Annotated in this window: 50 protein-coding genes and 1 other annotated feature (1 of these 51 running past the window's edge); of the genes, 32 read left to right on the top strand and 18 right to left on the bottom strand. The window is 45.9% G+C overall.

Annotation, left to right across the window (positions count from 1 at the left end; translation table 11 throughout):
* A protein-coding gene (gene brnQ / locus GXP65_RS06090) for a branched-chain amino acid transport system II carrier protein (RefSeq protein WP_162092309.1) crosses the window boundary here: on the top strand, positions 1-743 show its 3' portion. The gene continues 571 nt to the left of window position 1, outside the view; the window shows 743 of its 1,314 coding nt (coding positions 572-1,314); its start codon lies beyond the left edge, outside the window; its stop codon occupies positions 741-743.
* An 87-nt stretch (positions 744-830) separates the two neighbouring features.
* Here brnQ and fldB read toward each other — a convergent pair whose 3' ends face one another.
* On the bottom strand, positions 831-1,349 hold the full coding sequence (fldB, locus tag GXP65_RS06085) for a flavodoxin FldB (RefSeq protein ID WP_005447890.1): 519 nt from the start codon (positions 1,347-1,349) through the stop codon (positions 831-833).
* Between the two features lie 158 nt (positions 1,350-1,507).
* Between fldB and xerD the strand changes: the two genes are divergently transcribed.
* The 7 genes from xerD to GXP65_RS06050 all read left to right on the top strand — a co-directional run bounded on the left by xerD (position 1,508) and on the right by GXP65_RS06050 (position 10,240).
* On the top strand, positions 1,508-2,425 hold the full coding sequence (gene xerD, locus GXP65_RS06080) for a site-specific tyrosine recombinase XerD (protein ID WP_005434910.1): 918 nt from the start codon (positions 1,508-1,510) through the stop codon (positions 2,423-2,425).
* Between the two features lie 61 nt (positions 2,426-2,486).
* Positions 2,487-3,275 (top strand): bifunctional protein-disulfide isomerase/oxidoreductase DsbC, encoded by a 789-nt coding sequence (dsbC, locus tag GXP65_RS06075; RefSeq protein ID WP_039989122.1) that lies wholly within the window; start codon positions 2,487-2,489, stop codon positions 3,273-3,275.
* A gap of 46 nt (positions 3,276-3,321) precedes the next feature.
* A complete protein-coding gene (gene recJ, locus GXP65_RS06070; RefSeq protein WP_162092308.1) occupies positions 3,322-5,061 on the top strand; it encodes a single-stranded-DNA-specific exonuclease RecJ in 1,740 nt (579 codons plus the stop codon).
* A 173-nt stretch (positions 5,062-5,234) separates the two neighbouring features.
* Positions 5,235-6,333 (top strand): peptide chain release factor 2 gene (prfB, locus tag GXP65_RS06065; RefSeq protein ID WP_100208484.1). Its coding sequence is split into 2 segments (ribosomal slippage): positions 5,235-5,309 and positions 5,311-6,333, totalling 1,098 coding nucleotides; the frame shifts between segments, so codons are not numbered across the junction.
* 35 nt (positions 6,334-6,368) lie between these two features.
* Positions 6,369-7,901, top strand: a complete 1,533-nt coding sequence (gene lysS, locus GXP65_RS06060) for a lysine--tRNA ligase (protein WP_103410231.1) — start codon at positions 6,369-6,371, stop codon at positions 7,899-7,901.
* Between the two features lie 244 nt (positions 7,902-8,145).
* Positions 8,146-9,480, top strand: a complete 1,335-nt coding sequence (gene vpsR / locus GXP65_RS06055) for a cyclic-di-GMP-binding transcriptional regulator VpsR (protein ID WP_012127033.1) — start codon at positions 8,146-8,148, stop codon at positions 9,478-9,480.
* A 508-nt stretch (positions 9,481-9,988) separates the two neighbouring features.
* A complete protein-coding gene (locus GXP65_RS06050; RefSeq protein ID WP_162092307.1) occupies positions 9,989-10,240 on the top strand; it encodes a DUF1127 domain-containing protein in 252 nt (83 codons plus the stop codon).
* Positions 10,241-10,364: 124 nt separating this feature from the next.
* Here GXP65_RS06050 and GXP65_RS06045 read toward each other — a convergent pair whose 3' ends face one another.
* Positions 10,365-11,399, bottom strand: coding sequence for an NADP(H)-dependent aldo-keto reductase (locus tag GXP65_RS06045; RefSeq protein WP_105064799.1), 1,035 nt, complete (start codon positions 11,397-11,399; stop codon positions 10,365-10,367).
* Positions 11,400-11,553: 154 nt separating this feature from the next.
* Between GXP65_RS06045 and GXP65_RS06040 the strand changes: the two genes are divergently transcribed.
* On the top strand, positions 11,554-11,865 hold the full coding sequence (locus GXP65_RS06040) for a DUF6482 family protein (protein ID WP_005447906.1): 312 nt from the start codon (positions 11,554-11,556) through the stop codon (positions 11,863-11,865).
* Between the two features lie 266 nt (positions 11,866-12,131).
* On the opposite strand, the gene mutH is transcribed toward GXP65_RS06040, so the two are convergent.
* On the bottom strand, positions 12,132-12,812 hold the full coding sequence (mutH, locus tag GXP65_RS06035) for a DNA mismatch repair endonuclease MutH (RefSeq protein WP_162092306.1): 681 nt from the start codon (positions 12,810-12,812) through the stop codon (positions 12,132-12,134).
* A gap of 618 nt (positions 12,813-13,430) precedes the next feature.
* Here mutH and rppH point away from each other — a divergent pair.
* The 5 genes from rppH to GXP65_RS06010 are packed head-to-tail and all read left to right on the top strand — an operon-like array spanning position 13,431 to position 18,725.
* Positions 13,431-13,949 (top strand): RNA pyrophosphohydrolase, encoded by a 519-nt coding sequence (gene rppH, locus GXP65_RS06030; RefSeq protein WP_005434895.1) that lies wholly within the window; start codon positions 13,431-13,433, stop codon positions 13,947-13,949.
* A 9-nt stretch (positions 13,950-13,958) separates the two neighbouring features.
* The gene (gene ptsP, locus GXP65_RS06025) at positions 13,959-16,205 is read left to right on the top strand and encodes a phosphoenolpyruvate--protein phosphotransferase (protein ID WP_038888988.1); all 2,247 of its coding nucleotides are present in this window, start codon (positions 13,959-13,961) and stop codon (positions 16,203-16,205) included.
* A gap of 6 nt (positions 16,206-16,211) precedes the next feature.
* Positions 16,212-17,003, top strand: coding sequence for a sulfite exporter TauE/SafE family protein (locus GXP65_RS06020; protein WP_162092305.1), 792 nt, complete (start codon positions 16,212-16,214; stop codon positions 17,001-17,003).
* A gap of 39 nt (positions 17,004-17,042) precedes the next feature.
* Positions 17,043-17,864 carry a prolipoprotein diacylglyceryl transferase gene (gene lgt, locus GXP65_RS06015; protein WP_005428620.1) on the top strand — a complete coding sequence of 274 codons (822 nt, stop codon included), beginning with the start codon at positions 17,043-17,045 and terminating at the stop codon, positions 17,862-17,864.
* Positions 17,865-17,873: 9 nt separating this feature from the next.
* Positions 17,874-18,725: a thymidylate synthase gene (locus GXP65_RS06010; RefSeq protein WP_005434888.1), complete on the top strand. Its 852-nt coding sequence runs from the start codon at positions 17,874-17,876 to the stop codon at positions 18,723-18,725.
* Between the two features lie 514 nt (positions 18,726-19,239).
* On the opposite strand, the gene GXP65_RS06005 is transcribed toward GXP65_RS06010, so the two are convergent.
* Positions 19,240-20,388 carry a Na/Pi symporter gene (locus GXP65_RS06005; protein WP_005533254.1) on the bottom strand — a complete coding sequence of 383 codons (1,149 nt, stop codon included), beginning with the start codon at positions 20,386-20,388 and terminating at the stop codon, positions 19,240-19,242.
* A gap of 383 nt (positions 20,389-20,771) precedes the next feature.
* Between GXP65_RS06005 and nhaR the strand changes: the two genes are divergently transcribed.
* Positions 20,772-21,662: a transcriptional activator NhaR gene (nhaR, locus tag GXP65_RS06000; protein ID WP_010646590.1), complete on the top strand. Its 891-nt coding sequence runs from the start codon at positions 20,772-20,774 to the stop codon at positions 21,660-21,662.
* Between the two features lie 126 nt (positions 21,663-21,788).
* Positions 21,789-22,094 (top strand): metalloregulator ArsR/SmtB family transcription factor, encoded by a 306-nt coding sequence (locus GXP65_RS05995; RefSeq protein ID WP_061007740.1) that lies wholly within the window; start codon positions 21,789-21,791, stop codon positions 22,092-22,094.
* 132 nt (positions 22,095-22,226) lie between these two features.
* Here the strand turns inward: GXP65_RS05995 and rpsT are convergent, their stop codons facing one another.
* Entirely contained in the window at positions 22,227-22,487 is a 261-nt protein-coding gene (rpsT, locus tag GXP65_RS05990; RefSeq protein ID WP_005447926.1) for a 30S ribosomal protein S20, read from the bottom strand.
* Between the two features lie 294 nt (positions 22,488-22,781).
* Here rpsT and murJ point away from each other — a divergent pair, with 294 nt between their 5' ends.
* The 6 genes from murJ (at position 22,782) to ispH (ending at position 30,406) form a co-directional block, all read left to right on the top strand.
* Entirely contained in the window at positions 22,782-24,344 is a 1,563-nt protein-coding gene (gene murJ, locus GXP65_RS05985) for a murein biosynthesis integral membrane protein MurJ (protein WP_162092304.1), read from the top strand.
* Positions 24,345-24,414: 70 nt separating this feature from the next.
* A complete protein-coding gene (gene ribF / locus GXP65_RS05980) occupies positions 24,415-25,350 on the top strand; it encodes a bifunctional riboflavin kinase/FAD synthetase (RefSeq protein ID WP_045456479.1) in 936 nt (311 codons plus the stop codon).
* Positions 25,351-25,414: 64 nt separating this feature from the next.
* Positions 25,415-28,243, top strand: coding sequence for an isoleucine--tRNA ligase (gene ileS, locus GXP65_RS05975; RefSeq protein WP_162092303.1), 2,829 nt, complete (start codon positions 25,415-25,417; stop codon positions 28,241-28,243).
* Between the two features lie 73 nt (positions 28,244-28,316).
* Positions 28,317-28,823, top strand: a complete 507-nt coding sequence (gene lspA / locus GXP65_RS05970; RefSeq protein ID WP_005425321.1) for a signal peptidase II — start codon at positions 28,317-28,319, stop codon at positions 28,821-28,823.
* 161 nt (positions 28,824-28,984) lie between these two features.
* On the top strand, positions 28,985-29,416 hold the full coding sequence (fkpB, locus tag GXP65_RS05965; protein WP_162092302.1) for an FKBP-type peptidyl-prolyl cis-trans isomerase: 432 nt from the start codon (positions 28,985-28,987) through the stop codon (positions 29,414-29,416).
* 24 nt (positions 29,417-29,440) lie between these two features.
* Positions 29,441-30,406: a 4-hydroxy-3-methylbut-2-enyl diphosphate reductase gene (gene ispH / locus GXP65_RS05960; protein ID WP_005425304.1), complete on the top strand. Its 966-nt coding sequence runs from the start codon at positions 29,441-29,443 to the stop codon at positions 30,404-30,406.
* An 81-nt stretch (positions 30,407-30,487) separates the two neighbouring features.
* Here ispH and btsR read toward each other — a convergent pair whose 3' ends face one another.
* From btsR to GXP65_RS05945, 3 genes are all read right to left on the bottom strand, one after another.
* Entirely contained in the window at positions 30,488-31,216 is a 729-nt protein-coding gene (btsR, locus tag GXP65_RS05955; protein ID WP_162092301.1) for a two-component system response regulator BtsR, read from the bottom strand.
* 31 nt (positions 31,217-31,247) lie between these two features.
* Positions 31,248-32,918: a sensor histidine kinase gene (locus tag GXP65_RS05950; protein WP_010646595.1), complete on the bottom strand. Its 1,671-nt coding sequence runs from the start codon at positions 32,916-32,918 to the stop codon at positions 31,248-31,250.
* A 138-nt stretch (positions 32,919-33,056) separates the two neighbouring features.
* The gene (locus GXP65_RS05945) at positions 33,057-34,541 is read right to left on the bottom strand and encodes a carbon starvation protein A (protein WP_005425329.1); all 1,485 of its coding nucleotides are present in this window, start codon (positions 34,539-34,541) and stop codon (positions 33,057-33,059) included.
* Positions 34,542-34,857: 316 nt separating this feature from the next.
* Between GXP65_RS05945 and GXP65_RS05940 the strand changes: the two genes are divergently transcribed.
* Positions 34,858-35,199, top strand: coding sequence for a DUF2799 domain-containing protein (locus GXP65_RS05940; protein WP_005425322.1), 342 nt, complete (start codon positions 34,858-34,860; stop codon positions 35,197-35,199).
* A 110-nt stretch (positions 35,200-35,309) separates the two neighbouring features.
* A complete protein-coding gene (locus GXP65_RS05935) occupies positions 35,310-35,639 on the top strand; it encodes a hypothetical protein (protein ID WP_162092300.1) in 330 nt (109 codons plus the stop codon).
* A 69-nt stretch (positions 35,640-35,708) separates the two neighbouring features.
* Here the strand turns inward: GXP65_RS05935 and murQ are convergent, their stop codons facing one another.
* Together murQ and GXP65_RS05925 are read right to left on the bottom strand one after the other, a co-directional pair.
* The gene (gene murQ / locus GXP65_RS05930; RefSeq protein ID WP_012127050.1) at positions 35,709-36,635 is read right to left on the bottom strand and encodes an N-acetylmuramic acid 6-phosphate etherase; all 927 of its coding nucleotides are present in this window, start codon (positions 36,633-36,635) and stop codon (positions 35,709-35,711) included.
* 61 nt (positions 36,636-36,696) lie between these two features.
* The gene (locus GXP65_RS05925; RefSeq protein ID WP_162092299.1) at positions 36,697-37,809 is read right to left on the bottom strand and encodes an anhydro-N-acetylmuramic acid kinase; all 1,113 of its coding nucleotides are present in this window, start codon (positions 37,807-37,809) and stop codon (positions 36,697-36,699) included.
* A 100-nt stretch (positions 37,810-37,909) separates the two neighbouring features.
* Between GXP65_RS05925 and nagZ the strand changes: the two genes are divergently transcribed.
* From nagZ to tyrA, 3 genes are all read left to right on the top strand, one after another.
* Entirely contained in the window at positions 37,910-38,893 is a 984-nt protein-coding gene (gene nagZ, locus GXP65_RS05920; RefSeq protein ID WP_162092298.1) for a beta-N-acetylhexosaminidase, read from the top strand.
* Positions 38,894-39,132: 239 nt separating this feature from the next.
* On the top strand, positions 39,133-40,206 hold the full coding sequence (locus GXP65_RS05915; RefSeq protein WP_005425327.1) for a 3-deoxy-7-phosphoheptulonate synthase: 1,074 nt from the start codon (positions 39,133-39,135) through the stop codon (positions 40,204-40,206).
* A gap of 25 nt (positions 40,207-40,231) precedes the next feature.
* Positions 40,232-41,359, top strand: coding sequence for a bifunctional chorismate mutase/prephenate dehydrogenase (tyrA, locus tag GXP65_RS05910; protein WP_162092297.1), 1,128 nt, complete (start codon positions 40,232-40,234; stop codon positions 41,357-41,359).
* A 68-nt stretch (positions 41,360-41,427) separates the two neighbouring features.
* Here tyrA and GXP65_RS05905 read toward each other — a convergent pair whose 3' ends face one another.
* From GXP65_RS05905 to ettA, 3 genes are all read right to left on the bottom strand, one after another.
* Positions 41,428-42,429: a M23 family metallopeptidase gene (locus GXP65_RS05905; protein ID WP_045379655.1), complete on the bottom strand. Its 1,002-nt coding sequence runs from the start codon at positions 42,427-42,429 to the stop codon at positions 41,428-41,430.
* Positions 42,430-42,458: 29 nt separating this feature from the next.
* Positions 42,459-42,827: a PilZ domain-containing protein gene (locus GXP65_RS05900; RefSeq protein ID WP_162092296.1), complete on the bottom strand. Its 369-nt coding sequence runs from the start codon at positions 42,825-42,827 to the stop codon at positions 42,459-42,461.
* Between the two features lie 259 nt (positions 42,828-43,086).
* Positions 43,087-44,754 carry an energy-dependent translational throttle protein EttA gene (gene ettA, locus GXP65_RS05895; RefSeq protein ID WP_005425335.1) on the bottom strand — a complete coding sequence of 556 codons (1,668 nt, stop codon included), beginning with the start codon at positions 44,752-44,754 and terminating at the stop codon, positions 43,087-43,089.
* 374 nt (positions 44,755-45,128) lie between these two features.
* Between ettA and GXP65_RS05890 the strand changes: the two genes are divergently transcribed.
* Together GXP65_RS05890 and trpR are read left to right on the top strand one after the other, a co-directional pair.
* Entirely contained in the window at positions 45,129-47,075 is a 1,947-nt protein-coding gene (locus GXP65_RS05890) for a transglycosylase SLT domain-containing protein (RefSeq protein WP_162092295.1), read from the top strand.
* Positions 47,076-47,088: 13 nt separating this feature from the next.
* Positions 47,089-47,391 (top strand): trp operon repressor, encoded by a 303-nt coding sequence (gene trpR / locus GXP65_RS05885; RefSeq protein WP_162092294.1) that lies wholly within the window; start codon positions 47,089-47,091, stop codon positions 47,389-47,391.
* 113 nt (positions 47,392-47,504) lie between these two features.
* Here trpR and yjjX read toward each other — a convergent pair whose 3' ends face one another.
* The 5 genes from yjjX to GXP65_RS05860 form a co-directional block, all read right to left on the bottom strand.
* On the bottom strand, positions 47,505-48,038 hold the full coding sequence (gene yjjX / locus GXP65_RS05880) for an inosine/xanthosine triphosphatase (RefSeq protein WP_162092293.1): 534 nt from the start codon (positions 48,036-48,038) through the stop codon (positions 47,505-47,507).
* 42 nt (positions 48,039-48,080) lie between these two features.
* The gene (gene pheA / locus GXP65_RS05875; protein ID WP_005533293.1) at positions 48,081-49,259 is read right to left on the bottom strand and encodes a prephenate dehydratase; all 1,179 of its coding nucleotides are present in this window, start codon (positions 49,257-49,259) and stop codon (positions 48,081-48,083) included.
* A 13-nt stretch (positions 49,260-49,272) separates the two neighbouring features.
* Positions 49,273-49,394 (bottom strand) — a sequence feature (Phe leader region).
* Positions 49,395-49,502: 108 nt separating this feature from the next.
* Positions 49,503-49,829, bottom strand: coding sequence for a ribosome-associated translation inhibitor RaiA (raiA, locus tag GXP65_RS05870; RefSeq protein ID WP_005425319.1), 327 nt, complete (start codon positions 49,827-49,829; stop codon positions 49,503-49,505).
* 376 nt (positions 49,830-50,205) lie between these two features.
* Positions 50,206-51,675, bottom strand: a complete 1,470-nt coding sequence (locus tag GXP65_RS05865) for a lytic transglycosylase F (protein ID WP_045369911.1) — start codon at positions 51,673-51,675, stop codon at positions 50,206-50,208.
* 142 nt (positions 51,676-51,817) lie between these two features.
* Complete coding sequence (locus tag GXP65_RS05860) at positions 51,818-52,546, bottom strand: outer membrane protein assembly factor BamD (protein ID WP_005425318.1); 729 nt, start codon at positions 52,544-52,546, stop codon at positions 51,818-51,820.
* A 136-nt stretch (positions 52,547-52,682) separates the two neighbouring features.
* Here GXP65_RS05860 and rluD point away from each other — a divergent pair, with 136 nt between their 5' ends.
* From rluD to clpB, 3 genes are all read left to right on the top strand, one after another.
* Positions 52,683-53,660, top strand: coding sequence for a 23S rRNA pseudouridine(1911/1915/1917) synthase RluD (gene rluD / locus GXP65_RS05855; protein WP_162092292.1), 978 nt, complete (start codon positions 52,683-52,685; stop codon positions 53,658-53,660).
* 1 nt (position 53,661) lies between these two features.
* The gene (gene pgeF, locus GXP65_RS05850; RefSeq protein WP_162092291.1) at positions 53,662-54,390 is read left to right on the top strand and encodes a peptidoglycan editing factor PgeF; all 729 of its coding nucleotides are present in this window, start codon (positions 53,662-53,664) and stop codon (positions 54,388-54,390) included.
* A gap of 146 nt (positions 54,391-54,536) precedes the next feature.
* A complete protein-coding gene (gene clpB, locus GXP65_RS05845) occupies positions 54,537-57,110 on the top strand; it encodes an ATP-dependent chaperone ClpB (RefSeq protein ID WP_162092290.1) in 2,574 nt (857 codons plus the stop codon).
* The last annotated feature ends 561 nt before the right edge of the window (positions 57,111-57,671 follow it).

Genomic DNA, 57,671 nt, shown 5'->3' with positions numbered 1-57,671 from the left:
TCCTTGAAGGTTACAACACCATGGATACGTTCGCATCGTTGATGTTCGGTATGCTAATGGTGGATGCACTTCGTAGCAAAGGCATCACTGAGCGCGCGGCAACAACGAAATACCTAATCTGCGCTGGTTGTATTGCCGCTGCGGGTCTTGCGTTTGTATACATCTCATTGTTCTACCTAGGCGCGACGAGTGCAACTATTGCAGCGGGTGCAGACAACGGTGGTGCAGTACTGAGCCAGTACGTTCAAGCGTTATTTGGTCCTTACGGTCAGATTGTTCTTTCAATCATTGTACTGTTGGCATGTTTGACGACAGCGATTGGCCTTATCTCGGCATGTTCAGATTTCTTTAGCTCTAAGACAAAACTGACTTACAAGCAGTGGGTTATTATTAACGGTGCGGCTTGTGCTCTAATTGCTAACGTTGGTCTAGCTCAACTGATCTCTCTATCAGTGCCAGTGCTATTTGCACTTTACCCTGTAGCGGTTGCATTGGTTGCGCTAACGTTTGTTCGCAGCAAGCTGCCAAACCCACGTGTGGCATACCGCTCTGTACTACTAGTATCTCTACTGTTTGCATTGATTGATGCTGCGAAAGTAGCAGGTCTAGACGTTTCAGCATTCGACATGCTGCCACTATTCGAAGTGGGCATGGGTTGGGTTCTACCAACGTTTGCAGCGATTGTTTGCATGTTCTTTGTTGCTAAATCTTCACAACCAGAGTTGACTGAAGAAGCGGTATAATTGCTGACTCGCAAGATTAAAAAAGCCCGGTGAAGTGATTCACCGGGCTTTTTGTTTGTCTGTTGTATCGTCACTGCTATTGCTGACTTATAGCGTGTCGTGAAACTCCACCAACACTTGCTCACACCATTTCTCGATGCGTTCGTCACTCAGTTCATACTGGGAATCTTCATCCAGCGCTAAGCCGACAAACTGGCTGCCATCTTCAGTCAATGCTTTTGACGCTTCAAACTCATAACCTTCGTTTGGCCAGTAGCCAATGAATTGCGCGCCAGTCGCTTTGAGTTCGTCATGCAGGAGACCCATCGCGTCAAGGTACCATTCGCCATAGCCTTCTTGGTCACCCAAGCCAAACAGAGCAACCACTTTGCCTTTTAGCGGTGTCGTTGCAATGTCTTCCCAGATTGCACTCCAATCTTCTTGGATTTCACCGAAGTCCCAAGTCGAGATACCAATCAGCAGTAAATCGTAGTCTGCCATCAGTGACAGCGGTGTCTCTTTCACGTTGTGAATGTCGACAAGGTCTTCACCAATGATATTGCGAATTTTCTCTGCTGCCATTTCTGTGTAGCAGGTGGTTGAGCCGTAAAAGAGTCCGATTTTCATTATATTCGTCGTTTTTTGTGTTGCTGTTGTGGCAGATTCTAACCATAAAACGGGGAAGATTGCAGCGAATATCCCTAGGGAGATGATTTTTTTATGGTATTGGTTGGGCTCTTGCCTTACTCTCAATACTGTAAATATAAACAGATAAGGAAGCATTCATGACGGCACAACAGCCTGTCAATCAACAAGATTTTGGCCTTGTTGAGCAATTCTTAGATGCGATGTGGATGGAGCGTGGCCTATCAGAGAACACGTTGGCTTCCTACCGAAATGATTTAATGAAACTGCTCGCGTGGATGGAGCAACATAGCTACCGCCTGGATTTCATCAGTCTGTCTGGCTTGCAAGAATACCAAAGCTATCTTGTAGATTTAGATTACAAGCAGACTTCCCGCGCGCGTATGCTGTCGGCGATTCGCCGTTTGTTCCAATACATTCACCGTGAAAAAGTACGCGCGGATGATCCGAGTGCTTTGTTGGTCAGCCCAAAGTTGCCGCAGCGCCTACCTAAAGACATCAGTGAAGAGCAAGTCGATGCTCTGCTAGATGCACCAGATCCGAATGACCCAGTTGAGCTGCGTGATAAAGCCATGCTTGAATTACTTTACGCGACAGGTCTGCGTGTGACAGAGCTAGTCAGCTTGACAATGGAAAACGTCAGTTTGCGCCAAGGGGTAGTGCGCGTGACGGGTAAAGGTGGTAAAGAACGCCTTGTCCCAATGGGAGAGAACGCGGTCGATTGGATTGAAACTTTTATCCAACAAGGTCGGTCTGCTTTATTGGGGGAGACTACGTCAGATGTGGTTTTCCCGAGTAAACGTGCTAGGCAGATGACTCGCCAAACGTTTTGGCACCGTATCAAGTACTATGCTGTGATAGCGGGTATTGATACTGACCAGTTGTCGCCGCACGTACTTCGCCATGCTTTTGCAACACACTTATTGAACTATGGCGCAGATCTCAGGGTCGTACAGATGCTGTTGGGGCATAGTGACTTATCGACCACGCAAATTTATACTCACGTGGCGACTGAGCGATTGAAACAAATCCACAGTCAACACCACCCAAGAGCATAATGATGGTTTGGTTCATCCATTGTCTCATTGGATGAAAGGATTTAATTTTAAGGTGAATTTAATGAGCGTATTACGCCGACTAACTCTGCTGACTTTACCGTTTTTCGTTACCGCTTGTGGTGCTGAAGAAAGTCAGGCAAAAACGGAAACTCCTGCACAACAAGTCGCACCAGCGGCAAAACAGACTTTTGATGAGGCTGCACTAAAAGCCAAGTTCTCTAAGTTGGGGGTATCTATTCTTGATATCCAACCATCAGACGTTGCTGGTTTATTAGAAATTCAAACCAATGGTGGTGTGCTGTTTGCATCAAACGATGGTAATCACTTTATTGCCGGTACGCTTTACGCCATCGATGATAACGGCGGCTACAAAGACGTCGTTGCTGAACGTCAAGCACCATTGAATGCAGCAAAAATCGCAAAGTTCTCTGACAGCGTGATCGAATATAAAGCGGACAACGAGAAGTATGTGGTGACGGTATTTACGGATATCACATGTGGTTACTGTGTGCGTCTGCATAGCCAAATGCAAGGTTACAACGACTTAGGCATTACTGTTCGTTACATGGCGTACCCTCGCCAAGGCGCAACAGGCCCAGTCGCTGAGCAGATGGCAACTATTTGGTGTGCAGAGGATCCTCAATCCGCTATGCACAACGCAAAAGTGGAACGTACATTTGATAACCCAGCGAAAGATCTTAAGCAGTGTAAAGAGACTATCCAAGCGCATTACAACCTAGGTCGTGAGCTTGGTATTTCTGGTACACCTGCGATTTTCCTACCAAACGGTGAGCTAGTCGGTGGTTACCTTCCGCCAGCAGATCTGCTAAAACGTTTAGAGCAACAATAATCCTTTAAGGAGCAGAGCCAGCCGTATTCGCTGGCTCTTTTCAAACATGATAGAAATTCAACGACGTCCCGAACCGGATCTTTCTCTTCTTCCTGATTCCATTCCTGCCATTCTAAAGCGCATATACATTAACCGTGGCATCACGGATGTGGCTCAACTAGAAACCTCTGCACGCGGTTTGCATTCGTACCAACAGTTGGGTGGCATTGACCAAGCGGTTGAACTGCTGTTCCAAGCCATTAATGAGCAAAAGCGCATTATTGTGGTCGGTGATTTTGATGCCGATGGTGCAACCAGCTCTGCTTTGTCGGTGCTTGCCTTACGTATGCTGGGCAGTAATAACGTGGATTACTTGGTGCCGAACCGTTTCGAAGATGGCTATGGACTGAGCCCGGAAGTGGTTGATCAAGCTTTAGAGCTTGGCGCAGAAATGATCATGACGGTGGATAACGGGGTCTCGTCGATTGAGGGTGTCCGTTATGCTAAAGAAAATGGCATTACGGTGCTGGTGACTGACCACCACTTACCGGGGCAAGTGCTTCCGGATGTGGATGCGATGGTGAACCCAAACCTAGACAGCTGTGCTTTCCCATCGAAAGCATTGGCTGGGGTAGGCGTGGCTTTCTATCTGATGATGGCACTGTGCGTGTACATGCGCAAACAGAATTGGTTCGCGCAGCAAGGCATGCAAGAGCCTAAGTTAATGGAACTGATTGACTTAGTGGCACTTGGTACGGTCGCCGATGTTGTGCCGCTGGATGAAAATAACCGTATCCTTGTACACCAAGGTTTGCAGCGTATTCGTGCGGGCAAAGCACGTCCGGGCATTCAAGCCTTGATTGAAGTCGCGAAGCGCGATGCACATCGTTTGGTCGCGTCTGATTTTGGTTTCGCTCTGGGACCACGCATTAACGCCGCAGGTCGCTTGGATGACATGTCATTTGGTGTTGAGTTGCTGATGTCTAATAACATCCATGCCGCGCGTCGCATGGCGAGTGAGTTGGACGGTTTGAACCAAACTCGTAAAGAGATTGAAGAAGGGATGAAGCAGGAGGCGATGGCTTTTTGTGAGCGTCTTCAATTTGGTGAAAACAGTGAACTGCCATACGGCCTAGCGCTGTTCCAACGTGATTGGCACCAAGGCGTGATTGGTATTCTTGCTTCGCGTATCAAAGAGAAGTTCCATCGTCCGGTTATCGCCTTTGCTGATGGTGGTGAAGGGACAATTAAAGGCTCTTGTCGCTCTATTCCGGGGCTTCACATGCGTGATGCGCTGGATTTCATCGATACACAAAACCCTGGTTTGATCATCAAATTTGGTGGCCACGCGATGGCGGCGGGCTTAACCATCAAAGAGCAAGACTTTGAACGCTTTAGCCGTTTGTTTGATGAAGTCGTGAAGAAAGAGTTGGATGAAGCCGCGCTTAAAGGCGTGATCATGTCTGACGGTGAGCTTAAGCCTGAAGAGTTTTCCATGCATGTCGCGGAGCAGCTGCGCTCGGGTGGCCCTTTTGGTCAAGCTTTCCCAGAGCCAATTTTCGATGGTGAGTTTAAAGTATTGCACCAAAAGCTGGTGGGGGAGAAGCACCTTAAGTTGATGCTAGAGCCGCTTTACAAAGGTCATCCAACCAATGTGATGATCGACGGTATTGCGTTTAACGTTGATTTGCGTCGTTGGCCAGATGCATCGGTCAAAACAGTACGCCTAGCGTATAAGTTGGATGTGAATGAATTTCGTGGCAACCAATCATTGCAACTAATGATTGACCTCATCGAAGCCAAGTAATACCTAGAAAGTCACTTCTTATAGAGTACGGTCGCCTTTTTGTGGGGCAAAAATTTTATGACCGTGCTCTCTCTAATTGCAATCTGATTTCCCACCCGAAATTTTCCTGTATCTCCGTCACATTTTTGAGTAGAATTTCTCGGTTAAATTCTATTCTAAAATGTTGAGCCAACATGTTTGAAATCAATCCAATTAAAAACCGTCTGCAGGACGTGTCTGAGCGCACGAATGTCCTGAGGGGGTATCTTTGACTATGACGCTAAGAAAGAGCGTCTAGAAGAGGTCAACGCAGAACTTGAACAACCGGATGTATGGAACGAGCCAGAACGTGCGCAAGCACTAGGCAAAGAGCGTGCATCTCTTGAAGCGGTTGTAGAGACGATCGATCAACTAGAACAAGGTGTAGAGGACGTTGAAGGTCTTCTAGAGCTTGCGGTTGAAGAAGAAGATCAAGAAACGTTTGACGAAATCGAACCAGAACTTGCTGAGTTGGAAGAGAAGCTAGAACAGCTTGAATTCCGTCGTATGTTCTCTGGCGACCACGACAGCTCTGATTGCTACATCGATTTGCAAGCAGGCTCAGGTGGTACAGAAGCACAAGACTGGACCAACATGATGCTACGTATGTACCTACGTTGGGCTGAAGCGAAAGGCTTTAAGTCTGAGGTGATCGAAGTATCGGAAGGCGAAGTTGCGGGTCTTAAGGGCGCAACTGTGAAGATCTCTGGTGAGTACGCTTACGGCTGGCTACGTACAGAAACAGGCGTTCACCGTCTTGTTCGTAAATCGCCATTCGATTCAGGCGGCCGTCGTCATACCTCATTTGCTTCTGCGTTTATCTACCCAGAGATTGATGAAAACATTGATATCGACATTAACCCGTCTGACCTACGTATCGACGTTTACCGTGCGTCAGGTGCGGGTGGTCAGCACGTTAACACCACTGAATCTGCGGTACGTATCACGCACGTTCCAACGAACACAGTAGTGCAATGTCAGAACGACCGTTCTCAGCATAAGAACAAAGATCAGGCAATGAAACAGCTTCGAGCGAAGCTATTTGAGCTTGAATTGCAAAAGCAAAACGCGGAAAAACAAGCTAATGAAGACGCTAAGTCTGACATTGGCTGGGGTAGCCAGATCCGTTCTTACGTATTGGATGACTCGCGCATTAAAGACCTCCGTACGGGCGTTGAAAACCGTAATACTCAAGCGGTTCTTGATGGCGATCTGGACAAATTTATTGAAGCTAGCCTGAAATCAGGTCTATAAAGCTTTTCACCGACAAAAAACAGGATACATCGAAAATGACTGATGCTGTTCAAAACGAAACTGTACAAGAAGCCTCTGCACAAGAAGAGAACAAGCTAATTGCTGAACGCCGCGCTAAACTGGATGCAATCCGAAAGAGCTGCAAAGCGAACGGCCATCCAAACGACTTCCGTCGTGACGCACTAGCGGGCGACCTTCAGAAAGAGTTCGGTGAAAAGACGAAGGAAGAGCTAGAAGAGCTTAACCACGTAGTAGCAATCGCTGGCCGTATCATGGCTAAACGTGGCCCATTCTTGGTAATTCAAGAAACTTCTGGCCGTATCCAAGCTTACGCTGATAAGGCGGTACAAAAAGTACTGAAAGAAAAATACCAAGGTCTAGATATCGGTGACATCATCGGTGTTAAAGGTGCGTTGCACAAGTCTGGTAAAGGCGACCTATACGTGAACATGGAAGAGTTCGAATTGCTAACCAAAGCACTTCGTCCACTACCAGAGAAGTTCCACGGCCTAACTGACCAAGAGATGCGTTACCGTCAACGTTACGTTGACCTAATCGTTAACGAAGATTCTCGTCAAGCGTTCGTAGTACGTTCTAAAGTAATGTCTGCAATCCGTAACTTCATGATCACTAAACAGTTCATGGAAGTTGAAACGCCAATGATGCACGTTATCCCTGGCGGTGCGAGTGCACGTCCATTCATCACGCACCACAACGCACTAGACATGCCAATGTACCTACGTATCGCACCAGAGCTATACCTGAAGCGTCTAGTTGTTGGTGGTTTCGATCGCGTATTCGAAATCAACCGTAACTTCCGTAACGAAGGTCTTTCTCCACGTCACAACCCAGAATTCACAATGATGGAATTCTACATGGCGTACGCAGACTACAAAGATCTGATGGACCTAACTGAAGAGCTACTAAGCTCAGTTGCTCTAGAAGTTCTAGGTTCAACGTCAATGCCTTACGGTGATGACACGGTTGAATTTGGCGGCACTTACACTCGTATGAGCATGTTCGAAGCAATCAAGCACTACAACCCAGACCACGCGCAAATCCAAGCGCTAACAGAAGAAGACATTCAAAACCGTGACCTAATGGTTTCTATCGCGAAATCTGTTCACGTTGAAGTAGAATCTTTCTGGACATGTGGTCAGCTTCTTGAAGAGATTTTTGGTGAAACAGCAGAACCTAAGCTAATGCAGCCAACGTTCATCACTGGTTACCCAGCAGATATCTCTCCATTGGCTCGTCGTAGCGATGACAACCCGTTCTTCACTGACCGCTTTGAATTCTTCATCGGTGGCCGTGAAGTAGCGAACGGCTTCTCTGAGCTTAACGACGCTGAAGACCAAGACGCGCGCTTTAAAGCACAGGTTGAAGCGAAAGAGTCTGGTGATGACGAAGCAATGTTCTACGATGCAGACTACATCACTGCACTAGAGCACGGCCTACCACCAACAGCAGGTCAAGGTATCGGTATCGACCGCCTAGTTATGCTGCTGACTAACACGCACACTATCCGTGACGTGATCCTATTCCCAGCGATGCGCCCACAAGCGTAATCTCCTCGCTGAGTCATAAAAACCACCTTCGGGTGGTTTTTTTGTAACTTTAATTTGAGCTAATTCAACTATTTGCATTTTAGTTCGGATGGTATAGTCAAATAACCATTCGCCAAATCTCAATCTGTTGCATAGTCTTAATATTGAGACAGACTTCGTCAGGCACAGTCTCGATAATGTTACCCGTTCGCAAAGATGGGTTTGTGGAGCGAAATTTCTATCAACAATCAATAAGGGTTAAAGAATGGCTGGGCAGTTTAAGATGGATTCCATTCCGGGATCGCTAGTCGTAGTTGGCGGTACTTACGAACCTTGGTTATCAGTACTAGAACAAGTGGGATGGAAGTGTCACCAAGTGGGTGACTTACGTAAAGCCAACACATTGTTAGAAGATATTGGACCATGCATTGGTATAGTTGACCTCAGCCATGATGAGTTCAGTCTTAACGGTTTAGCAAACTTAGTGAGTTCTCATAAGCACGTGCGTTGGTTGGCTTTCATCCGCGAATCTCAACTTGGAACTGATACCATCTGTCAGTTCATCGTGAACTTCTGTATCGACTTTTTCACTGCGCCAATTCCAGATGCGCAGCTGCTAAGCACCATTGGCCACCAATTGGGCATGCTAAAACTAGAGAAGAAAGTCTGGCCGAGCTTTGGTAATAGCTTAGACATGGGGTTGATTGGTGAATCTATCCCAATGAAGCGCCTGCGTGATCAAGTGAAACGTATTGGTCCAACGGATGTGAGTATTCTTATCTACGGCGAAAGCGGTACAGGTAAAGAGGCCGTTGCGCGTGCTATTCATAAAGTCTCTTCACGCTCTCACAAGCCATTCTTGTCAATCAACTGTCGTGCACTCAACGAGCAACGTTTCCAAGCGGAAGTGTTTGGTATTGATGCCGATGAAGAGATGGGACCAAGCCTACTTGAGCAAGCCGATGGCGGTACCGTTCTTTTCAATGACATCTTAACGATTTCGAAAGAGCAGCAGATGAATCTCTTGCGCTTCTTGCAAGAAGGTACGATTGAGACTCGTGATGGCGCGAAAAACGTTAATGTGCGTGTTCTGGCTGCGAACTCATCAGACGTTGAGAAAGCGCTAATCGATGGTGACTTCAATGAAGAGCTTTACCATTACATCAACGTACTGCGCATCAACGTACCGAGCTTGAAAGAGCGTGCGAGTGACATCGCTTTGTTGGCGCGTTTCTACCTGCAGGAATTCTCAAAAGAGTACAACTCACAGGCAAAGAGCTTCTCGGAAGACACTTTGAAAGCGCTGACGCGTTACTTTTGGCCAGGTAACGTCCGTGAGTTGATGAACCAAGTGAAACGCGCAGTTCTGATGTCGGATAGCGTCATGATTGAAGAGCATCACCTAGACTTGCCTCAACGTAACGACTCAAAACGCAGTCTGAAGTCGATTCGTGAGAAGAGCGAACGAGATGCATTGCTGGTGGTGTTGGAGTCGCACTCTGGTCAGGTATCGAATGCCGCAAAAGAGCTTGGTGTATCGCGTGCTACCATGTATCGATTACTGAACAAACACAACTTGATTTCAGAGCAGACGGTATAAACCGTCTATCTGGCAGCAAGATTAAAGGAGCGGAATGTCGCTCCTTTTTTGTGCGTAAATGCTGAGTATTTATAAAACTCGAGTTTTTATATATTCCTTAGTTGAATATGTTATTCAAAAAACCATATGCAACCTGATTTTAGGCTAATGGTTTGTTTTTAAGCAAAAATACAAAAATGGTTTGATAAATATCCTCTGTTGCTTACAATTCAACCGTAACTCAATGAGTTATATCACATCAATCACGGATTAATTTTTAGCTAGGAGGCGCAAGATGAAACATTACGTTGTTAACACCACTGCTTGCGCTGATCGTATGTCTGATGTTCGCTCAACCTTCGAAGCGATCAAACAAGACGCCATTGGCTCATTAGATTAAATTAATCCGTAACCTACCTCTTATTTCTAGGCTGCGGAAAAGTAGCGGCTTAGTCTCAACAGAATCTCTCTGTGTAATTAGCCCACTATTTTTCCCAGTCGATTATCTATCGCTATTTGGAGAAAAATTATGCGTCACTCTATCTATTTGAAATTGGCCACCGTGCTTTTGAAAGCTGATTTGAAACGTGAAGAAAAGCAATGGCAACGTATGGTCCGCCGTCATGCTCATCAAATCCCTTGGACAAATGAGCACTTGTTAAAAGATATTGGCTTAGATAAAGAAGGTCGTACAAATCATGTCAGTGTGCCTGATGCTGTCAAAGTTGAACGCCGAGTTCGTCATCTTCGCCGTGTTTTAACTGCGCGAATACCAACGTAATCAGTAACCCAAGTGGAACTGTCACTCACATATATTCGGTTCAACTTGGGTTTAACTCACTGATGCAAAGAGGCTGACCATTGTGGTCAGCCTCTTTGTTTTTGGTCCATTGGGAAATAAAGCGCTATGGGCACGGGTTCGAGTAAGTGGTGCCAATCGCTTGGATGTCATTGAGCAATTCTTCACTTAAATGAACATTGATACTGTCGATGTTTGATTTGAGCTGCTCTAGGTTAGTTGCGCCAATGATATTAGAACCCACAAATGGGCGTTGATTGACAAATGCCAGCGCCATCTGAGCAGGATCTAAACCGTGGTCACGAGCAAGGTTTACATACGCTTCTGTGGCTTTCACGCCTTGCGGGGTGAAGTAGCGAGCAAAGCGCTCCCAAATGGTGCAACGTGCGCCTTCAGGTTTCGCTCCGTTTAGGTATTTACCACTCAAACAACCAAATGCCAGCGGTGAATAAGCCAGTAGCTGAACGCCTTCGTAGTGGCTGATTTCAGACAAGCCAACTTCGAAGCTGCGGTTTAATAAGTTATATGGGTTTTGGATGGAAACGATTCTCGGCAGGTCATGCTTCTCTGCCAAACGTAGCAGTGACATGACACCCCATGGGGTTTCGTTCGATACACCGATGTAACGTATTTTGCCCGCTTTGACTAACTCAGTCAGTGCTTCAAGTGTTTCGATCAGCGTGACTTCTTCTTGCTTATCTGGGTAAGGGTAGTTGAGCTGTCCAAAGCAGTTGGTTTGACGTTGCGGCCAATGCAGTTGGTATAGATCGACATAATCCGTTTGTAGGCGTTTAAGGCTGTCATCAATCGCGGTATGGATATGTCGGCGGTTTAAGCTCATGTTCTCGCGAATGTAGGGAACGTTGCGTGGACCTGCGACCTTTGTTGCCAATACGACTTTCTCACGCTTACCGCTTTTCGCTAGCCAATTACCTATGTATTGCTCAGTGAGTCCTTGTGTCTCAGCTTTCGGCGGAACGGGATACATCTCGGCAGTATCGATGAAATTCACCCCATGATCGAGGGCAAAGTCGAGCTGTTGAAACGCTTCTTGTTCGGTATTTTGCTCACCAAACGTCATAGTGCCAAGGCAGATCTTACTGATCTCGAGTGATGAGTGCGGTAGTTTTGTATATTGCATTTCACATCCTTGAAGAGTTACCGACTGAATAAGTCATTCCAATATAGGGGATTTTTAGTCGTGGTCGCAAATGATTTAGGTTTCTCAATGTCGTTAACTCGAAACTTATCAATACGCTAACTAGACTTAAAAGATCTTGTGAAGGAGGTGCATTATGCAGAAGCATCAACTCGACATGTGGTTGCATGGCCACCACAAGGACTCTTACAAAACACCGAAGGTCTTTGTGATAGGTTGTTCTGATGTCTCTGACTATCTATTAGCAGTGGAGTACAAACACCAACTAGAGCCAATCAAAGATGGCGAAGATCCGATTCATTTTGGATCGTTAGATTTGGTAAAAGAGGAACTGCTTAGGTTAGGGATTGATAAAGCTTACTTGAGACTGCACAACGCATACGATGAGTTCGGTAGCGATGGCGCAGCCTCTTACTGTGATATTGAACTGTCACTGGTAACGCATTAGGGCCTGTTGATCTTTTGAGCTGATTTTTGCAGCACTTTATGGGAAATTTCTACAAGGCAGAGGCTTTGAAGCGTAGCTAGCCTACATGAGAAGCCGATAACGCTGTAGAAATGAACCACAAAGGCTGCCCGAAGGGTTCGGCTAGAATCGTTTTATGCTTTGTTAAGAAGCATTTACTTAGAATGACTAAGCAACATACTTCTTGCCGCGCCTAAAACGATTCTATCTCGAACGAAATTTAACCGCAAAAGACCTACAGGCCCTAGTTACTCTGATTGGGCGTTAATATAATGCTTCAGTAGGATCTGCTCAGTAAACTGTGTCCTGAGATAGAAACCACGAGGCAGGGTTTTGATCGGTTTTCCGTTCGAACTGTACGCTTCCGTTAAAGCTTTCGCATTTGCAGCTTTCGGACGTAAGTGCAGCGCTTCTCCGTGTCTGGCGGAAATTTGATCAAACTTACCTAGTACGATCAATTCCATCAATTCTTCCCAATCGTTTTTCAGAATCTGCTCTTCTTCTTGATCTGGCGACCAAATCAACGGGCTGCCGACACGGCGCTCAGCCAACGGAATCTCGCGTTCACCTTCTACTGGTACCCAAAGCACACGGGACAGTTTATTACGTACATGACTGGTTTCCCATGTTAAACCTTGCACGCCAGTCAGTGGGGCAACAGAGACAAAGGTGGTCTCTAAAGGTTTGCCAGAATAACCGATCGGAATGCTCTTTAGCTCGATCCCAAGTTTGGCGAAATCTTGCTGAGGCTTGCTGCCGGCTGGGGCTCCCAAATGCCATTCGAGTAATTGACCGACCCAACCTTTATCGCGTTTCAAGTTTTCAGGAACGGTCATGCCTGCCTCTTCGGCAAGCTCTGTAAAGCTTAAGCCCGCAATATCATGCGCGCGTTCCATCAGTTCTGCTTCGGATTGTGGTTCTGGTTTCATAATGACAAGGTGGTATTGGAAAACATCTAGTCTAACAAATTTGAATAAAATCCTCTGTCGAAGATTTCATCGAGCTGGATTAAGAATGATCAATCCATAACTTATCCACAGATTAGGAAGTGACCAATAGGATCTCTATGTGGGCTGGATGAATAAACAGGGGTTTAAGATATGATTGAGGCTTGATTTTATTGAGATGTCATGAAGTCCTACCTGTCCAATGTGGATAAATAACCGATTGTGCGATCTTTGACCGATCTGTATTTGGTGAAAAGATCATCAAGAAAAGTAAGATCATTAATTCAACAAAATCTAAATATATGTATTTATAATCAATGGTTTAGTTAATTTTTTTGTCATTATTGAAATTGGCGCTTGTGATGGTTTTGAACAAAATTCTTTGTTGATAGCGTTTTCTTCACAAAGTTATTCACAGAAAAGGTGAATAAATGTGGGCTATGTCTCAATCTTGTGTTGATAAAATAATGCCTGTTTAAAAGATATCCAAAATTGGCCAAAAGCTAATAAATCTTGCTCATATCACATCAGTAAGTTTGCTAGTAATGGGGATATGTGGAAAAATCACGGTAATAAAAAATTATTCATAGAGGTTAGCCAGTGATAGATGGCGATGGTTACCGACTTAATGTTGGTATTGTGATATGTAATAACCATGGTCAGGTCTTCTGGGCTAAACGATACGGGCAACACTCATGGCAATTTCCACAAGGTGGGATTGACGAAGGTGAAACACCTGAACAAGCCATGTTCAGGGAGTTATATGAAGAAGTCGGTCTGACGAAAAAAGACGTTAAGATCATCGCAACAAGTCGTCATTGGTTAAGATATAAGCTACCAAAGCGATTGGTGCGTTGGGACTCCAAGCCTGTTTGTATCGGCCAAAAACAGAAATGGTTTCTGCTGCGATTAGAATGCGATGAATCCCGCATTAATATGCAGCGTGGGAAATCCCCTGAATTTGATGGTTGGCGCTGGGTAAGCTACTGGTATCCAGTTAGGCAAGTTGTTTCTTTCAAGCGTGACGTATACCGTCGAGCAATGAAAGAGTTTGCATCTTTAGCCATGCCTTTTCGAGAGCGTAAGACGAAAGGGAAAAGAAAAAAGCAACGTAGATAGAGGATTAACATGCTCAGTCAGCTAAGGGAAATAGTTGAAAAAGTCTCCAGAGTCGATGACGTGCATCTGGCACTCGACATATTGGTAAAAGAGACTTGCGCCGCCCTATGCACTGAGTGTTGTACTATTTACCTTGCTAATGAAGAAATGCAGCGCCTTGAGTTAATGGCAACTCAAGGCCTTACTTTTGAAGGCGATAGTATCCATATCAACTTCAATGAGGGCTTGGTCGGTTTGGTGAAGCGCAGTGCAGAACCGTTAAACTTGGCTGAGGCTTCCACTCACCCTGATTTCAAATTCTTTCCTCAATTGGGTGAGCAGGTTTACCACTCTTTTCTTGGTACCCCGATCATCCATCGTAAGCAAGTATTAGGTGTGTTGGTTATCCAGCAGAAAACGCCGCGTTTGTTCAGCGAGATGGAAGAGTCTTTCCTTGTTACCTTGTCTGCTCAGATTGCAATACTGATTGCCCATGCGCAAAATCTCGGTCATTGGCAACTTGCCTCTAAACCAACGGTGATTAAAGGGCTACCAGCTTCAACGGGGGTCGCGATAGGTGAGTTTTGGTTTGACAATACCCAGCCTAATTTGAGCGATGTTTTCCCTGCCTCTGCCTTAGATAAAGAACGAGAACATGAACTGCTTGCGGTCGCGGTGGAAAGGGCGCTGAGCGATTTTCGTCGTATGCGCAAGAAGTTCGACAGTGAAATCAATAAAGACGCCTTGGCGATCTTCGACCTTTTTACTCACTTACTCAATGATCCAATGCTGCGTGGCGATCTCAAGAAGCAGATTGAAAAGGGCGATCGTGCTGACTGGGCGTTACGTCAAGTTGTTGAAACCTACTCGAACCGCTTTGCGCGTATGTCTGACGTGTACCTGCGTGAGCGCGCGCAAGATATTCGAGAGTTAGGGCAACGTCTGCTGTATTTCTTGCACAACAGTGAGCAAGAGCATGCCTCGATTGATCGTCCGGTGATCTTGGTTGCCAATGAACTTACGGCGACTTTACTCGCATCAATTCCAAAACAACACCTGTTGGCTGTGGTGTCACTAGAAGGTGCTGCAAACTCTCACGCTGCGATTCTCTCACGTGCATTGGGTGTTCCTGCCATCATGGGCGCGAACATCAACACCAGCGTCGTAAATGGTAAGAACGGCATTGTTGATGGGTACACTGGTGAGATTTATTTAGAACCGAACAGGCAGCTTCTGCGCGAGTATCGTAGCCTTGTTAGTGAAGAGTCTGAATTGTTCGCCATGGTGAACAAAGACTTAGCACTGCCTGCGATCACGCAAGATGATTGCCATGTTGAAGTAATGCTCAACGCGGGTTTGAGTGCCGATAGCAATATTGCGATCAACTCCGGTGTTGATGGCGTTGGTTTGTATCGAACGGAAATCGCTTTTTTACTTCAGCATCACTTTCCGTCAGAAGATGAGCAGTATCATCAGTACCAAGCGATTCTGAACAGTTACCCGAATCAACGCGTTGTAATGCGTACCCTAGATATCGGTGGTGATAAACCATTGCCGTATCTGCCTATTGATGAAGACAACCCATTTTTAGGCTGGCGTGGTATCCGTTTTACCTTGGATCATCCAGACATCTTTTTGATCCAATTGAGAGCGATGCTAAGGGCGAGTGCGGAAAGTGGCAACTTGAGCATTTTATTGCCAATGGTGTCAGGCATTAAAGAGTTCGACGACGCCGTCGCACTGATTAATCAAGCCTACAGCGAGGTGGTGCTGCTGGATGAGCGAATTCAAGCTCCGAAGGTAGGGGTGATGATCGAAGTGCCTTCAATGGTGTACTTGCTGCCGGCTATCGCTCACCGTGTTGACTTCGTTTCTGTCGGTACCAACGACTTAACGCAATATTTGTTGGCTGTCGATCGGAACAATTCCCGTGTTGCGGATGTCTATGAATCCATGCATCCTGCGGTGTTGTTAGCGTTAAAACAAATTCACGATGTTTGCCACCAATATCAAGTGCCTGTGTGTATTTGTGGTGAGCTAGCTGGTGATCCATTTGGTGCGTTGCTCCTGTTGGGCTTAGGCTACAACAGTTTGAGTATGAACACCTCGAACGTGGCTAAGGTGAAATATTTGATTCGTCATAGCCAACAAAAAGAACTCGAAAAACTCGTCGAAAAAGCCATGTCATGTTCATACGGGCAAGAAATTCATCAAATGATGCATGATTTCTTTATTCAGCAAGGCTTTGCTGGCTTTATTCGTGCAGGTAAGAAGTAGGTAACAGTGACTATCTCTTTATTTATATTATTGCTCGCGCTAGGCGCTTTCGTAGGCGTGATGGCGGGGCTTCTTGGTATCGGAGGCGGACTGATTGTCGTACCTGCGCTACTTTACCTTCTTCCTCTTGCTGGTATCTCTCCTGAAATGAGCATGCACATGGCGTTAGCAACATCATTGGCGAGCATCATCGTGACCTCTGGTTCTTCTGCACTTAACCACCTTAAGCTTGGCAACGTCGATATGTTCGTCGTCAAATGGCTGATGCCTGGCGTGGTGATTGGCGGTTTTGTTGGTGCCAATATCGCCGAGTGGATCCCAACGCATTACTTACCGAAAGTTTTTGGGGTGATTGTGCTGTGTCTAGCTGTACAAATGTTTCGCTCAATTAAGACGAAAAGCGAGAATCCAATGCCAAGTAGTCCGGTCACTATGATGTACGGAACGGGAATTGGTGTGGTATCGAGTCTTGCTGGTATTGGTGGTGGTTCACTGTCGGTGCCTTTTTTAAACAAGCATGGTATTGAAATGCGTAAAGCGGTTGGATCCTCATCGGTGTGTGGCTGCGTGATTGCGATTTCAGGCATGATTGGATTTATCTTACATGGCTACAAAGTAGAAGGGCTACCTGACTACAGTGTGGGCTATGTTTATCTGCCAGCTTTGGCCGCGATTGCGATGACGTCGATGCTCACGACGAAAGTCGGCGCGAAGATGGCAACCAACCTTCCTACGGCGGTCTTGAAGAGGATCTTTGCCGTGTTCTTGATGTTTGTTGCAGCGACCATGCTGCTGTAAAGTCCACCTGTTTTATTAGTAATAAGAAGAGAATGAGTTATGTCTCAGGGATATTTAGAATTTCCCAATATTGATCCGGTTTTAGTCTCTATTGGTCCTGTTTCTGTTCGTTGGTACGGTTTGATGTACCTAGTCGGCTTTATGTTCGCACTATGGTTAGCAAATCGTCGCGCAGATAAGCCGGGTAGTGGTTGGACGCGTGAGCAAGTTTCTGACTTGTTATTCGCGGGTTTCCTTGGGGTAGTGATTGGTGGTCGTGTTGGCTACGTTATTTTCTACAACTTTGATTTGTTCTTAGCCGATCCTCTATACCTATTCAAAGTCTGGACTGGCGGCATGTCATTCCATGGTGGCCTGCTAGGTGTTATCACCGCCATGTTCTGGTACGCACATAAGAATGGTCGCACTTTCTTTGGTGTGGCGGACTTTGTCGCGCCGTTAGTGCCATTTGGCCTTGGTATGGGGCGTATGGGTAACTTCATGAACAGCGAACTTTGGGGACGTGTAACGGATGTGCCATGGGCGATCATCTTCCCGAACGGTGGCCCACTGCCTCGTCACCCATCTCAGCTTTATGAGATGTTCCTAGAAGGTATTGTGCTGTTCTTTATCCTTAACTGGTTTATCAAAAAGCCTCGCCCTTTAGGTGCGGTATCAGGGCTATTTTTAGCTGGATATGGTACATTCCGTTTCCTAGTTGAGTTTGTTCGCGAACCGGATGCACAGCTTGGTCTATTTGGTGGTTACATTTCGATGGGACAAATCCTATCTTCACCGATGATCATTCTGGGTATCCTTATGATGGTTTGGGCGTACAAACGTGGTCTTTACCAAGACAAAGTCCAAGCAGAAACGAAGTAAGGAATTGGTGTGAAACAGTATTTAGATTTGTGTCAGCGTATCGTTGACCAAGGCACTTGGGTTGAAAACGAACGTACAGGCAAACGCTGCCTAACGGTGATCAACGCAGACTTGACCTACGATGTTGCTAACAACCAATTCCCATTAGTGACGACACGTAAGAGCTTTTGGAAAGCGGCAGTTGCTGAGCTACTTGGTTATATCCGTGGCTACGACAACGCTGAAGATTTCCGTAAGCTAGGTACGAAAACATGGGATGCGAACGCAAACCTAAATGAAGCATGGTTGAACAACCCATTCCGTAAGGGCGAAGACGACATGGGACGCGTATACGGCGTTCAAGGTCGTTCATGGGCGAAGCCAGATGGCGGTCATATCGATCAACTGCGTAAGATTGTGGATGATTTGACGCGCGGTGTTGATGACCGTGGTGAAATCCTAAACTTCTACAACCCTGGTGAATTCCACATGGGCTGTTTGCGTCCATGTATGTACAGCCACCACTTCTCACTGTTAGGTGACACGCTGTACCTAAACAGCACGCAGCGCTCTTGTGACGTTCCGCTAGGCCTGAACTTCAACATGGTTCAAGTGTATGTGTTTTTGGCAATCATGGCGCAAATTACAGGTAAGAAACCTGGTCAGGCTTACCATAAGATTGTTAACGCACACATCTACGAAGATCAGCTTGCGCCAATGCGCGATATCCAGTTGAAGCGTGAGCCACTAAAAGCCGCAACTTTCCACATCAACCCAGAAATCAAATCTTTAGAAGATTTAGAAACATGGGTAACCCTAGATGACTTCTGGGTAGAAGGTTACGAGCATCACGATCCAATTCAGTACCCGTTCTCAGTTTAACGAGTATATTGAGTTTTCTAAGCCGCCTTTATGGGCGGCTTTTTTACGCCCGAAGGGAGGAGGGATAGGAGGGAGCAGGCTCTGCCCTGAGGAACGTTTCGCTCCGAGATGTGAGAGGGAATAAAAGCTCCCCAACTCGCCCGTGCCTCGCTCTTGAGGATGACGTTCAATCACTCTGAAATCAAACGGTGTCATTCCCGAAAGCGACGAAGGAGCGTCGTCGGGAGTCTCTTTTACCACAGTTTACAGCGTGATTAAGAAATGAAAGCACTTTGCTGTAGGTAGCGAGAGTGTGGCGCTTGAAGCTCAGTGAAGGTTAGAGAGTATTGACAGAACTTACCGTCCTAGGTGGATATAATCGAGTCTTATCCCTTATCCCTTATCCCTTATCCCTTATCCCTTATCCCTTATCCCGAAGCGTAGCGTTCCATAGGGCGAGCCCGTTTTCGCTTCCCCAAAACGAAAAAAGGCCCCACCGAAGTGGAGCCTAAAATAAGCGATGGTAATCTTATTATTATGCTGTCAGAGCAAGGATAGAGCCTGGTAGCACGATGAATACTGCCAGTAGGTAACCTGCTACAACCGCTTTATTCTTAATAGCTAGTTCTGAAATCACTTCTGCACATTTCACTGGAATCTCACGTAGGAACGGGATACCGAAGATGAACAATGTCGCCAGAATGTTGAACGTTAGGTGTACTAGTGCAATTTGCAGTGCGAATACTGCGAACTCGCCAGATACCGCTGTTGCTGCTAGTAGAGCCGTGATACATGTACCGATGTTTGCACCTAGAGTGAATGGGTAGATGTCACGTACTTTTAGAACACCTGAGCCTACTAGTGGAACCATTAGACTTGTTGTCGTAGAAGAAGACTGAACAAGAACAGTAACTACAGAGCCCGATACGATACCGTGGATAGGACCACGACCGATTGCGTTCTTAAGGATGTCACGTGCACGACCAACCATAAGGCTCTTCATTAGCTTACCCATAACCGTGATAGCTACGAAGATAGTACCGATACCTAGAGCGATTAGCGCTACGCCACCCATAGTGTCGCCAAATGTTGCTAGTGGCTCTTTGATTGCACTTACTACTGGTTTAGTGATTGGCTTGATGAAATCAAAGCCTTTCATGCTCATATCACCTGTATTTAGCAATGGCGATACCAACCAGTGAGAGATTTTCTCTAGGATGCCGAACATCATTTCCAATGGTAGGAAGATCAGTACTGCAAGTAGGTTAAAGAAGTCGTGGATTGTTGCACTTGCGAATGCACGTTTGAATTCGTCTTTACAACGAACGTGACCAAGCGAAACAAGTGTATTTGTTACGGTTGTACCGATGTTAGCACCCATTACCATAGGGATAGCGGTTTCTACAGGTAGACCACCTGCAACCAAGCCCACAATAATAGAAGTTACGGTACTTGAAGACTGGATCAGTGCCGTAGCTACCAAACCGATCATTAGACCTGCGACTGGGTGAGACGCAAATTCAAAGAGTACTTTAGCTTGATCGCCAGTTGCCCATTTGAAGCCGCTACCAACCATAGATACTGCTAGAAGAAGCAGATACAACATGAATGCCAAGTTAGCCCAGCGTAACCAGCGAGTCGTGCTCGAGATTGGTGCTGCTGTAGAAGTAGCTTGGTTCATCATAATTTTCTCCGTGGACCTTTCAGTTCGTTTATTTGGTCTGTTGTTGAAACTGAGGGCGATGTTAGAGATGAAATATTTCAGTAATATGACAGTTCAGTTTCTATGGAGAATTTTTATTATTCTTTTTGATAGTTATCTGTGAAGAAAAATTCACATGAAAATAAGCTATTGATTTTATATGATTTAATTTCACTTTTGTTTTGTTGATAAGTTTTAAGAGCAGATTAAAAAAGTGCGTTTTGCTTCAAGTTTTATGACAGTATGAATATGATATTTTCGGTAAAACTATTGTTTTCTTATGTTTGTGTAGGTTTTGTCGAGGTTATTGTTTGTCGTTGTCACATTTGATATAAAAAGTGTCATCTTCTTTCTAAGGAATGGCTATGTCGCACTTAAACTATAACCACCTTTATTACTTCTGGATGGTGTGTAAACAAGGCTCGGTAACAAAAGCTGCCGATGCATTATTCCTGACGCCACAAACTGTGACAGGGCAGATTAAAGCACTTGAAGACCGTATGAAGGGGAAGTTGACCAAACGTAATGGTCGTACGGTAGAGCCAACAGAGCTTGGACAGCTGGTATTTAAGTACGCAGATCGTATGTTTGGGTTGAGCTACGAAATGCTCGATATCGTCAACTATAGCCAACACTCCAATATCCTATTCGAAGTCGGCGTTGCCGATGCCCTCTCTAAACGTCTCGTCAGTAAAGTGCTGATGACCACGGTTCCAGAGGACAACAGTATTCACTTACGTTGTTATGAATCGACTCACGAACTGTTGCTAGAGCGTTTATCGCAACACAAGTTGGATATGATTCTTTCTGACTGCCCAGTAGATTCGACGCAAAGCCCTGGCCTATATAGTAAAAAGCTTGGTGAAAGCAGCATGAGCTTTTTTGCTTCGTCAGAAACTCCAGACGTCAAGTTCCCCGAAATCCTAGAGAAGAAGAAGCTACTTATCCCAGCAAGCCGAACAGCAATGGGGCGAAAAGTACTGCAGTGGTTTGATCGTCAAGGATTGCAACCAGATGTATTGGGTGAATTTGATGATGTGGCGTTAATGAAGGCTTTTGCTCGATATCGCGATGATGTCATTTTCTTAGCACCGACGGTGTACATGTCCGAGATTGAGGACGATCGCAATTTGCAATTAATTGGGCATGTTGACGATTTGAAGGAAGAGTATTACGTCATCTTTGCCGAGCGAATGATACAACATCCAGCAGTAAAGAACGTTTGTGATGCAGATTTTAGCCAAATGTTTGAATGAACAAGTTTCGTTGCGCAAATAAATAGATTACTATCGACAAAATTATAACTCGAAATTATAAAATCTTTGTAACACAACAAACTGGCCAGGGTTGGGGAAAGTAAGTTGTAGCTAGAGGTACAGCACATGAATCTACAAGAAATGGAGAAAAACTCCGCCAAAGCTGTCGTGTTGCTTAAAGCGATGGCAAATGAAAGACGCCTACAAATCCTTTGCATGCTGCATAATCAAGAGCTTTCGGTCGGGGAGCTTTGCGCAAAACTAGAGTTGAGTCAATCGGCACTGTCTCAGCACTTAGCGTGGCTTCGACGCGATGAGTTGGTTGCAACGCGAAAAGAAGCGCAAACGGTCTACTACACATTAAAGAGTGATGAAGTGAAAGAGCTTATTCAAACACTTCATGGTCTCTATTGTGAGGTAGCTACCGCGTGATGACAGGTCACAAATGAGAAAAAGCTGGCATTGCCAGCTTTTTTTTATGCTTTCAATTTAGTAATACTAAATTTTAGATATAAAAAAACCGGCGTGAGCCGGTTTTTTCTTCACTGTGGAATCAATTCTCTATTAAAGAGCTTTGATTTGTGCAGTGAAACGAGACTTATGACGAGCTGCTTTATTCTTGTGAATAAGGCCTTTAGTCGCCATACGGTCTAGGATAGGTGTAACTGCAGCGAATGCAGCAGTTGCAGCTTCTTTGTCGCCTGCTTCGATAGCAGCAACAGTTTTCTTCATGTAAGTACGCATCATTGAGCGACGGCTAGCATTGTGCTGACGACGTTTCTCAGCTTGGATAGCGCGCTTCTTAGCAGATTTACTATTTGCCAAGGGTCTAACTCCCAAAAACTTATTTCTATGACAATTTAAGGGCGAGGACTATCCCTCATTTGCGCCTAAATGTCAAATGATTTGTGCAAAAACCAATCGAAACCAAAACAAATTTTGGTAACAAAGGTCATCGCGGTTAAGATGGCGGGGATTCTAACAGCATTTTTAGACCATTGCTAATAATTATCCGCCTAGATCTGACAATAAACGGATATATTTTTAACGCCCATTTGTAGCTTTCAAAGGCTTAGAGGAATAGGGTTGGCTATCTTTTGGTGATATTCCGAGGTTACAGTGAGTAAACGACTGCTCAAGTCTGGCATGATCGTCAGTGTCATGACATTAATTTCGCGCGTCCTAGGTTTAGTTCGTGATGTAGTAGTAGCAAACTTGATGGGGGCCGGCGCGAGTGCCGACGTCTTCTTCTTTGCCAATAAAATCCCTAATTTCTTACGTCGTCTGTTTGCTGAAGGCGCGTTTTCTCAGGCTTTTGTACCAGTACTAACCGAGAGCCACGCCCAAGGGGATATGGACAAAACCCGAGAATTGATTGCCCGTGCTGCTGGTACGTTAGGTGTGATTGTCTCTATTGTTACCATTCTCGGGGTTTTAGGCTCTGGTGTCGTAACGGCACTTTTTGGCTTTGGTTGGTTCTTGGACTGGATGCATGGTGGTCCGGCGGCTGAGAAGTTCGAACTTGCCAGTGTGATGCTCAAGATCACCTTTCCTTATTTATGGTTCATAACTTTTGTCGCGCTCTCGGGGGCTATCCTCAATACATTAGGTAAGTTTGCGGTTTCTTCTTTTACACCTGTCTTCCTCAATGTAATGATCATTTTGGCTGCATGGTTTATCTCGCCGCAGATATCGCAGCCAGAGATCGGTCTTTCCATCGGTGTTCTTCTTGGTGGCTTGGTTCAGTTCTTATTCCAAATTCCTTTCCTTATTAAAGCGGGAGTGATGGTTAAGCCTAAATGGGGCTGGCGCGATCCGGGCGTGGTGAAGATCCGCACCCTTATGATTCCTGCTCTATTTGGTGTGTCGGTAAGCCAAATCAACCTGTTGTTTGACACCTTTATTGCTAGCTTCTTGCAAACAGGCTCTATCAGTTGGCTTTACTACTCTGATCGCTTATTGGAGTTCCCACTTGGCCTATTTGGTATTGCGATTGCCACGGTGATTCTCCCAGCATTATCACGTAAGCACGTAGATGCTCACAGTGAAGGTTTTGCTCATACGATGGATTGGGGCGTACGCATGGTGACCTTACTAGGTATTCCTGCAATGCTTGGTTTGATGGTACTCGCAAAGCCAATGTTGATGGTGTTGTTTATGCGTGGTGAGTTTTCTCCGCAAGACGTACATCAAGCCTCTCTCTCATTATTAGCGTATGCATCAGGTCTGCTTAACTTCATGCTGATTAAGGTTCTCGCTCCGGGTTACTACTCGCGTCAAGACACTAAAACGCCAGTGAAGTACGGCATCATTGCGATGGTGACGAATATGGTCTTCAACGCGATCTTTGCATACTTCTACGGTTACGTTGGTCTTGCTATTGCAACGGCGCTTTCTGCTTTTGTAAACATGGCATTGCTTTACCGCGGTTTGCATATTGCTGGTGTGTACCAAATCACTAAGCGAACTGTCCTCTTTATTATACGTTTGGTGATAGCTGGCGCAGCGATGGTTGCGGCTATCTTATGGCAACTTGAAGACATGTCTGTGTGGTTGGGTTGGAGCTTCGCTCACCGCAGTGGCGTACTAGGAATGTTGGTTGGACTTGGTGCTGTCGTTTACCTAGCCGTTGTGTTTTTACTCGGCATGCGTTTAAAAGACCTAAAAGCTGGGACAGAATAAGGTTGATTGGTATATAATCCGTCAGTTTCACACAGTGCAAAGTAAAAACAGAGGCATAAAGCAGTATCCAATGGAACTGATTAGAGGCATTCACAATATCAAGTCGCGCCATCATGGCTGCGTGCTGACTATTGGCAATTTCGATGGCGTACACAGAGGCCATCAACAAGTATTGCAGCAAGTGTCTGAACAAGCGGAGAAACTTTCGTTGCCTTCGGTTGTGATGACCTTTGAACCTCAGCCGATGGAGCTGTTTGCTCGAGATAAGGCACCTGCGAGGTTAACGCGACTGCGTGATAAGTTTGTTCAGCTGAGTAAGCTCGACATCGATCGTTTGCTGTGTGTTAACTTCAATCGTCATTTTGCTGACCTAACGGCGGAAGAGTTTATCCGTGACTTGTTGGTTGGTCGATTGGGTGTTAAGTTTCTTGTCATCGGCGATGATTTCTGTTTCGGCAAAGGCCGAACTGGTAACTTTACGATGTTACAAGAAGCAGGGGAAAAGTACGGCTTTGAAGTTGTCAGTACCCAAAGCTTTTGTTTACAGCAATTACGAGTGAGCAGCACGGCTATCCGTAAAGCGCTGGCTCGTGATGATTTGCATTCCGCGCAAGAGATGCTGGGAAGAGATTACAGCATTGCCGGTCGTGTTTCACACGGAAGAAAGCTAGGTCGAACCATCGGGTTCCCTACTGCAAATATTCCTTTGAAACGCTGTGTATCTCCGGTTTCCGGAGTTTATGTTGTTCAAGCGCTTGGCTTAGGAGATAAGCCAGTGGGTGGCGTCGCTAACATTGGTCAACGACCAACAGTAAATGGTGTTCGCCAGCAGTTAGAAGTACACTTATTCGACTTTCACGCTAATTTATATGGCAAGCAGCTAGAAGTGGAACTTTTGCATAAACTTAGAGATGAGCAAAAGTTTGAGTCGTTTGAAGCACTTAAACAACAAATCGAATTGGATGCTGAAGCAGCGAGGGTGTGGCTGCGTCAGCTTAAGCGTTGAGCGGTTTATTCCACCGTGCAACATAATGTCTAATTTTCGCCCAATATAACGGAATTAAGAATCGATGAGTGAGTATAAAGATACCCTGAACTTACCTGAAACAGGGTTTCCAATGCGCGGCAACCTGGCCAATCGTGAGCCAGAAATGCTTAAGCGTTGGTACAAAGAAGATCTTTACGGTGAAATCCGTAAAGCTAAGAAAGGCAAAAAGTCATTCGTACTGCACGATGGCCCTCCTTACGCGAACGGTGACATTCACATTGGTCACGCACTAAACAAGATTCTTAAAGACATTATTATTAAATCCAAAACACTTTCAGGTTTTGACGCACCTTACATCCCAGGCTGGGACTGCCACGGTCTACCTATCGAATTGATGGTAGAGAAGAAAGTAGGCAAGCCAGGCCAAAAAGTGACGGCAGCTGAGTTCCGCGAGAAATGTCGTGAGTACGCTGCAGGTCAAGTTGAAGGTCAAAAAGAGAGCTTCAAGCGTCTTGGCATCATGGGTGAGTGGGACAAGCCATACCGCACTATGGACTTCGCAACTGAAGCGAACATCATCCGTGCACTTGGTAAGATCGCAAGCAAAGGTCACCTACTGAAAGGTTTTAAACCAGTTCACTGGTGTACAGACTGTGGTTCAGCTCTTGCTGAAGCAGAAGTTGAGTACAAAGATAAAGTATCGCCATCTATCGACGTTCGCTTCAAAGCGGCTGACGAAGCGGCACTGCTATCTAAGTTTGAGCTAACTGAAGGTCACGAAGGCCAAGGTGACGTATCTATCGTTATCTGGACAACAACACCTTGGACATTGCCTGCAAACCGCGCAGTATGTCTACGTGATGATCTAGAGTACGTGCTTATCCAAACAGAAGGCGACAACGCTGAGCGTATCATCGTTGCTGCTGAGCTAGCGAAAGACGTAATGGACCGTGCAGGTATCGAGCACTTCCACAACCTTGGCTTTGCTAAAGGTGCGGACCTAGAGCTTTCTCAATTCCAACACCCATTCTACGATTTCACTGTACCGGCGATCCTTGGTGATCACGTTACAACTGATTCAGGTACTGGTGTTGTTCACACTGCACCTGGTCACGGTCAAGAAGACTTCGCGGTTGGTAATAAGTACAACCTAGAAGTAGCAAACCCAGTTGGTTCAAACGGTGTTTACCTACCAGACACTGAGCTATTTGCTGGTCAGCACGTATTTAAAGCGAACGATGCAGTAGTAGAAGTACTGAAAGAAAAAGGTGCACTACTACACCACCACGCATACGAGCACAGCTACCCACACTGTTGGCGTCATAAGACTCCGATCATCTTCCGCGCAACACCACAATGGTTCGTATCTATGGACCAAGCTGGCTTACGTGCTAAAGCACTAGAGTCAATCAAGAATGTTGAGTGGATGCCTGAGTGGGGTCAAAGCCGTATCGAAGGTATGATCGAAGGTCGCCCTGAGTGGTGTATCTCTCGTCAACGTACTTGGGGTGTGCCAATTGCTCTGTTCGTTCATAAAGAAACAGCAGAACTTCATCCAAACACGCTAGAGCTGATCGAGAAAGTCGCTAAGCTGGTTGAAGAGAAAGGCATCCAAGCATGGTGGGATGTCGATGCAGTTGAACTACTAGGTGCTGACGCTGACCAATATGAAAAAGTACTAGATACACTAGACGTATGGTTCGATTCAGGTGTGACTCACTTCTCTGTTGTTGATGCTCGTGAAGAGTACAACGGCAACAGTGCAGACCTATACCTAGAGGGTTCTGACCAACACCGCGGTTGGTTCCAGTCTTCGCTAATTTCATCTATCGCGATGAAAGACGAAGCGCCTTACAAACAAGTACTGACACACGGTTTCGTGGTTGATGGTCACGGTCGTAAGATGTCTAAATCTATCGGTAACGTGGTTGCGCCAAAAGACGTAACTAACAAGCTAGGTGCTGACATTCTTCGTCTATGGGTTGCTTCTACAGATTACACTGGTGAAGTTGCGGTTTCTGATGAAATCCTAAAACGCAGCGCAGATGCTTACCGTCGTATCCGTAACACAGCGCGTTTCTTCCTTGCTAACCTAAGCGGCTTCAACCCGGAAACAGACATCGTTCCTGTTGAAGAGATGGTTGCGCTAGATCGCTGGGCGGTTGGTCGTGCACTAGCAGCACAAGAAGAGATCGTTAAAGCATACGAAGAGTACAACACTCACGGTGTGACTCAGCGTCTAATGCAATTCTGTTCAATCGAAATGGGCTCTTTCTACCTAGATGTAATCAAAGACCGTCAGTACACAGCAAAACGTGGCGGCAACGCTCAACGTAGCTGTCAGACAGCACTTTACTACATCGTAGAAGCGCTAGTTCGTTGGATGGCGCCAATCATGTCGTTCACAGCAGATGAAATCTGGAACGAAATGCCTGGTCAACGCGACAAGTTCGTATTCACTGGTGAGTGGTTCGATGGTCTATTCGGTCTTGCTGAGGGCGAAGAGCTGAACAACGAATTCTGGACTGAGATCCAAGCGGTTCGTGGCGCAGTGAACAAACTTCTAGAAGACGCGCGTAAAGAGAAAACCATCGGTGGTGCACTACAAGCTGAAGTGACGCTATTTGCTGATGACGCTCTAGCGGCGAAAATCAACAAACTAGAAGATGAACTGCGCTTTGTTCTACTAACATCTGCAGCGAAAGTTAAGCCTCTAGGTGAGAAGACTGATGCTGCACAAGCGACGGATATCGAAGGCTTGTTTGTTGAAGTAGCAGCAGCTGAAGGCGAGAAGTGTGACCGTTGTTGGCACCACACGCCAGACGTAGGCACAATCGAAGGTCACGAGAAGATCTGTGGTCGTTGTGTGTCTAACGTTGACGGCGAAGGTGAAGTACGTAAATTCGCGTAATTGCCTAGAACGACTGAACTTTTTTTAAAATTAACAGCCCCAGTATTTACTGGGGCTGTTTGTAGGTAAAGTAATGAGTGAAAAAGCACTGACGTTAAAGCAATCTGGAGTTCGCTGGTTATGGTTAGCAATTCTGGTATTTATTGCCGATATTGGCATCAAATTGGTGGTAATGGACAACATGGGCTACGGATGGGCAAACCGAATTGAGGTGCTGCCATTCTTCAACCTACTTTATGTTCATAACTACGGTGCAGCATTCAGCTTCTTGAGCGATCAAGCGGGCTGGCAACGCTGGTTGTTCACCGGTATCGCGTTTGTTGTGACAGGTCTTTTGACTTACTGGATGAGTAAGCTTCCAGCCAAAGAAAAATGGAACAACATCGCTTACGCACTGATTATTGGTGGTGCAGTGGGCAACGTGTTTGACCGCGTGGTTCACGGCTTTGTTGTTGATTATCTGGACTTCTTCTGGGGCAGTTATCACTGGCCAGCATTCAATCTAGCGGATACGACTATCTGTATTGGTGCGGCTATGATCATTCTTGACGGCTTCCGCAAAAAGGACGCTGACAAGTAATCTTTTGCGATATACCGAATAACCCTAAGCGTCGTCCGTTGATTCGAACGACGCTTTTTATTATGTTGGAGCGCAATCCGCGTATCTTCGTACAATAAAAAGCAATCACAGTACGTGATCAGACAGAACGCTGGACAACCCAAGAACAAGGAAGCAGTAACGTGACAACAATAAATCAAGATTCAGCTGTAACGCTGCACTTCACCATCAAAATGCAAGATGGCTCTGTAGCAGACAGCACACACAATATGGGTAAGCCAGCTAAATTCGTGATGGGCGATGGCAGCTTGAGTGAGAGCTTTGAGCAATGCCTACTAGGCTTACAAGTAGGTGAAGAAAAGGCGATCGAACTGAAAGCCGCTGATGCGTTTGGTATGCCGAACCCAGACCATATCCACCATATGGACCGCACTAAATTTGTTGGCGAAGCGGAAGTTGAAGTCGGCACGATCATGGCATTCAGCGGTCCAGACGGTATGGAAATCCCGGGCATTATTACTGAGATTGCTGGCGACTCAGTGACAGTGGATTTCAACCATCCACTCGCGGGACAAGACGTGACTTTCGAAGTCGAAATTTTGTCAGTAGAATAGCGAACCAAATTAAAGATAACTTCCATGAGCAATGAAATGAAAATCCTGTTAGCTAACCCACGTGGTTTCTGTGCTGGTGTTGACCGCGCGATTAGCATCGTAGAGCGTGCGCTAGAGATGTATCAGCCACCAATCTATGTTCGACATGAAGTGGTACACAACCGCTTTGTGGTTGAAGGTCTAAAGCAGCGTGGTGCTATCTTCGTTGAAGAATTGCACGAAGTGCCAGACAACAACATTGTGATTTTCTCCGCTCATGGTGTGTCACAAGCCGTACGCCAAGAAGCGAAGTCTCGTGATTTGACAGTATTCGATGCAACGTGTCCGCTGGTAACCAAAGTACATATGGAAGTAGCGCGCGCGAGCCGTCGAAATATGGAAGTGGTACTGATCGGTCATGCTGGTCACCCAGAAGTGGAAGGCACAATGGGTCAATACTCTAGCGAGACGGGCGGTATGTACCTTGTGGAAACGCCAGCCGATGTTGAGAAGCTAAAATCGATCGTGAAAGATCCATCGGATCTGCACTACGTTAGCCAAACAACATTGTCTGTCGATGAAACCGCAGACGTAATTGAAGAGCTACGCCGCGTATTCCCAGACATTCAGGGTCCTCGTAAAGATGACATCTGCTACGCGACGCAAAACCGTCAAGATGCTGTGCGTGAGCTCTCTGCTGATGTTGATGTGATGGTCGTTGTGGGTTCTAAGAACTCTTCAAACTCTACTCGCTTAAAAGAGTTGGCTGAAAAGCTAGGCACTCCGGGCTACTTAACGGACTGCCCAGAAGACATCAAGCCAGAGTGGTTTGAGGGTAAGGTAAAAGTTGGTGTGACTGCCGGCGCATCTGCACCAGAAGAGTTGGTAAACCAAATCCTAGATCGCATCAAAGAACTGGTTGGTGCTGAGGCAGTAGATGAAGTGCTTGGTCGTGAAGAGAACATGTTCTTCGAAGTACCAAAAGAACTGCAAATTAAGCAAGTCGATTAAGACCAATCAAACACCAAAAAGGCGACCACAAGGTCGCCTTTTTCATTGGGAGTTTCTACTCGAGTTCATTAGAGTCTAAGCTTAGCTGCTGATACCTAAGAGCTCTTTGAGCACTTTTAGGTAGCGACGGCTAACCGGGATCTCAAAGCCGGTTTTGGTGATGATTTCTGCCAGCCCGTTTTCTAATAGCTTAATCTCGCTGATGGCTTTAATGCTGACCAGATACTGTCGATGGCAACGCACCAATGGGGTTTTCTCTTCCAATGTTTTTAGCGTGAGCTGTGTGCTAGCGGTTTGGCTGGTGGAGCGTACATGCACTCCGCTGATGTCGCTGTAAGTGCACTCAACCGTTTCGGTTGCCATGATCACAATGCGGTTGTGTCCAATGCAAGGTATCTGGTCTAGGCTCTCGGGCGCGATGGCTGATAGTTGCTGAGTGAGCGCGGATTGACTCATTACTTTGTTCAGGCGTTTTACTGTTTTCGTCAAACGGCATGGGTCAACGGGCTTGAGTAAGTAGTCGAACGCGTTGTCTTCAAAAGCTTGGATAGCGTATTGATCGTAGGCGGTCACAAACACCACGTAAGGCATGGTCTCTGGATCTAACATGCCCAACAGCTCTATGCCCGTCACCTGTGGCATTTGGATGTCGAGAAACACCACATCAGGTTTGAGCTCATTGATCTTCTTCAGCCCCATGATGGCGTTTGACGCGTCGCCAATCACCTCAATTTGACCTGTTTCATCCAATAGCTCTGCTAACTCTTCACGAGCAAACTGTTCATCATCAATGACGAGGGCGGTTAACATCCAAGACTACCTTTGTGCGTTTTCACTGTACTTATCGCGAGTGGGGAATGATAAAACTCATTTTAGTAAATTGGTGCTGCTGAGAGGTAATTTTTAGCGCTGAATCACGCCCAAATTGATTCGATAAGCGCTTATCGACAATTTCCATCCCCAAACCAGAATGATTCTCTTTTGGCGGCTCATAGCTCCCTGCGTTGTCCTCTACGGTAATAAGCGCACCTTGAGGATGAGCTTGGCTGTAAATCTTCACTTTGCCACCTTCTAACATATTGGAAATACCATGCTTGATGGCGTTCTCAACGAGCGGTTGAAGAGTAAAGCTCGGCAGCTTGATATCCAAAAGTTCTGGTTCAATATCAATTTCAACTTCTAAACGATCAGTAAAGCGTGCCTTTTCTATAGATAAGTAGGAATTCACGTGTGCCAACTCTTCCTTTAGCGTCACGGTGTTGATGTTCTGCTTTAAGTTACTGCGGAAGAAGTGCGATAGGTTTTGGATTAGTTCTCGCGCCTTATCTGGATCTCGACGAGTAATGGCGCTGATGGTGTTTAGCGCATTAAACAAGAAGTGTGGGTTCACCTGTGCGTGCAGCAGTTTGATTTCTGCCTGAGCCAGCAGGGTTTGTTGTTGCTGATAATCACCATATAAGATCTGACTGGAAAGAAGCTGAGCGATGCCTTCCGCCATTGACATGTTGGCTGTTGAAAACAGTTTGCGTTTTGGCTCATAGAGTTTAATGGTTCCCACTACCTCTTTACCTGCACGCAAAGGAATGATCAACGCAGAGCCCAACTTACAATCTTTCGCTAAAGAACATTGGTAAGGGCGTTCACTGCCATCAAGGTAGATGATGTCATTCTTCTCCATTGAATCGAGTGTGCTTTGCGATGAAATAGGAGTATTTGGCCTATGATGATCATCACCGATACCAACGAAAGCCAGAATCTTCTCTTGGTCGGTAATAGCGACCGCGCCTACCTTCGTTTCTTCATAAATAATACGGGCGATCTTATCGGCGTTTTCGCTGTTAAAGCCAGTACTCAGAATACCGACCGAGCGATCGGCAATGCTCAATGCACGGCGGGAAAAGGTTGCTGAGTACTTTTCAAAAATGGTTTTACGATCTTGCAAAATACTCATAAACAGAGCGGCACCAACGGAGTTAGCAATGATCATCGGAGCCGCAATCGCTGAAACCAGCTCATAGGCTTGGTCGAAGGGCTTGGCAACGGCGAGCAACAGAATCATCTGTACGATTTCCGCTACAAAAGTCACGCTGAATACCACGCTTGGATTAAACAGCATCGCACCTTTGTTGCGCTTAATGAGGTACACATGCAGCAAGCCGCCAATCAAGCCTTCTGCTGTAGTCGAAATAGCGCAGGCTAAATCTGTAAAACCACCAAGGGTGTAACGGTGAATACCGCCCGTTAGTCCCACCGCGAAACCAACGACAGGGCCACCAAACAGGCCACCCATTACTGCTCCGATAGCGCGTGTATTAGCGATGGCGTCGTTAATCTGTAATCCGAAGTAGGTGCCAAGAATACAAAAGCCAGAGAAGAGCACATAACAAATGAGCCGATGGCTGAGGCGAGAGGAGATGCTCAGCAGAGGCAAAATAATCGGCGTTTTACTCAGCATGTAAGCCAACACTAAGTAAACACACATTTGTTGTAAAAGGGAGATGACCAGTTCCATAACGAACCTAACCTAAAAATGATGTTCTTATTGTAAGTGAATTAAATCTTCGAAGAGAAACAAAAAGAGCCTGCGTTGGGCAGGCTCTTGGTTTATCCAGACATTTATAATGAATCGGTTAGCAAGCGAAGGGATTCATTATGCGGTTTCTGAGGCTGTTTGCGGTTTCTCTTCGTCAGCCAGTTCTGTCTCGCCTTTTCCTTTAGATATCTTGATAACGTAACCTGCTGCCGCTAGTGCGAATAGAACGCCAGCGATAGTCGAGATTTGCATTGGCAGACCAAAACCTAGTGTGCTGTTGTTTAGAATGAAAGTCACACATACGGTTGTCATGAATACGGCTGGTACTGTCGTAATCCAGTGCAGCTTGTTGTGGCGTAGTAGGTAAGCCGACGCAGTCCAAAGCATCATTACTGCTGTTGTTTGGTTTGCGAAGCCGAAGTAGCGCCAGATGATACCGAAGTCTACTTGAGTCAGGATGCCGCCGATAACGAATAGTGGTACAGCCATTAGAAGACGGTTACGCAGTGTTTTCTGCTCCATACCGAAGTATTCAGCAAGAATCAGGCGGCTTGAGCGGAATGCTGTGTCACCTGATGTGATTGGCAGAATAACAACACCAAGGAAAGCAATCACACCACCGAATACACCTAGCAGACCAAATGACGCGCTGTATACCACGTTACCAGGACCACCGTTTTTCACAGCTTCTGCAAGACCGTCAAGTGTACCGAAGAAAGACAGAGCAATAGCACACCAGATAAGCGCGATAACGCCTTCACCAATCATTGCACCGTAGAATACGAAGCGACCGTTCTTCTCATTTTCCATACAACGCGCCATCAGTGGCGATTGAGTTGCGTGGAAGCCAGAGATAGCACCACATGCGATAGTGATAAATAGCGCAGGCCATAGAGGCATATCGTTCGGGTTCAAGTTAGTGAACATATCACTTACTTGGAAGTCGCCCATTACCGTGTGCTCGCTAGAGAACGCAACTGCAGTCATTAGACCCACAGACATGAAGATCAGTAGTGCGCCGAACAATGGGTAGAAACGACCGATGATTTTATCTACAGGAACAATTGTCGCGATGATGTAGTAAGCGAAAATCAACACAACCATGGTTGTCATGCTTACGCTAAAGCTGGTTTGGTCGTTGATTAGGTTTGTGATCATACCTGCTGGGGCTGATACGAATACCACACCAACGAGAAGCAATAGGACAATGGCAAAGATGTTCATAAAGTGTTTTGCGCCATTACCTAGGTAGCGACCCGTAATTGTTGGTACTGATGCACCACCGTTACGAACAGAAAGCATGCCTGAGAAGTAATCGTGTACCGCACCTGCGAAGATACAACCTACAACAATCCACAGCATTGCAGCAGGGCCATATAGCGCACCCATGATTGGACCGAAGATAGGGCCAACACCAGCGATGTTAAGTAGCTGAACAAGGTAAACACGTTTGGTTGACATTGGAACGTAGTCAACACCGTCCGTTTTAGTATGGGCAGGCGTTTGGCGATTCTCATTGATACCGAAAACTTTCTCAACGAAAGCGCCGTAGATGAAGTATCCGCCGATGAGGGCTGCGACACAGGTTAGAAACCACATCATAGCTATTGTCCTTGGTTTAATAGGTAGGGTAATTTTTTAAGCTCAGGATGTATCATATTCGCCCCTTTTGTTAAGCGCATTCGCTCTGTGGATGAGTGGTCGAATAGAGAAGCGAGTGGTCGATATAAGGATTAAGTGGTTTTATCGTTTGCTCAGTGGTCGGGATATCCGTTAAGCGGTGAAATTCGGTACTCAGTGGTCGTTATGTACCGTGAGTGGTTGTAGGAGAAACTCGCAGGCAAAATCGACACAGCAGCGGCAAAGCACAGGCTTTAGTGATAAGCTTGGTGGGAAAACAACTAGTTAAGGAAGAATGATGAAAAAGGCAACGTTAGGCTTGGCGCTGGCTTTACTCGCTGGATGTGCGGCAACCACGGAAGAATTGGCGCAATCTGGTGATTGGTATCAGATCGGTTATCAAGATGGTATTGCAGGACATACCTCTCGTACGGTCAAAGAGCTCAATCAGCTCGGTAATGCTAAGCAAGGTGACTACGACCAAGGCTACCTAGAAGGTGTAACAGAATACTGTAATCCAGATTTCGCTTACCAAATGGGTCTGTCTGGCCAGTATTATGAAGGTGTGTGCGAAGGTACGCCTCAAGCGCAGAAATTCCGTATGGAATGGCAACGTGGTTGGAACGAATACAGCAACTAATTCTGTTTCATAATCAAGACGGCAATTTTCCCTGTTAATCTTCTGACATTTGAATTTTATTGCTTTGGTGTACTGGTGATATCAGATTCAATCAGAAGTGAAATAGAAACATGAAAAAGATCTTTTTGGTCGCATTGGCATTGTTGCCCTTAACGGTTGGTGCGACCAACGTGTTGAAAGAGTCGATTAAGATGAAGCGTAAGTACGATCATGACAAGCATCGTATTACCAACACCATCAACCACACTAAGCGCAATATTAAAGAGATCACCGATGGCACTTATGTGGAGAATCAGGTTAAGCGTGAAGTAAACCAAACCACGCGGAAGTACACCAATAAAGTGGATAACGTTAAGAACATAACGAACCCCGATCACATCAAACGCAAAGCAAATGACAAGCTTAACCAAGAGTTTGATGAATGGTTGTATGAAGACTAAATCTTGATATCAGAATAAGAAAGGAGACCTTGAGGTCTCCTTTTTGTTTGCTTGGACTCTATCATTCCACTATTTCGGCTGATGGCTTTCCACCGCTTTACGTAAGAAACCGTCTTGGTGGTGGAGATGCGCGCGAGCAGATTCAATATCAAGATCGGTGAGGATCATTAAGATCGCCAGCTTCACTTCATAATCCGTTTGTTTTAGCACTTCGGTTGCTTGTTCTTTGCTGCAATCGGTCGCTTGCATCACGATACGTGCGGCGCGTGCGACGAGTTTATTGTTGGTTGCTTTCACATCAACCATCAGGTTTTGGTAACTCTTACCCAAACGGATCATACTGGCAGTAGTCAGCATGTTCAGAACCAGTTTCTGCGCGGTACCTGATTTCAAACGTGTTGAGCCAGTTAATGCTTCAGGGCCAACAACAGGGCTAATTGCGACGTCGGCAATGTCGGCGATTGGAGAATCTGGATTACAAGATAGCGCTATTGTGGTTGCACCGATCTCGTTTGCGTATTCCAAACCACCAATGACATAAGGCGTTCGGCCACTTGCAGCGATGCCTACGACAACATCCAGATTTGTGAATTTGATATCTTTTAGGTCTTGCTCACCTAAAACCGGCGAATCTTCCGCACCTTCTTTCGCTTTTAAAATCGCCTCTGGGCCACCCGCAATCAGACCAACCACCATCTTGTCAGATACGCCAAATGTTGGTGGACATTCCGATGCATCAAGCACACCTAAACGACCACTGGTGCCGGCGCCCATATAAACCAGACGACCGCCGACTTTAAACGCGTCGGTGATCTTATCTACCGCGAGTGCGATTTCTGGTAGTACTTTCTCCACCGCAAGCGGTACGAGTTTATCTTGCTGATTCAGTCTCTGAACAATGTCCAGAGAGGGCAATAAATCGATATCCATCGTATCTGGGTTGCGTCCCTCTGATACAAGGTGGGCAAGAGCAGCAATAAGCGCGTCATTTGTCATAGTGGTTTAAGCCTTTGAATACTGATTTCGATTTTTTGTCGCTGTATCTGGCACAACGACTTTAGTTTTTAGGATAGAGCACACCCAGTGAAGCAAGACGGCTCGCACCAGTCACTTCAGGTAAGTTACTCGGCAGTCCATCGATATGTCGCTGAGCAAGCCAAGCAAACGCCATGGCTTCCATATAGTCACCATCAACACCTTTATCATCCGTTGTTGCGACTTGCCACTGCGGCAGAAGTTCCGCTAAACGCTGCATCAGTAGGGGATTTCTCGCACCACCTCCACACACCAACAGCTGTGGCTGCTGGCCATACGTGAATTTCTCTACTTCGCTTGCAATGGTTTTCGCCGAGTATTCACACAGCGTGCGTTGTACATCTTGTGTTGAGGTATTGTGGTCAGCTAACTGATGATGCAGCCAATCGATGTTGAACAGCTCTCGTCCTGTGCTCTTGGGCGCCAACATGGTGAGGTAAGGTTCTGCTAAGAGCTGAGTGAGCAGTGCGGCATCGGTGTTACCTTGCAGAGCAAATAGCGCGTCTTTGTCGAAGCTTTGTCCGGTATGCTGCTCACACCATGCATCCATCAACATGTTGCCCGGGCCGGTATCATAGCCAATCACCGCCTGCTCAGGATGAAGTACCGAGATATTGGCAATTCCACCGATGTTAAGCACCACGGTGGTGGAATTTTGCATGGCAAAAATACTTTTATGGAAAGCTGGGACGAGCGGTGCGCCTTGGCCACCTAACGCCATGTCTTTACGACGAAAATCTGCCACGGTATCAATGCCTGTTTTAACTGCAATGATGTTGGCATCACCCAGTTGGGTGGTGAAGGGCAGATCGCCTGTTGGCTGGTGGAACACGGTTTGCCCATGATTGCCAATGGCTCGGATTTGCTCAGCGGAATAGCCGGATTTATCCAGTAGCTGTAAAACCGCATCGGCAAACAGATGGCCAAGTTGATGGTCGAGCTCACCAATGGCTTTAAGGTTCGTGTCTTGCCCAGTGCAAACCGACAGTAGCGTCTGCTTAATATGAGCGGGCATTGGGTAATCATCGCGTGCGAGCAAGCGAACACGGTTATCTTCAATTTCAACCAGTGCGGTGTCTACACCGTCCATACTGGTTCCAGACATCACACCGATATACAGTTTGTTAAGATTCACAGCCAATTCCGTCAATTCTTCGATTCACTTATTGTAAAGCAATTCTGAAGCGAATAACCTCATCGAATACGAGATATTCAGCCGATTTTGAGGAGAAAAAATGGGACCGTTATGGGTTGATGTTGCAGGCTATGAACTGACTGCAGAAGACAGAGAAATTTTGGAGCATCCAACGGTTGGTGGTTTGATTTTATTTACGCGTAACTACCACGACAGCAAGCAGCTTCAAGCTCTTACCCAATCTATCCGCAAAGCGGCGAAACGTCCGATCTTGATTGGTGTTGACCAAGAAGGCGGGCGCGTTCAGCGTTTTCGTGAAGGTTTTTCTCTGATTCCTGCGGCAGATGAATACGCCAAACACCAAAACAGTGAAGAGCTGGCTCGCCTGGGCGGTTGGTTGATGGCTGCTGAGTTGATTGCTCATGACATCGACCTAAGCTTCGCACCAGTACTAGATAAAGGTCACCAGTGTAAAGCGATTGGCAGCCGTGCCTTTGGTGAGGATCTGGACACCATTTTACGTCACAGCACCGCTTATATGCAGGGTATGAAGAGTGTCGGTATGGCGACGACGGGCAAACATTTCCCGGGCCATGGTGGTGTGATTGCTGATTCACACCTAGAGACACCATACGATGAGCGTAGCGATATCTTTGAGCAAGACATGGCGATCTTCAAAGCGCAAATCGATGCTGGCATCTTAGACGCGATGATGCCTGCTCATGTGATTTTCCCAAATTATGATGACCAACCAGCAAGTGGATCTGAGTATTGGCTAAAACAAATCCTGCGCCAGCAGCTTGGCTTTAAAGGTTTGATCTTCTCTGATGATTTGACCATGGAGGGCGCTGCGATCATGGGTGGCCCAGCTCAGCGTGGCGCACAAGCATTAAACGCTGGCTGCGATATGCTGCTGGTTTGCAACAAGCGCGATGCGCAAGTTGAGGTGCTTGATAATCTACCAATTACTTCTGTTCCTCTAGCTGATGCCTTGTTGAAAAAGCAAAGCTTTTCTCTAAGCGAGCTAAAACGTTCGCAAGAGTGGAAAGATGCGTCTGAAGCTATGAAGCGATTGATTGGCTAACCATCTCACCCCTGAATAATGGTTTGTTCAGGGTGAGACGTAAACTTTCAAAAACATCCATTTAAGGCCGAAGTGCTCTGTACTTCGGCTTTTTCTTTTTATGTAAATTTAAATTTACACTAAATGTTTTTTATTGTGTACGGTTGTAATTCTTTTTTAGCCTGTTATCTTGTCGATAAAGCTTAGTTGTCTCACCAAGGAATTGGTAGGGTGTAAATAAAAATATACAGGTCAAAGTTATGCAAAGAAGTGAATTGAGCAACATCAACATCAGCGAAGAACAAGTACTGATCACGCCAGAGGAGCTAAAAGTGAAGCTTCCTCTAAGTGAAAAAGCGCGTCGTTTTATTCAAGAGTCTCGTCAAACCATCGCTGACATCATTCACAAAAAAGATCATCGTCTACTCGTTGTATGTGGACCATGTTCTATCCATGACGTAGAAGCTGCGAAGGATTACGCTAAGCGTCTAAAAGCTCTTTCTGAACAACTAAGCGACCAACTGTATATTGTAATGCGTGTTTACTTTGAGAAGCCTCGAACCACGGTTGGTTGGAAAGGCCTGATCAATGACCCACACCTAGACGGCAGCTTCGACATTGAACATGGTCTGCATGTTGGGCGTGAATTGCTGGTTGAATTGGCAGAGATGGAAATCCCGCTGGCAACAGAAGCTCTTGACCCAATCAGCCCGCAATACCTTGCGGATACCTTTAGCTGGGCAGCGATCGGTGCTCGTACGACTGAGTCACAAACTCACCGCGAGATGGCAAGCGGCCTTTCTATGCCGATTGGCTTCAAGAATGGTACGGATGGTAGCCTAGCAACCGCTGTTAACGCGATGCAAGCGGCCTCTTCTAGCCACCGTTTCATGGGTATTAACCGTGAGGGCCAAGTCGCGCTACTAACTACGCAAGGTAACCCGAATGGTCACGTGATTCTGCGCGGCGGCAAGCAAACTAACTACGATTCAGTATCGGTTAACGAGTGTGAGCAAGAGATGGCGAAGTCTGGCCTTGATGCTTCATTGATGGTGGATTGTAGCCATGCAAACTCTCGCAAAGATTACCGTCGTCAGCCATTGGTTGCCGAAGACGTGATTCACCAAATCCGTGAAGGTAACAAGTCAATCATCGGCTTGATGATTGAAAGTCATATCAATGAAGGTAACCAATCTTCAGACCTAGCACTTGAAGAGATGAAATACGGCGTATCGATCACTGACGCATGTATCAATTGGGATTCAACTGAGGCACTATTACGTCATGCACACGAAGAGCTGGTGCCTTTCTTAGAGAATCGCCTTAAAGGCTAAAACGGAACTTATTTAAGGAACATCAATGGCAGTTGAACTTAACGCATTACGCGATCAAATTGATGCAGTCGACAAGCAAATGTTGGAGCTACTGGCACAACGTTTAGCACTAGTAGAGAAAGTGGGTGAAGTAAAAAGCGAACACGGTTTGCCAATTTACGCCCCAGATCGTGAGGCTGCCATGCTGGCGTCACGACGAGCTGAAGCTGAAAAAATGGGGATTCCTCCACAGCTGATTGAAGACATTCTTCGTCGAACCATGCGTGAGTCTTATGCCAGCGAGAAAGATTCCGGTTTTAAGTGTTTGAACCCAGAATTGCGCTCAGTGGTTATTATTGGTGGTAATGGCCAGTTAGGTGGTCTGTTTGGCCGAATGTTCAAACTCTCTGGTTATCAAGTAAAGGTGTTGGGCAGCAAAGATTGGGATCACGCGGATGACATCCTTAAAGATGCGGGCCTGGTTGTGGTTACTGTGCCGATTCACCTAACAGAAGGTGTGATTGAAAAACTTGGTAACCTGCCAAAAGACTGCATTCTGTGTGACCTGACTTCTATCAAGTCTAAGCCTCTGCAAGCAATGTTGAGTGTGCACCAAGGTCCGGTTGTTGGTTTGCACCCAATGTTTGGCCCAGATGTACCGAGCCTAGCGAAGCAGGTGATTGTCTACTGTGACGGTCGTGGTAGCGATCAATACCAATGGCTATTGCAACAATTTGGAATTTGGGGCGCAAGCTTGTGCCAAATCGATGCGCAAGAGCACGACCATGGCATGACTTTGATTCAGGCGCTGCGTCACTTCACTTCCTTTGCTTACGGTATGCATCTGAGCAAAGAGAATCCAAACATTGATCAACTGCTAAAACTGAGCTCACCAATTTACCGCTTGGAATTAGCGATGGTAGGTCGTCTGTTTGGTCAGGATCCAAATCTTTACGGTGATATCATTCTTTCATCACAAGAAAACATCGACATGATTAAGCGATTCCACCAACGCTTCGGTGAGGCGTTAAGCATCCTGGATAGCAAAGATAAAGCCGAGTTTGTTGAAAGCTTTGAACAAGTGAGCGATTGGTTTGGTGAGTACTCACAGCAATTTATGAATGAGAGTCAGAACCTACTCAAACAAGCGAACGACAATATCCACCGTGGATAAGTACCAGTTCTAAATACAAAAAGAGCAGCTCACGGGCTGCTCTTTTCTATTTTGAAGGCTTTTAAAAATCAGTTGGTCGATGTGCCACTGTTGTCTTCACTCGATACTGTGCTGATGCTGGTATCACGGTATGGAGAGTTGGTTAGATTGATTTGCAGGCGAACGACATTGTCGATCAACTGAACCAATGGTCCCCATTTCACCATCTTCTCTTTTTCAAACACGGAGTTGAAGTTCTCCGGTGTCCAGTCCATTAGATAACGTGGGTTTAATGTGCGACCTAGGAAGCGTACTTCGTAATGCAGGTGCGGGCCGGTTGAGTTACCCGAGTTACCACATTTCGCAATCACATCGCCTTTACTGACAAACTCACCGCTTTTTACACTGAACTTATTGAGGTGGGCAAATGAGCTTGAGAAACCAAACGAGTGGCGTAACGTTAGGTAGTTGCCGTAACCGCGATTACTTGGACGTACGGTCTCTACAACACCATCCGCTGGCGCAAGAATCTCTTCGCCACGCTTACAGGTTAAGTCGATGCCAGTGTGCACATGACGTTTACCCGAAATTGGATTAATTCGGCTGCCATATGGCGATGAGATGCGCTGATAAGTCATCGGACTATCGTTGGGAATCAAACGGAACATGGTGGCTCGAACGGCCGAGTCAATAGCGGCAGCATCGATACGTTCCTCTAACGCGAGGTTATTCTCTTCACCCACTAACTCTTCATCAGCAAGACCCAATACAGATTCCACGTCGAATACACGCTTGCCTAGCAGTTGAATCTGGTTGTTTTTGTCCGTCAGAGATTGAGACAGTGAGTGGTTGGTATCCAATTGTTCTTCGTAAAGCGCAGTGATCTCTGCTTTTTCACTTTCAAGCTTAGCGATGGTCTGACTAAGGGTTTGCGTATCATGAACTTGCTTTTGATTCAGATACCATGCGCCGCCGACGACAGCGGGCAATGCAACAACGGATGCACAGATGGTTAGGATCGAAAGGCGACCCAAATGAAACTGCTGATTCCCGTCTTTTGTCGGGATCTGCATGATGATTTTTTTAGACATGGTTATTGTTACTAAAGTAGGCGCTCAATTTATTTTTCTCCTAAATCGGAAAGATGTTCTAACTCTCGACTCAGAAGCTCGTTATTGCCTACGTTCAATTCTATAAATCGTTTTAGTTGGCTAATACTTTCGATGTCTATGTTACTTATCTTTAGCCGAATCTCATTGCCTGCAATCGAAATGATACCAGCACTAAACTGCATCATCTGTTCTGATTGGATAAATGAGAACCCCACTTCTACCGGAAGTAATGAATCCAACGGTTTTGCATCTTCAACTTTTAATAACAAGCCATGCAATGAAAGGTCTTGAATCGTAGCTTGCATTGCCAAGTTTCCTTGCTCAATTAGAGCAGGTACTTGGTAGATGATGCGTGAAAAGCGTCGTCTCTCCGTCATAGAGCTTTCTCGTAAAGTATTCAAACAAGTGAAAGACTATATCAAACAGTACAAAATTTGTTCGATTTTTGTTCTTAAAATGTCGAGATAGCTACAGAGTTGGGTTGGCTAATGGTCATGCTCTTGACCTACTTGAGAGGTACTTCGAGCTATTTATGCAACACATACAACAAAGGCCGCTATGATAGCGACCTTTGTACGAATTACAAGCAAAGGTGAGCGTAGGGTGATATACCGCACACTCATCTTATAACCGAAATTACTTCGATACGCGCTTGTATTTGATGCGGTGTGGTTCAGCTGCTTCAGGACCAAGGGTCTTCTTCAGCCATTCCATGTACTCGTTGTAGTTACCTTCGTAGAAGTTAACTTGGCCTTCATCGCGGTAGTCGATGATGTGCGTAGCAATACGGTCTAGGAACCAACGGTCGTGCGAGATAACCATTGCACAGCCAGGGAACTCTAGTAGTGCTTCTTCTAGTGCACGTAGTGTTTCAACGTCAAGGTCGTTGGTTGGCTCATCGAGTAGCAGTACGTTACCGCCAGCTTTAAGCAGCTTAGCAAGGTGTACTCGGTTACGCTCACCACCAGAAAGCTCGCCGATCACTTTCTGTTGATCAGAGCCTTTAAAGTTAAAGCGAGAACAGTAAGCACGAGCTGGGATTTCGAAGTTGTTGATCTTGATGATGTCAGCGCCTTCAGAAATCTCTTGGAATACCGTGTTCTTGTCGTTCATTGAGTCACGGAACTGCTCAACAGACGCCAATTTCACTGTTTCACCTAGCTCAATCGTACCAGAGTCTGGTTGCTCAGTGCCGCTCAGCATCTTGAATAGAGTCGATTTACCTGCACCGTTGGCACCGATGATACCCACGATTGCACCCTTAGGCATGCTGAAAGATAGGTCATCGATAAGAACACGACCGTCGAATGACTTAGTCAGGTTGTTCACTTCGATTACCTTATCACCTAGACGCTCACCTGGCGGGATGAACAGTTCGTTGGTTTCGTTACGTTTTTGGTGGTCAGTGTTTTGTAGCTCTTCAAAGCGCGCCATACGTGCTTTAGATTTCGCCTGACGACCTTTAGGGTTTTGACGAACCCATTCAAGTTCTTTCTCGATGGTCTTTTGACGAGCTTTTTCTTGCGACGCTTCTTGTTGTAGACGCGCATCTTTTTGCTCTAGCCATGAGGTGTAGTTACCTTCCCATGGAATACCTTCACCACGGTCAAGTTCTAGGATCCAACCAGCTGCGTTATCTAGGAAGTAACGGTCGTGGGTAATCGCAACTACAGTACCAGTGTAATCAACTAGGAAACGTTCTAGCCATGCAACAGACTCTGCATCCAAGTGGTTGGTTGGTTCGTCGAGTAGCAGCATGTCTGGCTTTTCAAGAAGAAGACGACAGATAGCTACACGGCGACGCTCACCACCTGATAGGTGTTGGATCTTTTGATCCCATTCAGGAAGGCGAAGTGCATCAGCAGCACGCTCTAGCGCGTTATCTAGGTTGTGACCGTCTTTCGCTTGGATTAGCGCTTCTAGTTCACCCTGTTCTTTTGCTAGTGCGTCGAAGTCTGCATCTGGTTCTGCATACGCAGCGTATACCGCATCCAAGCGCTTAAGTGCGCCAGCAACATCTGCAACGGCTTCTTCAACGATTTCACGAACCGTTTTTGATTCGTCTAGTACTGGCTCCTGAGGTAGGTAGCCTACGTTTAGGCCAGGTTGTGGACGCGCTTCACCATCGATATCAGTATCGATACCCGCCATGATACGTAGCAGAGTTGATTTACCCGCACCGTTCAGACCTAGAACACCGATTTTTGCACCTGGGAAGAAGCTTAGAGAGATGTCTTTAAGAATTTGACGCTTAGGTGGCACGATTTTGCTCACCCGCGACATGGTATATACGTATTCAGCCATTGCCGATCGTTCCTAAATTAACTGTCATTCAAAGCGTCTATTTTATACCAACTCCTTGAGTTTTGTTACCGGATTGCAAGAAATTAGCATCTCGTGTGATTTCTTCTTCATTGCTGACCGGAAACTCACAACTTTAGGGTATACACTTTTCTTGTTCACCTTAAATGCAAACACTGACTGTTCATCAGGATGGATGAATTGTCGGGAATCTATTTGCCTTAAAGGGTTCTAAAGTTTTACGAGTACAACATTTATTACATCAAGTCGCTTTACAATAAGAACTTAATACGGTGTAAATAGATGCATATGCTTTATGACTTGCCACGCCTGTATTCACCAGTGGTGAGAAATGAAGTGAGAAACGTCTGGGGAAAATGACGCACATGAGATTCAACGTATCGGAATTGGCTAAAAGAGTATGCTACGCAGCCGCTTTATGTGCGGTAAGTGTGTCAGCAAACGCTGCGCTGAGCCTAGAAAAACAGCGCCAAGTTTATGAACAAGCTCAAGATTTATTAGACAAGAATGACATCGATGGCTATTTGTCTATCCGTTCTAAAATCGCCAGTTATCCACTCACCCCTTATGTGGATTATCGGGTGTTTCTGAGGCAATTATCGAGTAAGTCTCCACAACAGGTAGACGAATTTATTAGTGACCACGAGGCTTTTCCATTCTCACGTCGAATTCGCGCCCCTTACTTAGATAACCTTTATCGTCAGAAAGATTGGAAAACCATTACCGAGTTCCAGAAAGTGGAGCCAAGTGGCGAGCGTTACCAATGTATTTTCTACGTTGCTCAATTAAAGCAAGGTAAGCAAGTCGCCGCATTTAAAGGCGCTGAGCATATGTGGTTGCGTGGAAAGAGCATCGCCGACGAGTGTGATCCGTTGTTCTCCGCTTGGGACAAAGCGGGGGAGCGTACCGATGAATTGATTCTACAACGCATGTTGTTGGCGTTTGATGCGCGCAATGGTGGCTTGATGAGCTACCTACAAAAGCTGCCTGAATCGGCTAAAGCGAAGCAACAAGCTAAAGCAATGAAAGCGTTGTTTGATAAGCCAGAAACGGTCGCTGCATTTGCCAAGAAGCAACCTGCGAATGATTTCAATCGCGCTCAGAGTGAATATGCACTCGAGAAACTTGCACGTAAGAACACCAAGCAGGCACAAGAGGCTTATGCGGCGGTAGTGAAAGGACAAAAGTTGTCATCAGAAAAAGCGCAAGCATTAGCCGATTACATTGCGATTCGTTTGATTCGTACTGAGTCAGATTCACTTGCTCAGTGGCGTGATGACAAAACCAAAACCAGCCAAGATCTGCCTCTGATTGAAAGCCGCATTCGTTTGTCGATTCAAAATGGCGATTGGAAAGGGGTACAGAAGTGGATTGCGGTTTTAAATGACAAGGAACAGGCAACGCTTCGGTGGCAATACTGGCTAGGTCGTAGTGAAATCGCTTTAGGCGATGCAACTGCGGGTAAGCAACGTTTGTCGAAATTGGTCGGCCAACGTAACTTTTACAGCGTTGCAGCGGCCAATGCGATTGGTCAGTCAATTAAGTACCCATCAAGTTCCGTTAAGTTAGACAAGAAAGCCGTTCAGCCATACCAGAAATCTTTGGCACGTATTGAAGAGCTTATCGCGACCGACAAAATTGCTGCAGCGAAGAGTGAATGGACCCATTTGCTTCGTCGTGTGAGTAAACAAGAGAAAACGCAACTTGCCGCTTATGCCGCTTCTAAGCGTTGGTACAACCTCACTGTGATTGCGAGTATTCAGGCGGAAATGTGGGATAACATTCCATTGCGTTTCCCGGTGGCGCATCGCTGGTGGTTTAACTTCTACGCTGAGAAACACAACATCGACCCGATTACGATGATGTCACTCGCTCGACAAGAAAGTGCGTTGGATTCGGAGGCGCGTTCTCCAGTGGGGGCTCGTGGTCTAATGCAAATTATGCCAGCGACTGCGAAGTACACGGCGAACAAGTACAAGCTCAAGTATCAAGGGACACAAGACCTTTATAACGTGGGTAAGAATATTGAGATTGGCAGTCACTACTTACAAGGTTTGATGGAGGATTACGATAATAATCGTATTTTCGCGCTCGCTGCTTATAATGCAGGACCTAACCGAGTAAAAATGTGGCGAGAGCGAACTCAAGGAAAAGTCGACGCTTATTCCTTTATTGAAGCGATTTCATTTAAAGAGACGCGTGGTTATGTGCAGAACATTTTGATGTTTGAGACATACTACCGTGACCTTTTAGGTGTAGACGGTTCGTTCTTGACCCCAAATGAGATCAATACCAAGTATTGAGTGAGGTAACTTGATGTCACACGAACCTGAGTACAAAGACTGGCAACAGATTGTCGAACTGATCCGTTCTAGCGTGGATAACCAGCAACATGAGATGTTGTTAACCATGTTGATGACGCCAGATGAGAGAGAGTCGCTTACTGCACGCGTCAACATTCTGAATGAACTGCTCAAGGGCGAGCTTTCTCAGCGCCAAATCAGTCAAATGCTTGGAGTGGGTATTGCCACCATCACTCGTGGTTCAAATGAGTTAAAGTCGAAGTCGGATAAGGACAAAGACAAACTCAAGACATTACTAGAGCAGGGTGCCCAATAATCTCTGGGTCGAACTCTCTGAGTTACAGACAGCAAAAGGGCGGAATTACCGCCCTTTTTAATATGTGTTTTTCACGCTTATGAGCTGCAATACCCTTAACAAGCGCCTTACTGCTATAGGTTAGCCGGAAAATGCTCTGGATTGGTAAACGGAATCAACGCCAGAATTAAAGCTTGATGGTAGACCGAACTGCGCGTTAGTTGGTTTTGAGTCAGCAAACCAATTGCACCACCTTTCTGTTTGATGTTGTCGGTACCAAATACTGCATCCATCACGTCCCCAAGCTCATTGGCATGTTCCAGCTTTTGTAATACCTCAGGTGGCAACATAAGGCTTGCAGAGCGTGATTCCCCACGATGTGTGTCGGACTCAATCACCATCCAAGCAAAAGTGACTTTTCCTTCAATCCCTGCTTCTAAACCTACGTAGAAATCCGCCTTCGGCATTTCTGTTTTTGCGTTACGGACTCGGTTCAATGCGCCGAGATGAGTTTCTTCATTCGACATCGGTTGATCTGCGACTTCACTTGAAACGCTGACACCAACAAACTCAAAACTTTGCTCTGAGAAAGCACTTTGAAAAGCGCTCTCTACCGCTTTGATTTTTGCCGGGTTTAAGGAAGCGATTACGACCTTTTGGGTTGCCATGATCTTTTTACCTTCCATGTTCTTTTTACTTACAATAGTCCGTTAGCTTAGTTTTACTTGAGTCGGCTTTACGTTCTCACTTGGATAGCAACCCAGTACTTTCAAGTGCTTAGTGATCTTTGTTAGCTCATCAATCGCTTGTTGCATCTCGTTAGAACCAAGGTGGGATTCTAGATCAACGTAGAACATTTCTTCCCATGGATTCCCCATGATTGGACGCGACTCTAGCTTGGTCATATTGATGCCGTAACGCTGAATAACCAATAGTGTTTGAACCAGTGAGCCTGCTTCTTGTGACGTCGACATGATCAGGGTTGTCTTAGCTGGAATCTGCGTGGATACCTCAACCGGTTTACGAGCAACGACGATAAAACGAGTATGGTTTTCAGTTTGGTTTGCGATGTTGCCTTGAATCGCTTGCAAGCCGTAAAGCTTACCGCTTGAAGCATTGCCGATTGCTGCTACGTCATCACGATTAAGCTCTTGTACCTTTTGCATCGCATCTGCAGTACTTGCACAAGACTCTAACTTCACGCCTTTCATGCGGCTTAAAAACTCGCTGCATTGCTGGTGTGGTTGTGGATGAGAGTAAAGTGTTTTGATGTTCTCGAGACGAATGTCTTTAGTCGCCACTAGGCAATGCTCAATCGGTTGAGTCAATTCACCAACGATGTACAGCGTCGTGTGTTGCAGTAGGTCGTAGACCTCATTGATAGAGCCTGAACTGGTGTTTTCAATTGGCAGAACACCATAATCAGCATGACCAGATTCGACGGTCTGAGTTACTTCTTTGAAGTGTTCACAGTTAAGTTCAATTAGCTCTGTGTTCTTGCGGCTGAAGTATTCGCGGCTAGCAAGGTGCGAATAAGAGCCCTTGGCACCAAGGAAAGCAACGCGAGCAAGAGGTTTACGGCTTTGCAGTGGATTAACGAGGTTTTGTAGGTAGCTTTGTTGAAGAAGGACAGAATCTTCAATAATGGTGTGGAAAAGTTTGGTGATGTACTGAGCATCGAGTTCGTATTTATCACGGCCGTTGGTGATCAGTTTTACCAGAAGTTGTTGCTCACGGACTGCATCACGAACAGGTTTCGAAGTTTGAACTTTGCTTTTTGCTACTTCAATACTGAGTTTGCGGCGCTCAGATAATAGGCTCAAAAGCTCGTCATCGAGCTCATTCAAACGTAAACGAATTTCTTCCAGGGAAATAGGTTGGTCAGTCATCAATTCTTTCCTTATAAAAAAAGCCCCCCGATGTGGGAGGCTTTCTGTTTGTTTTTGACTTTTCTTTCACAAACGAGTTAGCCCCTCCAACTATGGAAGGAAAAAGAAGTCAAAAAGAAACAGGTTTGTTGAATGCATAAATAGTGCTTAATTTGTGAGTGTTTAAACACAATAAGCAAGCAGGCGGGGAGCGTCAAGCAAAAAAATAGCGCCTTTCGGCGCTACTTCCTCAATCTGGGGCGTTTACTCTTCTTCTTCCACTAGCTCAGGCTTACTTGCACGTCGAGCTTCTGGTTTGTGGGTCAGCTTATTCAGTTGTCGTTCTAGTTTTTGCTCCACTTCATTGATAGCTGCGTAAAGATCTTCGTGAGTTGCTGAGGCGATTAGCTGGCCTTTAGGAACTTTAATAATGGCTTCGAATTTCTTCTGTTTATTTGGTTCCTCACTGAAAGTTGCTTGGCATCCGATGATGTCTACCTGCCATTTCTCCAGCTTTTTAAATTTGCTCTCAATATGAGCACGGATTGCAGAGGTGATTTCGATGTTTTTACCAGTGATGTTCATTGTCATAAATGTTTTTCCTCTGTGTCATCCCTCATGGGTTGAGTTCAGATTACCGCTTTGATGAGAAAAGAATGTGATCTATATCATGTTTTTGATTGGGTTTTTCGAGATGAAAATTGAATGTGATCTCACTCAAGATCTCCTCAGATTTATGTGAAAATTGCTTGTTATCGGATTCGAAATCATTAGATTGGATAGAGTACTGAGCTGAAAACTAACCCGTTTTTAGGGGAGTCATACGGCCTGTAATTCTAGTTAGTCAAAAATTAACCAGAACAAAGATGTGAATCAGATCACTCTTAAAGTGCACAGTAAGTTAGATTCAAAAACGCCGCTCATGCTTTGAGCGGCGTTTTTGGTTTTTGGGCCTGAGGTTTGTTACTTAGGGCGTTTGACTGACTCTTCGTAAGGGAGTCATAAAGATGGGGTCATCTGGCACGAGTAGAACGCTGTCGAGTGTTTTCGCCAGATCAAGGCTTTCTAACTGTTTGTAGATCACATAGTAGCGGTTCACATTGGTCACGTACCTGACGGTTTCTCCTAAACTTCGCCGCGTAACCACTTCCACATTATTGAACCAGACATTCGGATCATAGCCTTGTTGAGCCGCGCGCTTACGCATTCTCTCTATATTCCCTGGCCCCGCATTGTATGCCGCTAACGTTAAATAGAGCTTATTCTCTTTACTGATGGCATCATCACTGAAGTAATAGCGACGTAGAAACGCCATGTATTTTACGCCCGCATGGACATTATTTTCTAAGTTACGAATGTTCTTAATGTTTACATTAGGGTCACTCGCTGTACTTGGTAAGATCTGCATTATGCCGACTGCTCCACGACTGGAAGCTAAGTTGTTGTCGAACCCAGACTCTTGATACGCTACCGCTGCAATGAGCAGATAATCGAAATCATATTTCTCCCCATACTTAGAAAATAAAGAAGAGAGTTTTTCAAGTTGAGCAATCTTTTTTGGGTTGAGCGCTTTATTGAGCCAATTGGTATTGTCGATGTATTTACCGTAAATGACGTTGCCAAGTAAGGTTCCGGATTTGGCGGTGCGAATGAACTTATTAACGACTTTCATTAACTCAGGACTGTCGTGGCGCATGGCCCAAGCGATCTCGCCGCCTTTGCGAATAGGAATCTTGGTGTGCGCACGGATGCCACCCATAAAGTTCATCCACAGCTTGGCTTTGTGACTATCCAGTACGATGGCTTTGACGTAGCCATTGTTTAGCATCCCCACCAATTCGTAATCTTGTAGTGTTTCTTCGATAAAATGCACCACAACTGGAGGCAAGCCTTTCTTGTTGAGCTTTTTATTTAAGGCTTGAATGCTCTCAAAGTAGCTTGAGCTAGCACGAACCCAAATCTCCTTACCACTCAGTTGTTCAATCTTGGTCATTGCTGGCGTGTCTTTATCGGTGACCACCCACTCTTGAATTCCAGTTATGACAGGATCGCTGAAGCTAACTGATTTCTTACGCGCATCGGTGATAGTGAGGTTCGCGACGACTAAATCCCCTAAGCCTTGTTCTAGTGAGGGAAGTAGCTGATCTCTAGAAACGGGAATGATTTGAATATTGATTTTAGGTTTGAGTTTACGAAGATCTTTTTCGAAATGAGCCAGTAACTCTGCACCAATGCCTTTTGGCTCCCCACCTTCGATGTAATAGAAACCAAGATCGGCAGACACCAAAACTCGCAGAACATTTTTCTCTTTAATAATGTTGAGATCGCCGGTGTAAGGTGGTTGTCTGAGAGGGGACAGTTCGAGCGCAAAACTCGAAGTGGAGAGTAGGATCAACAGTCCCGCCCATAGCTTTGATAGGGTCACATTCACATCCATGTTAATGGTGGAGGAGAACTTTAAGCATATGTGTTGCTTAAAAAACCATCAAGTAAGTGAATGTGGTAACGAGAAAGGATAAGACAAAATTGATGGTGGTTGAAAACAAAACCGCCACAGTTTGGGCTGTGGCGGCTTAGGATTAGTTTGCTGGGTTAAGCTTGATAAGCTCTTCCGTTCTTGCAACGGCGTCATCCAGTTTCAATTGCTTGTAGGCTTCTAACTGAATCTCAAGTGATTTGCGCGCCGCTTCTGTATCAGGGAACGCTTTTTGAAGCTCTTGAGAACGGTTGATCGCTGCAATCCAAGCTTCACGACGCAAGTAGAAGTCTGCCGTCGCTAGATCGTAGTTTGCAAGACGGTTCTTTAGCGCCACCATACGTTTCTGTGAATCTTCCGCATATGGGCTGTTCGGGTAACGTTCTAGCAGCTTTTTGAAGTCGTCGAATGCTTTCTTCACTGGCTCTGGATCACGGTCACTACGATCAACGTTGAACAAGTCATGCATGAAGTTACGGTCTTGCGCCATATGGCTCAAACCACGCATGTACAAAACCCAGTCCATTTTTTCGTGAGTCGGGTTCAAACGCATAAAGCGAGAGATCGTTGCCAGACCTAATGCTAGGTCATCGTTTTTGTAGTACGCGTAGATAAGGTCAAGTTGTACCTGCTCAGAGTAGGCACCAAACGGGTAACGCGAATCCAAAGCTTCTAATTTTTCGATGGCAGAAAGCCAGTTACCGCTTTGCAGAGAAGTTTGCGCGTCTGCATACAGTTCAGAAGGTGGCACATCAGGAACGATTTCTTCTTTGCTTGCACAGCCAAACAGAAGGGATACCGCTAAAAGGCCTGTTAAAGTCTGATGTTTCATATCAGGAGTCTGTTCCTTGAATCTAAATATTTCTTAAGCTGCCGTTACTTTCTTTCCAGTAACAGATACAATGACGTAATAGTCTATTTTTCCACAGTCGTGAGCATTAGTCTCACAGTTTTTAAAAAAGTTCGATATGGCTCAGCAGATTGTTTTAACCAACACCGTAAAAGATAGCCAATTAGGTCAACGTTTAGACCAAGCTATCGCCGAATTATTCGCGGACTTCTCTCGCTCTCGCTTGAAAGAGTGGTTGCTTGCAGGGAAAGTACAAGTGAATGGTGAAGTTGTCACTAAACCTCGCACCAGAGTAATGGGTGGCGAGGAAATTACCTTGCAAGCCGAGCTGGAAGATGAAGAACGCTGGGAAGCACAAGATATCCCGCTAGATATCGTCTACGAAGATGAAGACATCATCGTAATCAACAAGCCTCGTGATTTTGTAGTACACCCTGGCGCGGGTACGCCAGACGGCACAGTACTAAACGCATTGCTGCATCACTACCCAGATATCGCAGAAGTACCTCGTGCAGGTATTGTGCACCGTCTGGATAAGGACACTACAGGTCTAATGGTGGTCGCGAAAACTGTTCCGGCACAAACTCGTCTAGTACGCGCGCTGCAAAAACGTAACATCACTCGTGAGTACGAAGCGATTGCAATCGGTCGTATGACGGCGGGCGGTAAAGTGGATAAACCAATTGGTCGTCACTCTACTAAACGTACGCTAATGGCAGTTGCTCCAATGGGTAAACCTGCGGTAACGCACTACCGTGTTGCGGAGCACTTCCGTGAACACACGCGTATCCGTCTTCGCCTAGAAACCGGTCGTACGCACCAAATCCGTGTTCATATGTCTTACCTACAGCATCCGCTACTAGGTGATACTGCATACGGTGGCCGTGCTCGTATCCCAACTGGCGCTTCAGAAGAACTAACGGAAATGATCCGTGGTTTTGACCGCCAAGCACTGCACGCGGTAATGCTGCGTTTCAATCATCCTGTTACTGGTGAAGCGCTAGAGTTTCACGCTCCAGTACCGGATGACATGGTAGAAATGACAGAAGCGCTACGTAAAGATACAGAAGAGTTCGGTCTGCCTGACGAGTTCTAATATGAAGACGATACTCCCTAACTGGCCAGCACCAAAAAACGTTAAAGCTTTCGCCTCTACCAGAGTCGGAGGCTTTTCGACTGCGCCTTATCAAGGGCTTAACCTTGGTGCTCATGTTGGGGATGACTTGTCCATCGTAGAAAAGAACCGTGACTGGTTGGCGCAACAAGCAAAGATGCCTAGTGCGCCAATCTGGTTGAACCAAACCCATTCTACAGTGGTTGCTCAAGTTAGTGATCCAACAACGCAAGTGCTCGATGCGGATGGCGTGTTTACTTCTTCAAGTCAGGTTGTTTGTTCAGCGATGACAGCGGACTGCTTGCCCGTTTTATTAACCAATACGCAAGGCACCCAAGTTGCGGCCGTTCATGCTGGTTGGCGTGGCTTAGCGAATGGTATCGTTGAAAACGCCCTCGAGTTGTTTTCTGGTGAGGTAATGGCGTGGCTTGGTCCTGCAATTGGTCCTCAAGCATTTGAAGTCGGCGAAGATGTCCTGCAAGCCTTTGTGGATTTCGACTCACAAGCTCATCAAGCATTTACCCCTCGTGAGGTTGAAGGGAAGTGGCTAGCGGATATGTCCAAGCTTGCAACTCAGCGTCTCAATAAATTTGGCATTACTCAGGTATTCGATTCAGGGTTGTGTACTTTCCAAGACAAAGATGACTTCTATTCCTATCGTCGTGATGGTGTGACGGGTCGACAAGCCACTTTTATTTGGATTGAAGACTGATCACTACAACGCAAAAGTGTTGAGATGCATAGCTTCATTTTTGCAAAGCTATCTTTATTAATTCACTCCCTTGAAATTCCCGCTCTGCGTATCCATCTTTCTAACTGTCAAAAGAATTTTCTTAAGTTGAGGTTAGGAAGAAAGATATGCGTCTTGATAGATTCACAAGTAAGTTTCAAATCGCTATCTCTGATGCTCAGTCACTAGCGTTAGGGCGCGATCATCAATATATCGAACCTGTGCACCTAATGGTGGCATTGCTTGATCAGAACGGTAGCCCAATTCGTCCACTGCTAACCATGTTAGATGTTGACGTGACTCATCTACGCTCTAAATTGAGTGAAATGTTAGACCGGCTGCCTAAAGTAAGTGGCATCGGCGGTGATGTTCAGCTGTCTAGCTCTATGGGGACAGTTTTCAATTTGTGCGACAAAGTGGCTCAAAAGCGTCAGGACTCCTACATCTCTTCCGAAGTCTTTTTGCTTGCAGCATTAGAAGACCGTGGCCCACTTGGTCAGCTATTAAAAGAGATGGGTTTGACCGAGCAGAAAGTTAGCCAAGCGATCGAAAAGATCAGAGGTGGTCAAAAGGTCAATGACCCGAACGCGGAAGAACTACGCCAAGCATTGGAAAAGTTCACCATAGACCTAACAGAACGCGCAGAGCAGGGTAAGTTAGATCCTGTAATCGGCCGTGATGATGAAATCCGCCGTACCATCCAAGTATTGCAGCGTCGTACCAAGAACAACCCAGTGATCATTGGTGAACCAGGTGTGGGTAAAACCGCTATCGTAGAAGGCTTGGCTCAGCGCATCATTAATAATGAAGTACCAGAGGGGCTACGTGGTCGCCGCGTACTTTCATTAGATATGGGCGCACTTGTTGCAGGTGCAAAATACCGTGGTGAATTTGAAGAGCGTTTGAAGTCGGTATTGAATGAACTAGCCAAAGAAGAAGGCAACGTCATTCTGTTTATTGATGAGCTTCATACCATGGTTGGCGCGGGTAAGGGCGAAGGCTCTATGGATGCCGGTAACATGCTAAAACCAGCATTGGCTCGTGGTGAGCTCCACTGTGTAGGCGCCACTACATTGGATGAATACCGCCAATATATAGAGAAAGATGCGGCACTTGAGCGTCGTTTCCAAAAAGTGCTGGTGGATGAACCAACAGTTGAAGACACGATTGCTATTCTTCGTGGTTTGAAAGAGCGCTATGAACTTCACCACCATGTAGAGATTACCGATCCAGCGATCGTGGCAGCCGCAAGTTTGTCTCATCGCTATGTTTCGGATCGTCAGTTGCCTGATAAAGCGATCGACCTTATTGATGAAGCCGCTTCTAGTATTCGTCTACAGATCGACTCTAAACCAGAATCGCTCGATAAACTCGAACGTAAAATCATCCAACTTAAGATCGAACAGCAAGCACTAAGTAACGAGCATGATGAAGCAAGTGAAAAACGCTTGGATGTGCTTAACGACGAGTTGAACGAGAAAGAACGTGAATATGCAGAGCTAGAAGAAGTGTGGAACGCAGAAAAAGCCGCACTATCTGGCACACAACATATTAAAAGTGAGTTAGAGCAAGCCCGAATGGATATGGACTTTGCACGCCGAGCCGGTGACCTAAACCGCATGTCGGAACTGCAATATGGCCGTATTCCTGAACTTGAAAAACAGCTCGATCTTGCTACTCAAGCTGAAATGCAAGAGATGACGCTGCTGCGTAATAAAGTGACGGACAACGAGATTGCAGACGTACTCTCTAAGCAAACGGGTATCCCCGTTTCTAAAATGCTCGAAGCAGAAAAAGAAAAACTGCTCCGCATGGAAGAGGTACTGCACAAACGTGTGATCGGTCAGGCTGAAGCGGTTGAAGTGGTGTCTAACGCAATCCGTCGTAGTCGAGCTGGCTTATCCGATCCAAACAAACCGATTGGTTCCTTCTTATTCTTAGGTCCAACAGGTGTGGGTAAAACAGAACTATGTAAGACACTCGCGAGCTTCATGTTTGATAGTGAAGATGCCATGGTACGTATCGATATGTCCGAGTTCATGGAGAAACACTCTGTGGCGAGATTGGTTGGTGCGCCTCCGGGTTATGTTGGCTATGAAGAAGGTGGCTATTTAACAGAAGCAGTTCGCCGTAAACCTTATTCTGTCATCCTATTAGATGAAGTAGAGAAGGCACACCCAGATGTGTTCAATATTCTGCTGCAAGTATTGGATGATGGTCGGCTAACTGATGGTCAGGGTAGAACGGTGGATTTCCGTAACACTGTAGTGATCATGACTTCGAACTTGGGTTCTGCTCGTATCCAGGAGAACTTTGCGACGTTGGATTACCAAGGTATTAAGAATGAAGTAATGGATGTGGTTAGCAAGCACTTCCGCCCAGAGTTCTTAAACCGTGTTGATGAAAGTGTGGTATTCCACCCGCTTGGTCAAGAGCATATTAAGTCGATTGCATCTATTCAACTTGAGCGTCTAGCGAAACGCTTAGAAGAAAAAGGTTATCAATTAGAGGTATCCGAGAAAGCCCTCGATTTGATTGCTCAAGTTGGTTTCGATCCTGTCTATGGTGCGCGACCTTTAAAACGTGCCATTCAACAGAATGTTGAGAACCCATTAGCGAAATCAATCTTGGCTGGTCAAATCTTGCCAGACAAGAAAGTACAGTTGATTGTGAACAACGACCAAATCATTGCTCACCAGTAATTGCATCAATGCACTGAAAAGTGAGATCAAGTTCAAGTTTTAGGGGGCGTTAGCCCCCTTTTTAATGCACTTTTATTGGGTTTTGATTGTTTTCTATACGAACGAACCAAAAAGATAAGTTTTTTTTGAAAAATAGGCTTGTGTTCCTAAACGAACTCCCTATAATGCGCCTCCGTTGTCACGGGAAAGCAAACAAAGCGAAGTCGAGATAACAAGGTCAGTGAGTTCGAAAGTAACTCACAGAGAAATAACTTAAAAAAGTGTTTGACACGATAAGTTATCTCGCTAAAATGGCCGTCCACTTTGAAGAGAACTTCAGAGTGTGCTCTTTAAAAATAAGAACCTATCAATCTGTGTGGGCACTCGTTGATGATAATCCAATTAGAAGCTTCGGCTTCAAATTAGGTTTCAATGATACGAAGTGACCATTGAATCGAAAGATTCAGCACAGTCAATTCAAACATTACTTTATGTAATGTTCAGTATTCATTGAGCCGAACAAAATCTTAAATTGAAGAGTTTGATCATGGCTCAGATTGAACGCTGGCGGCAGGCCTAACA

It is taken from the genome of Vibrio sp. LB10LO1 (assembly GCF_010092875.1).
GTDB lineage: Bacteria > Pseudomonadota > Gammaproteobacteria > Enterobacterales > Vibrionaceae > Vibrio > Vibrio campbellii.
This window is presented reverse-complemented; position numbering and strand designations above follow the sequence as displayed.

What these genes read in the sequence shown, in the direction of transcription:
- trpR (WP_162092294.1), top strand. Translation starts at nt 47,089, where the DNA reads ATGTCACACGAACCTGAGTACAAAGACTGGCAACAGATTGTCGAACTG.
- mutH (WP_162092306.1), bottom strand. Translation starts at nt 12,812, where the DNA reads ATGAAACCAGAACCACAATCCGAAGCAGAACTGATGGAACGCGCGCAT.
- GXP65_RS05860 (WP_005425318.1), bottom strand. Translation starts at nt 52,546, where the DNA reads ATGAAACATCAGACTTTAACAGGCCTTTTAGCGGTATCCCTTCTGTTT.
- GXP65_RS06050 (WP_162092307.1), top strand. Translation starts at nt 9,989, where the DNA reads ATGCGTCACTCTATCTATTTGAAATTGGCCACCGTGCTTTTGAAAGCT.
- GXP65_RS06040 (WP_005447906.1), top strand. Translation starts at nt 11,554, where the DNA reads ATGCAGAAGCATCAACTCGACATGTGGTTGCATGGCCACCACAAGGAC.
- GXP65_RS05945 (WP_005425329.1), bottom strand. Translation starts at nt 34,541, where the DNA reads ATGATGTGGTTTCTAACCTGTGTCGCAGCCCTCATCGGCGGATACTTC.
- nagZ (WP_162092298.1), top strand. Translation starts at nt 37,910, where the DNA reads ATGGGACCGTTATGGGTTGATGTTGCAGGCTATGAACTGACTGCAGAA.
- GXP65_RS05915 (WP_005425327.1), top strand. Translation starts at nt 39,133, where the DNA reads ATGCAAAGAAGTGAATTGAGCAACATCAACATCAGCGAAGAACAAGTA.
- ribF (WP_045456479.1), top strand. Translation starts at nt 24,415, where the DNA reads ATGGAACTGATTAGAGGCATTCACAATATCAAGTCGCGCCATCATGGC.
- pheA (WP_005533293.1), bottom strand. Translation starts at nt 49,259, where the DNA reads ATGACTGACCAACCTATTTCCCTGGAAGAAATTCGTTTACGTTTGAAT.
- vpsR (WP_012127033.1), top strand. Translation starts at nt 8,146, where the DNA reads ATGGCTGGGCAGTTTAAGATGGATTCCATTCCGGGATCGCTAGTCGTA.
- GXP65_RS05995 (WP_061007740.1), top strand. Translation starts at nt 21,789, where the DNA reads ATGAATCTACAAGAAATGGAGAAAAACTCCGCCAAAGCTGTCGTGTTG.
- lspA (WP_005425321.1), top strand. Translation starts at nt 28,317, where the DNA reads ATGAGTGAAAAAGCACTGACGTTAAAGCAATCTGGAGTTCGCTGGTTA.
- murQ (WP_012127050.1), bottom strand. Translation starts at nt 36,635, where the DNA reads ATGACAAATGACGCGCTTATTGCTGCTCTTGCCCACCTTGTATCAGAG.
- yjjX (WP_162092293.1), bottom strand. Translation starts at nt 48,038, where the DNA reads ATGGCAACCCAAAAGGTCGTAATCGCTTCCTTAAACCCGGCAAAAATC.
- rluD (WP_162092292.1), top strand. Translation starts at nt 52,683, where the DNA reads ATGGCTCAGCAGATTGTTTTAACCAACACCGTAAAAGATAGCCAATTA.
- GXP65_RS06045 (WP_105064799.1), bottom strand. Translation starts at nt 11,399, where the DNA reads ATGCAATATACAAAACTACCGCACTCATCACTCGAGATCAGTAAGATC.
- clpB (WP_162092290.1), top strand. Translation starts at nt 54,537, where the DNA reads ATGCGTCTTGATAGATTCACAAGTAAGTTTCAAATCGCTATCTCTGAT.
- btsR (WP_162092301.1), bottom strand. Translation starts at nt 31,216, where the DNA reads ATGTTAACCGCCCTCGTCATTGATGATGAACAGTTTGCTCGTGAAGAG.
- nhaR (WP_010646590.1), top strand. Translation starts at nt 20,772, where the DNA reads ATGTCGCACTTAAACTATAACCACCTTTATTACTTCTGGATGGTGTGT.
- raiA (WP_005425319.1), bottom strand. Translation starts at nt 49,829, where the DNA reads ATGACAATGAACATCACTGGTAAAAACATCGAAATCACCTCTGCAATC.
- ispH (WP_005425304.1), top strand. Translation starts at nt 29,441, where the DNA reads ATGAGCAATGAAATGAAAATCCTGTTAGCTAACCCACGTGGTTTCTGT.
- GXP65_RS06005 (WP_005533254.1), bottom strand. Translation starts at nt 20,388, where the DNA reads ATGATGAACCAAGCTACTTCTACAGCAGCACCAATCTCGAGCACGACT.
- GXP65_RS05940 (WP_005425322.1), top strand. Translation starts at nt 34,858, where the DNA reads ATGAAAAAGGCAACGTTAGGCTTGGCGCTGGCTTTACTCGCTGGATGT.
- pgeF (WP_162092291.1), top strand. Translation starts at nt 53,662, where the DNA reads ATGAAGACGATACTCCCTAACTGGCCAGCACCAAAAAACGTTAAAGCT.
- fldB (WP_005447890.1), bottom strand. Translation starts at nt 1,349, where the DNA reads ATGAAAATCGGACTCTTTTACGGCTCAACCACCTGCTACACAGAAATG.
- dsbC (WP_039989122.1), top strand. Translation starts at nt 2,487, where the DNA reads ATGAGCGTATTACGCCGACTAACTCTGCTGACTTTACCGTTTTTCGTT.
- GXP65_RS05905 (WP_045379655.1), bottom strand. Translation starts at nt 42,429, where the DNA reads ATGTCTAAAAAAATCATCATGCAGATCCCGACAAAAGACGGGAATCAG.
- GXP65_RS05900 (WP_162092296.1), bottom strand. Translation starts at nt 42,827, where the DNA reads ATGACGGAGAGACGACGCTTTTCACGCATCATCTACCAAGTACCTGCT.
- recJ (WP_162092308.1), top strand. Translation starts at nt 3,322, where the DNA reads ATGATAGAAATTCAACGACGTCCCGAACCGGATCTTTCTCTTCTTCCT.
- ileS (WP_162092303.1), top strand. Translation starts at nt 25,415, where the DNA reads ATGAGTGAGTATAAAGATACCCTGAACTTACCTGAAACAGGGTTTCCA.
- GXP65_RS05865 (WP_045369911.1), bottom strand. Translation starts at nt 51,675, where the DNA reads ATGGATGTGAATGTGACCCTATCAAAGCTATGGGCGGGACTGTTGATC.
- ettA (WP_005425335.1), bottom strand. Translation starts at nt 44,754, where the DNA reads ATGGCTGAATACGTATATACCATGTCGCGGGTGAGCAAAATCGTGCCA.
- xerD (WP_005434910.1), top strand. Translation starts at nt 1,508, where the DNA reads ATGACGGCACAACAGCCTGTCAATCAACAAGATTTTGGCCTTGTTGAG.
- GXP65_RS05935 (WP_162092300.1), top strand. Translation starts at nt 35,310, where the DNA reads ATGAAAAAGATCTTTTTGGTCGCATTGGCATTGTTGCCCTTAACGGTT.
- tyrA (WP_162092297.1), top strand. Translation starts at nt 40,232, where the DNA reads ATGGCAGTTGAACTTAACGCATTACGCGATCAAATTGATGCAGTCGAC.
- lgt (WP_005428620.1), top strand. Translation starts at nt 17,043, where the DNA reads ATGTCTCAGGGATATTTAGAATTTCCCAATATTGATCCGGTTTTAGTC.
- GXP65_RS05890 (WP_162092295.1), top strand. Translation starts at nt 45,129, where the DNA reads ATGACGCACATGAGATTCAACGTATCGGAATTGGCTAAAAGAGTATGC.
- lysS (WP_103410231.1), top strand. Translation starts at nt 6,369, where the DNA reads ATGACTGATGCTGTTCAAAACGAAACTGTACAAGAAGCCTCTGCACAA.
- ptsP (WP_038888988.1), top strand. Translation starts at nt 13,959, where the DNA reads ATGCTCAGTCAGCTAAGGGAAATAGTTGAAAAAGTCTCCAGAGTCGAT.
- GXP65_RS05950 (WP_010646595.1), bottom strand. Translation starts at nt 32,918, where the DNA reads ATGGAACTGGTCATCTCCCTTTTACAACAAATGTGTGTTTACTTAGTG.